We start from the raw sequence: 55,481 nt of genomic DNA, 5'->3' as shown, positions 1-55,481 counted from the left end.
GTAGAGCTGCATGCCCTTGCTCCCGCTCGTCACCGGGTAGGTGAGCTCGAGGCCGTCCTCGGCGAGCCTGTCAGCCACCACGTGCGCCACCGCGGCGCACTCGTCCAGGCCCGCGGGCGCCCCCGGGTCGAGGTCGATCACCAGCCTGTCGGGGGTGCGCACGCCGCCACGCGGGCCCACGCGCCACTGCGGCGTGTGCAGCTCGATCGCGCCGGCGTTGGCCGCCCACACCAGGCCCGCGAGGTCGTCGAGGAACGGGAAGTCCACCTGCGTGCCCTCGTCGTCGGTGCCCGGCGAGGCGTGCAGCACCTGGTGCCGCAGCCAGTCCGGTGCACCCCGCGGCACGTTCTTCTCGAAGAACCGCTCGCCCTGCACGCCCTCGGGAAAACGGATGCGGGTCACGGGACGGTCGCGCAGCTGCGGCAGGATCGCGTCGGCCACCTGCGAGTAGTAGTGCACCATCTCGCCCTTGGTGAACCCCTCGGGGTACAGCACGCGGTCCAGGTGGGTCAGGCGCACGCGTCGCCCGCCCACCTCGACCCACTGGCCGTCGTCCTTCACGGTGCCTCCCACGGGTCCACGTCGGTGTCGGTGCGCAGGCCGCGCACCACGGGCTGGCGCAGGCGCCCGGCCCGGGTGCGGCCCAGGTAGGCGACGTCGACGACGACGCGCGGCTCGCACCAGGTCGCGCCGCGCGCGTCGGCCGCGGGCACGGGCTCGTCGAGCACGGGGTGGTCGCGTCCATGACCGGCCAGGGCCCGTGCCACGTCGGCACCCCGCGCGCCGCCCAGGCCGCTGCCCGCGCGGCCCAGCAGGTGCCAGCGTCCGTCGGTGTCGGGTGCCCCGAGCAGCACCGCTCCGAGTCGTCCTCGCCCACCGCCCGGTGCCCGCGGACCCGTCGCGGCGTGCTCGGCGCGCCAGCCCACCACGGCCGCCGTCCGCGTCGCGCGGTGCGTGGCCTTGACCCAGTCGGGCGAGCGCCGACCCGGCTGGTAGCGCGCCGATCCTCGTTTCGCCACGACCCCCTCGAGCCCGTGGTCCGCCGTCACCTGCCACAGGTCGTCGAGGTCGGGGTACACGGGGGAGAGCAGCACGCGCTCGGGCAGCGGGAGCGCCTCGAGCGCCGCGCGTCGTTCGGTCCAAGGGGTGCGCGTGAGGTCCCGGCCGTCGAGCGCGAGCAGGTCGAAGGCCATGAACGTCACCGGTGAGCGGGCCGCGAGGCGGGCCGCCCGGGCGCGGTCGCGCACGTGCATGCGTTCGGCGAGGGCCTCGAACGACGGGACGCCGTCGGCCATGACCACGACCTCGCCGTCGAGCACGGCGTCCGGCACCTCGGTGAGCCCCGCGAGCTCGGGGTAGGCCGCGGTGACGTCCGCGCCCGAGCGCGCGCGTAGCCGGCCCGCCCCCGTCTCCGCGAGCACGCGCACGCCGTCCCACTTGACCTCGTAGGCCCAGTCCGACCCGCGCGGCACCTCGGTGAGGGTCGCGGCCCTGGTCGCGAGCATCGGCTGCACCCACCACATCCTGCCCGCGCGGCAGGTCCCGCGCGACGGCGGGTCGTGCGTCCCCTGTGGGCACGCGGGCCGTCCTGCGCCACACTGGGGGTCCGTGCTCCTGCGACGGGGGCAGCGGTCGACGAGGAGTGCGCGATGCGGGCGATCTGGAAGGGCGCGGTGGCCTTCGGGCTGGTCAACGTGCCGGTCAAGCTCTATGCCGCGACCGGTGAGCACAGCGTGACCCTGCACCAGGTGCACGCCGAGGACGGCGGACGCATCCGCTACCGCAAGGTGTGCAGCGTGGACGGCGAGGAGGTCCGCAACGACGAGATCGTCAAGGGCTACCAGACCGACGACGGCCGCATGGTGGTGCTCACGGACGAGGACCTGGACGAGCTCCCCCTGGCGACCGAGCGCGAGATCGCCGTCGAGGAGTTCGTGCCGGCCGAGCAGGTGGACCCGATCATGCTCGGCAAGACCTACTACCTCGAGCCCGAGAAGACGGCGGTCAAGCCCTACGCGCTGCTGCGCGAGGCCCTCAAGAGCACCGATCGCATGGCCGTGGTCAAGGTCGCGCTGCGGCAGCGCGAGTCGATGGCGGTGCTGCGCGTGCGCGACGACGTGATCTGCCTCCAGACGCTGCTGTGGCCCGACGAGGTGCGTGCCGCGGACTTCCCGATCCTCGAGGCCGAGGTGTCGGTGCGCCCGCAGGAGGCCCAGATGGCTGCCTCGCTCGTCGAGTCGCTCGCGGGGGACTTCGACCCGTCGGAGTTCGAGGACTCCTACCAGCAGGCGCTCGAGCAGCTCATCGAGGCCAAGGTCACCTCGGGCAAGACGGTCTCGACCGGGCCGGAGCGTGAGCGCGAGGACGAGGGTGGCGGCGAGGTCGTGGACCTGCTCTCGGCGCTGCAGCGCAGCGTCGAGAAGGCGCGCGACCGTCGAGGTGGCTCGACCGGTTCGACCGAGCCCGCCGAGAAGGAGGAGGCGCCGTCGCGCACGCGGGCCTCGGGCGGTGGCACGGCCAAGCGGACGTCGACGCGCAAGGCGAAGGAGGAGTCCGCTCCCGCGAAGAGCAGGACGCGCAGCTCCACGGCGTCGGGCACCAAGGACAAGGGCGGGACGTCCGCGAGCAAGACCAAGCCCAAGGACGACGACGCCAAGACGGGCGCGGCCAAGAAGACCACGCGCCGTCGCGCATCCTGACGCCTCGTGGGTCGCACCACGCAGGACGACGTCGTCGCGGCGCTGCACCGCATCGCTTTCCTGCTCGAGCGTCGTCAGGAGTCCGAGTACCGCTCGAAGGCGTACCGCGGAGCCGGGGACACGCTGCGCGAGCTCGACGACGAGGCGTGGACGCGGCATGCCCGGGCGGGCGACTGGTCCACGCTCCCGGGCATAGGTGCGAGCACCGCGGGGGTGATCGCGACCGTCCTCGCGGGCGACGACCCCGAGAAGCTGACGACCCTCGAGCGTGAGCGCACGGCCGCCCTCGCCGACGTCACTCCCGAGGGCGAGCGGCTCCGTGAGGCGGTGCGCGGCGACCTGCACTCCCACACGCTCGCGAGCGACGGCGGGGCGTCGTTGTCCGACATGGCGCTGACAGCCCTCGACCTGGGCCACGGCTACCTCGCGGTGACCGACCACTCGCCGCGGCTCACCGTCGCGAACGGCCTGTCGCCGCAGCGGCTGCGTGCGCAGATCGGTCAGGTCGAGGCGATGAACACCGTGCTCGAACCGCAGGGGTTCCGGCTGCTCGCGGGCATCGAGGTGGACGTGCTCGACGACGGCGCGCTCGACCAGACCCCCGAGCTGCTCGCGCGCCTCGACGTCGTCGTGGCCTCCGTGCACTCCAAGCTGCGGATGGAACGGGCCGCGATGACGCGCCGGATGGTCGCGGCCGTCGAGGGTGGCGAGGCCGACGTGCTCGGCCACTGCACCGGCCGCCGCGTGCGCGGCCGCGCGCGCCCCCCGAGCGAGTTCGACGCGCGCGCGGTGTTCGAGGCGTGCGCCGCGCAACGGGTCGCGGTCGAGGTCAACTGCCGCCCGGACCGGCAGGACCCACCCGACGACCTTCTCGACCTCGCCGTCGAGGTGGGTTGCCTGTTCAGCGTCGACTCCGACGCGCACGCCCCCGGTCAGCTCGACTGGCTCGTCGACGGCTGCGAGCGGCTCGCCGCACGCGGCGTCGGCCCTGACCGCGTGGTCACCACCTGGCCCGTGGACGACCTGCTCGCCTGGACGGCTGGCCGTCGCGGTCGCTGACCCGGCCGTGCCCACTCCCCGCCCGGAAGGGCCGCACGGGAGCCGGCGGGGTTATCGTCGACCATGGGCACGAGCCCTGGACGGCCGGAGATGGTCGACGTCGAGCTCGTCGATGAGCTCGACGCCCGCGCCGTCGCGCCGTCGCCGCTCGCGGCCGGGAGCGACGGTCGTCGGCGTGACCGTCGTGCGCGGGGTCGGCGCGGCCGCCCGGGTGCACGCCGGGGTCGACGGCCTCCGCGCGCTGCGGTCGCGGGCCTCGTGCTCGCCCTGGCAGGCGGGGCCGTGGCCACCGCGCTGCACGTCGGGGGTCGGGACGACCAGGCCGCCCTCCTGGCCGCGTCGGTGGTGGACCTCACCGCACCCCTGCGGGAGGCCTGGCGCATCGAGGCGGGGCAGGCGCCGGCGGTGGCGGGGGGCGTGCTGCTGGTCACGGGCCTCGACGGGCGTGACCTGCGGGTGCGCGCCCACGACGCGCGTGACGGCGGCCTCCGCTGGGAGCACGTGGTGCCCAGGTCGCAGGCCGCGGCCCTGTACTGCCGGTGGGAGGCCGGCACGCCGCAGCGCCCCCTCGCGCTGTGCCAGGCACCGGGTGGGCTCGTGCCCACGAGGCACGCGGGCGTGCTCGCGCAGGACCCGGGCACGCTGCTCGTCCTCGACGCGCGCGAGGGCACCGTGCTGGCCCGGCACCGTCTCCCACCGGGGCACCTCGCGCTCGACACGATCGACGGGGCGCTCGTACTCGCCCGGCTCGCGGACGGGTACGTGCGCATCGAGCGGGTCGACCCGGTCACGCTGGCCCCGGCGTGGAGCACGCGGCTCCGGGAACCCGTGGGGGCGCAGCCGCGGTCGGCGCTGCTCGACGCAGCCGGGGACCGCGTCGCCCTGCGGCTCGGGCCCGACGTGACCGTCCTCGAGGCGGGGACCGGCAGACGGCTGGCCCACTGGGTCCCGCCGGGCAGCGCACGCGCGGCGGTCCACCTCACGCCGCACGGCACGGGGCTGAGCTCGGTCGGGACGTCGTCGCCCGTGAGCAGGTGGGTGCACGACGGCGGTGTGCTGGAGCTCCGGGGCACCGTCGTCGAACCCTCGCTGTCCGACGGCTCCGCGCCCGACGTGGTGCTCGTGCGGCCGCCGTGGGGGTCCTCGGTGCGTGGCCTGGCGGTCGAGGACGCGCGCGTGCTCTGGTCCTACGACTCCGGCCCGCGCGAGCCCGTGGTGCGGCGTGGGGGACTGGTCGTGCTCGCGGGGGAGGACCGCCTGCGTGCCGTCGACCTCGCGACCGGCGACCCGCGCTGGGCGGCCACGGTGCCTGACCTCGTGGCGGTGCACGACGTCTCGGACGGCACCTTCGTGCTGGTGACGAGCCGGACCCTCGGCGTGGGCCCTACTGTCTCGGCGATCTCGCTGCGCGACGGCAGCCTGCTCTGGCGCGTGGCCATGCCCCACGGCGGGCGGTCGCTCGCCGCCGTCGGCGAACGCGTGCTGGCGGTCGGTGCCGGCGTCGTCGTCGGGCTCGACTGAGCGGTTTGTCACGGCGACCACCGGTTGCCGAGGGGTGGCGGCCGCCCCCATGCTGACCGGGCCGGGCCACGACGTCGTCGGCCCGCGCGACCGACGCAGGGGAGGCGCCGTGCCGCAGCGAGCCGACCACACTCCGGCTGACCGGAGCGGGAGGGAGCCCGGACCCTCCGACGCCACCGAGCGCGGGCCCCGCACGCGCGTCCTCGTGCTGTCGACCACCGGCTTCACCCTCATGTTCGCCGTGTGGCTGATGTTCGGCGTGCTCGGCATCCCGATCCGTGACGAGCTCGGTCTCACCGACGTCGAGCTCTCGTGGCTCTCGGCGACCGCGATCCTCAACGGCGCACTGTGGCGGCTGCCCGCCGGGGTGCTGGCCGACAGGTGGGGCGGGCGTCGCGTCTTCGTGCTCATGCTGCTCGCGACGGCCGTGCCCACGTTCCTCGTCTCCCAGGTCACCACGTACGGCATGCTGCTGGTGGTCGCGTTCTTCGCGGGCTTCGCCGGCAACGCCTTCAGCGTGGGCATCGCGTGGAACTCGGCCTGGTTCCCGCGCGAGCGGCAGGGGTTCGCCCTCGGGGTCTTCGGTGCCGGGAACGTGGGGGCCTCGGTCACCAAGCTCGTGGGCCCGGCGCTCATCGCCGCCGTGCCGTCGCTCACGATCCTCGGCCTGAGCTTCGACGGCTGGCGGTTCGTCCCGCTCATGTACGCGGTGCTGCTCGTGCTGATGGCGGTCGCGATGCTGCTGCTCACGCCGCGTCACGATCGCCGACCGGGCCGTGACCGCACCCTCGCGTCGATGCTCGCGCCGCTGCGCAGCGTGCGGATCTGGCGGTTCAGCCTGTACTACGTGGTCGTCTTCGGTGCCTACGTCGCCCTCGCGGCGTGGCTGCCCAAGTACTACGTCGACGTGTTCGACGTGCCGCTGCACGAGGCCGCGCTGCTCACCGCCCTGTTCATCTTCCCCGCGAGCCTGCTGCGTCCCGTGGGCGGCGCGCTCTCGGACCGGTTCGGCGCGCGACGCGTGCTCTACGCCACGTTCGCCGTGATGCTCGTCGCGACCGGGGTGCTGATGATGCCGTACGGCCACATCGTGCTCACGGTGCCCGAGCAGTACGAGCCCGACGGCGTGCGCGAGGTGCTCCCGTACGAGCTCGGGATCTGGGCCTTCACCGCACTGGTCTTCGTGGTGGGCGTCGCGATGGGCGTCGGCAAGGCCGCGGTGTTCAAGCACATCCCGGAGTACTTCCCGGCCGACGTCGGCGCGGTGGGCGGGCTCGTCGGCACGCTCGGTGCGCTGGGCGGGTTCGTGCTCCCGCCGATGTTCGCCTACCTCCAGCAGTGGACGGGCCTGCCGCAGAGCACGTTCTTCCTGCTGTTCGCGCTCACCCTGGTGAGTGCGATCTGGATGCACGTCACGGTGCACCGCATGCTGCACCGTGCGACGCCCGAGCTCAGCCAGGCGATCGAGGAGCCGCGGGCCTGACGCGCACGCGCCACGCGCGGCCCGCCACGCCGGCCGCCAGCACCGCCGCGCCCACGAGCACCGCGACGGCGGGCAGCGTCGCGACCAGGACGACGCACCCGACGGCCCCGACCACCTGCCACGCGCGGTGCGTGCTGCGGTGCGGGTCGCGCTGCGTGCCCGCCGCGAGGTTCGCGACGAGGTAGTAGACGAGCACGCCGAACGACGAGAACCCGAGGGCACCGCGCAGGTCGACCGTGAGCACGAGCACGCCGACGACGGCGGCCAGGGCGAGGTCCGCGTGGTGCGGCACGTGGTGGCGCGGGTGCACCGCGGCGAACCACGCGGGCAGGTCGCCCTCGCGGGCCATCGCGAGGCTCGTGCGACCGATCCCGGCGAGCAGGGCCAGAAGCGCACCGAGCGAGGCGGCGGCCGCGCCCACCCGCACGACGGGCGCCGCGGTGTGCCAGGTCCCGGACGTGACCAGCTCCTCGAGCGGAGCCGCGGAGGTCGCCAGGGCCTCGGTGCCGAGCACCGCGAGCACGGTCGTCGCGACTACCGCGTAGAGCGCGACGGTCACGCCCAGGGCGATCCGGATCGCACGCGGGATGGTGCGCGCCGGGTCGCGCACCTCCTCCCCGAGGGTCGCGAGCCGCGCGTACCCGGCGAACGCGAAGAACAGCAGACCTGCGGACTGCAGCACGCCGTACCAGCCGCCCGGGTCGCCGTCGGCCACGAGCGGTGGCAGGCCCGGGTCGGCGGCACCCGCCCAGCCCGCGACCAGCGTGACTGCGAGGGAGAGCAGCACGACCACGACGATCACGCGGGTGAGCCGCGCGGTGCGCGTGATGCCGCGGTAGCTGACGGCGGTCAGGGCGAGCACGGCGCCCAGGGCGACGGGACGTTCCCAGCCCGGGGGAGCGGCGTACGCCGCGAAGGTCAGGGCCATGGCCGCGCAGCTCGCCGTCTTGCCGATCACGAAGCCCCAGCCGGCCACGAACCCCCACCACGGGCCCAGGCGCTCGCGGCCGTAGACGTAGGTGCCGCCCGAGGTCGGGTACTGCGCGGCGAGCTGCGCCGAGGCGACGGCGTTCGCGTACGCGACCACGGCGGCGACCGCGAGGCCCACGAGCAGCCAGCTGCCCGCTGCGCGCGCGGCGGGGGCGAAGGCCGCGAACACGCCCGCCCCGATCATCGATCCGAGCCCGAGCGCCACGGCGTCGGTGGTGCCGAGCCTGCGGGCGAGGGTCCCGGACGGCCGCTGCGGGGCCGGCGACGTCATGCGCCCATCATGCCCGGGCCGCAGATGGGCGGGCGGCGACGCCCGGCGCGCGGACGGGCGTGCGCGGGCGCGCGGCGACGGACGGCGGTGCGGACGGTGGCGAGGGTGGCGGAGCGGGCCCGACGGCGTCGCTGGGTACAGTCGGGGGTATGGGTGCGGGTGGGGTCGACGGGCGTGCCCGCGACCGCGCGCCCGCGGTGCTGCTGGCCCGCGCGACCGCGGCCGCGGGTCTGACCACGAGCGTCTCGCTCGTCGCGCACCTGCTCGCCGGTGGTGCGATGCCCGGCCCGCTCGGCGTCGGCGTGCCCCTGCTGCTCGCGACGAGCGCCGGCGTGGTGCTCGCCCGCGTCCGTCACGACGTGCTGAGGCTCGTCGCGACCGTGGGTGCCGGCCAGCTGCTCTTCCACCTGCTCTTCACGCTCGGCGCCGCCTCCGGGGCGCCAGCGGCTGCACACGGGCACGGGCACGCCCACGGACACGGCACCCTCGCGGTGACCGTGCCGGCACCGGTCGAGGCCGTGGGCCACGCGGCGCACACGTCGGGCACGATGGCGCTCGCCCACCTGGCGGCCATGGTCGTGACGGTGCTCGCCCTGCGTCGCGGTGAGCAGGCGTGCGCACGGCTGCGGGCGCTGGCCGCCCGCACGGTGCGCCTGCTCGTGCGCGCCGTCGGCCGGGTGCCCGTGCGTCCTCGTCCCGTGGTCATGACGGCGCCCGTCGAGCGCCCGTGGCTGCCCTCGGCGTCCCTGCTCCTCGCGCGCTGCGCCGATCGTCGGGGCCCGCCCGCGCTGGTCGCCGCCCGTCACGCCTGACCCGCGCCCGGCGCGGGTCCCACCCCACCGCACCCGGTGGGCCCGGTCGCGCTGCGACCGCCCGCCGCGTCGCCGTACGCCCCGCCCTCCGGGGTGCCTGCGCGCGCCGTCGTCGGCGTCCCCTTCGCGCTTCAGAACTGGATCGAGACCACTCATGCACGCACGAACCTCCCTGACCGCCGTCGTCCTGGCGACGCTCGCGCTCGCGGGCTGCACCGCGAGCGGCGCCGCGCCCGACGCGGGCACCCCGACCCCCGTCCCCGCCGCCCGGGCCGTCACCCTCGAGGACGGCTGGGTCAAGGCCACCGACTCCGGCATGACCGGCGCGTTCGGCCGGCTCGCGAACGCCGGAGACGCCGACGCCGCCATCGCCCACGTGGCGACGCCCGCGGCCGGCCGCGTCGAGCTCCACGAGACCGTCGAGGACGACCAGGGCCAGATGGTGATGCGCCAGAAGGAGGGCGGCTTCACGGTGCCGGCCGGTGGCGGCCTGGACCTCGAGCCCGGTGGCGACCACCTCATGCTCATGGAGCTCGCCGGCGGGATCGCCCCGGGGGACGAGGTGACGCTGACGATCACGTTCGCCGACGACTCGACCCTCGAGGTCACCGTCCCGGCCAAGGAGTTCGCCGGTGCGGACGAGAGCTACGCGCCCGGGCACGGGGAGGACGGGTAGTGGCCCGGTCCGCACGCGACGCCGCCGCGCACGGCCTCAGCCGGCGGCAGGTGCTGCTGGGCGGCGCGCTCGCGGGAGCGGGGGCCGTGACCGCGCTCGGGGTCGAGCGGGCGGTGGGCACCGCGCCCGAGGTCGGCTCCCCGCGTCCCGGGCCGGGTGCGGTGCCGCTCGCCGACAGCGTGATCCCGTTCCACGGCCCGCACCAGGCGGGCATCGCGACCCCTGCGCAGGCCCACGCGACCCTCGTGGCGCTCGACCTGGGGCCCGCGACCGACGCGCCCGCGCTGCGTCGGATGATGCGGCTGCTGACGGACGACGCGGCGCGCCTCACGCAGGGCGAGGCGGCGCTCGCGGACACCGAGCCCGAGCTCGCCGCGGTGCCCGCGGCGCTGACGGTGACGTTCGGCTTCGGGCCGGAGCTGGTGCGGCGTGCCGTGCCCGACGGCGTGGTGCGACCCACGTGGGTGCGGCCGTTGCCCGCCTTCGCCGTCGACAGGCTCGAGGACGCGTGGAGCGGTGGCGACCTGCTGCTCCAGGTGGGCGCCGAGGACCCGCTGACCGTCGCGCACGCGCTGCGGATGCTGCTCAAGGACGCGCGGGCGTTCGCGACGGTGCGGTGGAGCCAGCGGGGCTTCCGGCGTGCCCACGGGTCGGAGCCCGCGGGCACCACGATGCGCAACCTCTTCGGACAGGTGGATGGCACGGCGAACCCGGTGCCGGGCACGCCCGACTTCGACGAGGTGGTGTGGGCGCGCGACGGCTGGCTCGCGGGCGGCACCGGGATGGTCGTGCGCCGCATCGCGATGGACCTGGACGGCTGGGACCGCCTCGACCGCGGCGGTCGGGAGATGGCCGTCGGCAGGAGGCTCGCGGACGGGGCGCCGCTCACCGGTGCGCGCGAGCGTGACGAGCCGGACCTCGACGCGACCGGTCCGCTCGGGCTCCCCGTGATCCCCGAGCACGCGCACCTGCGGCGCGCGCGCTCGGCGGACCGGCGCGAGCGCATCTTCCGCCGCGCCTACAACTACGACGACGCCCCGCCCGGCGGGACGGTGTCGGGCTCGGGTCAGCTCTTCGTCGCGTTCCAGGCCGACGTCGACGCGCAGCTCGTGCCGATCCAGCGCAGGCTCGCCGAGCTCGACCTGCTCAACCAGTGGACGACGCCCGTCGGCTCGGCGGTGTTCGCGGTCCCGCCCGGGTGCGCGCCCGGCGGGTACGTGGGGGAGACGCTGCTCGGGTGACCTGTGCGGGACGGCGTCAGGCGGCGCCGTCCCGCACCCGCAGCACCACCGTGCCGCGCTTGCGGCCCGTGTCGACGTAGCGGTGCGCCTCGACGACCTCCTCGAGCGGGTAGGTGCGGTCGACCACCGGCCGGATCGCGCCGTCGTCCGCGAGGCGCATGAGCAGGGCGAGGTCGTCGGCGCTCGCGCCCAGATCGCCCGCGACCACGCGGATCCCGGTGCCCAGGCGCTGGAACGGCGCGGCGAGCAGCCCGCCCAGGCTTCCCACCACCACGAGCAGCGCGCCGCCCCGCCGCAGCACGCGCCGAGCGCGACGGAAGGGTGCGTTGCCCACGCACTCGAGCACGGCGTCGTACGTCTCACCCCGGGTGGTGAAGTCCTCGACCTCGTAGTCCACGACGTCGTCCGCGCCCACGCTCCGGACGAGCTCGAGGTTGCGCCCGCTGCAGACCCCGGTGACGTGCGCGCCGAGGTGCTTCGCGAGCTGGACGGCCATGACGCCGACGGCTCCCGAGGCTCCGTTGACGAGCACCCGCGAACCGGGGCCCACGCCACCGCGCCGCAGGAAGGGCAGGGCCGTCTGGCCGCCGAAGACGAGCGCGACGGCGTCCTCGAAGGACATGCCGTCGGGGACGCGCGTGACGGCGCCGTCGGCCCGGAGCCGCGCGTACTGCGCGTGCCCGCCGAACAGCGCGCCCGTCGCGGCGACCACGCGGTCCCCGGGGCGGAAGGCCGTGACACCCGCGCCCACCTCCTCGACCACGCCAGCGGCCTCCATGCCGAGCACGGGGCGGCGCGGCGTGCGGAACCCGAGGAGGAACGGGCCCACGAGGCCGAAGCCGGCGGGCAGGTCGCGTGAGCGCATGCGGTGGTCCGCGACGCTCACGTCGCTCGCGTGGACGGCGATCAGCAGCTCGCCCGCCTGCGGCCGCGGCCGCGGTACCGACTCGACGCGCACGGCGTCCGGGCCGCCGAAACGGTGCGCGACGGCGGCGCGCATCGTGGGGGTGGAGGCGCCGGGGCGGGAGTCGCGTGCCTGGGGCTTGCGGGTGCTCGATGCGCTCATGGTCGGTTCCCCTCTCGTACAGCGGCCGCTGCGGGTGGCCTTACGGCGTAAGACTTACCTCGTAAGGTAGAGCCGTGCCGCGGCTGAGGTCAACGGTCCGCAGCAGGAGCGGTGCGCCACGCACCGACGACGGCGCGACGAGATGAGAGGCTGAAGGAGTGGATGAGGCCGTGACCAGCACCGCGACGCGGAGGCGCACCCCGCTGAGCCGTGAGCGGGTGCTGCGGCGTGCCGTCGAGGTCGCCGACCAGCACGGGGTCGAGGCGCTCACCATGCGTCGCCTCGCGGAGGAGCTGGGCGTCGAGGCGATGTCGCTCTACCACCACGTGCGCGGCAAGGGCGGGATCCTCGACGGCGCCGTCGAGGTGGTGCTCGACGAGATGCTCGACGCCGTCCTGGCCCTCGGCGAGCCCGACCTGCCCGAGCCCCGCGCGTGGCAGCCGGCCGTCCGTGCGCGGCTGCTCGCGGCCCGCACGGTCATGCTGCGCCATCCGTGGGCCCCCCAGGTCATGGAGGCGCGCAACGTCATGACCCTCTCGGCGGCCAGGCACGTCGACGGCGTGGTCGCGCTCATGCGAGCGGGCGGCTTCACGTGGGACCTGGTGCACCACGCGCTGCACGCGCTCGGCAGCCGGATCCACGGGTTCACGCAGGAGCTGGGCGAGCCCGAGGGCGGCGACGAGGAGACCGCGGGGATGCTCGCGCAGATCGCGCCCCAGATCCCGAACCTGGTCGCGATGCTCTCCGAGGTCGCGCACGACGACCCGGGCTCGACGCTCGGCTGGTGCGACGACCAGACCGAGTTCGAGTTCGGCCTCGACCTGGTGCTCGACGGCCTCGAGCGCCTCGCGCGCAGAGGCTGAGCGGCCCGCACGCATCGCCCGGCTGCGCCGCTAGGGTCCGATCGTGCACACGATCGCGGCCGTGGTCTTCGTCGTCGTCCTCGCCGGGCTGGTCGTCTTCCAGCTCGCCCTGGCCTCCGGGCGGCCCTGGGGCCGCTTCGCCTGGGGCGGGCGGCACGAGGGCGTGCTCCCGCGCGGCCTCCGTGTCGCCAGCGCGGTGTCCGTGCTGGTCTACGCGCTGCTCGGCGTGGTGGTGCTCGACCGCGCGGGCCTGGTCGACGTGCTGCCCGACGGCGCGTCGCGCGTCGCCGCGTGGGTGGTCGCGGGCTACCTCGGTCTGGGGGTGCTCATGAACCTTGCCTCACGGAGCCGTTCGGAGCGCGCGGTCATGACGCCCGTGGCCGCGGTGCTGTGCGGGGCGGCCGTCCTCGTGGCTCTCGGTCCCGCCTGAACCGGTCCAGGACCACCCGTTCGGGTGATCAGCGTCACACAGGTTCGTGTCGATGCAGGAAGGGACGTTAGTCCTGCACCGACGAAGGAGCGGCCATGTCAGACCTCACGGGCGGCGCACGTCCCGTCGCCCTGACCTCCGCCTTCAGCCGGCCGGCCGCGCAGGCGCCGGCAGCCCCCACGGGCGGACTCACTGCTGCCGAGCTGCGCGCGGCACTCGCGGCGCTCCCGATGCAGAACCTGCGCCGTGGCTACCGGACCGAGGCCGTCGAGCGGCTCGTCGAGCGTGTGGCACGTGAGCTCGAGCGCAGGCAGCAGGGCATGGCGCCGCTGCTGCGGGCCTCGGACGTGCACGCCGACGGCTTCGCGATGGCGCGACCGGGATACGGCGTCGACCAGACCCGCGCCCTCCTGGCCAGGGCCGCCGAGGCGCTCGGCCCGGACTCGCGTCCCCGTCCGCGCGGCGGCTTCGGTCTCTGACCCCGCACAGCAGGCGTACGAACGCCCCGGTCACCGTGAAGGTGACCGGGGCGTTCGTGGTTGCGGCGGCGGACCGTCACCGGCCCGCCGCCGCGACGGCTCAGCAGTCGAAGTAGAGCTCGAACTCGTGCGGGTGCGGGCGCAGGCGGATCGGGTCGATCTCGTTGGCGCGCTTGAAGTCGATCCACGTCTCGATGAGGTCGGGCGTGAACACGCCGCCCTCGGTGAGGTAGTCGTGGTCGGCCTCGAGCGCGTCGAGCGCCTCGCTCAGCGACGCCGGCACCTGCTGGATCGCGGCGTGCTCCTCGGGCGGCAGCTCGTAGAGGTCCTTGTCGACCGGCTCCGGCGGCTCGATCTTGTTGCGGATCCCGTCGAGGCCCGCCATGAGCATCGCGGCGAACGCGAGGTACGGGTTGGACGACGCGTCGGGCACGCGGAACTCGATGCGCTTGGCCTTGGGATTCGAGCCGGTCACCGGGATGCGGACGCACGCCGAGCGGTTGCGGGCCGAGTAGACCAGGTTGACCGGGGCCTCGAAGCCCGGGACCAGGCGGTGGTAGCTGTTGACCGTCGGGTTGGTGAAGGCCAGCAGCGACGGCGCGTGCTTGAGCAGGCCGCCGATGTACCAGCGCGCGGTGTCCGACAGGCCGCCGTAGCCCTTCTCGTCGTAGAAGAGGGGCGCGCCGTCCTTCCAGAGCGACTGGTGGCAGTGCATGCCCGAGCCGTTGTCGCCGAACAGGGGCTTCGGCATGAACGTCACGGTGCGGCCGTTGCGGTGCACCACGTTCTTGACGATGTACTTGAACTGCATGACCTTGTCGGCCGACTTCGCGAGCGTGTCGAAGCGGTAGTTGATCTCCGCCTGGCCCGCGGTGCCCACCTCGTGGTGCGAGCGCTCGACCTGCAGGCCCGCCTTGTCGAGCTCGAGGCAGATCTCGTCGCGCAGGTCGGCGAAGTGGTCGACCGGCGGGACGGGGAAGTAGCCGCCCTTGTACGGGGTCTTGTGACCGAGGTTGCCGCCGTCCTCCTTGCGGCCCGTGTTCCACGCCGCCTCGATCGAGTCGATGTGGTAGTAGCTCTCGGACTGGCTGGTGTGGAACCGGATGTCGTCGAAGATGTAGAACTCGGCCTCGGGAGCGAAGAACGCGGTGTCCGCGATGCCGGTCGACTTCAGGTAGGCCTCGGCCTTGGCCGCGATCTGGCGCGGGTCCCGGCTGTACGGCTCGTCCGTGTACGGGTCGACGATCGCCATGTTGATGACGAGCGTCTTCTCCGCGCGGAACGGGTCGAGGTACGCCGAGGAGATGTCGGCGAGCAGCTTCATGTCGGACTCGTGGATGGCCTGGAAGCCACGGATCGACGACCCGTCGAACATCTGGCCCTCGGTGAAGAAGGTCGTGTCGACCGTCGAGGCGGGGACGTTGAAGTGCTGCATCACGCCCGGCAGGTCGCAGAACCGGACGTCGACGAACTTGACGCCCTCTTCCTTGATGAAGGCCATGACGTCATCGGCGGAACTGAACATCCGGTGCTCTCCTTGGTAGGACGTGCGCTGACGTGGAGCATGCGCGGGGGCCGCGTCGGTCCGACCGTAGGCCCGGGCGGTTTCCCTGTGGTGTACCCGATGTTTCCGTCGGGTTACCTGGACCGTGCTCACCCGTGCGGCCCCGCGGCCGTGCCACGACCGAGTCGTCGTTAGGCTTCCGGCATGGCGCGACGTGAGGACCTGGGCTCCTGGCTGGAGGGTACCCCTGCAGGCGAGGGGCCCGACGGCGGTTCCGGCAGGGGGCGGCTGCGCCTGCCCGCCGCGGGCGCCGGCTCGCGCGCGGGCGTCGGTCGACGGCTCGTCGCGCTCGCCGTCGACTGGGTGCTCTCGATGCTCGTCAGCGGGGCCTTCTTCCCCGAGCCCGGGGCCGTGGTGCCCCGGGTCCTCGCGGGCGACCCGGTGGCGACGTTGCTGGTGTTCGGCGTCTCGACGCTCGTGCTCGTCATGACCCTCGGCCACACCGTCGGCCACCGTGTGATGGGGCTGCAGGTGGTCCGCGTGCGCGACCTGCCGGGGGCGGACCCCGAGGACGCCCGCGCCTTCGCCCCACCGTCGTCGTGGCCGCCCCCGGGGCCGGTGGCCGCTGCTCTGCGGACGGCGTTGCTGTGCCTGGTGATCCCGCCGGCCATCTGGGACGGTGACGGGCGGGGCATGCACGACGCAGCCGCGGGGACCGTCATCGTCCGCCGCTGAACCCACCGCGCGGGCCCGATCAGGCGGGAGCCTCCCACTCGAGCGTGTAGCGCCAGTAGAGCCGTGAGCGCCGTGAGCTCGCGGAGCCGGGAGAGCCCCGCCTCGAGCGGCACGTGGTGCAGGGTCGCGACACAGGCGACCAGGTCGAAGCGGCCAGCCTGGGGCACGGTCAGCAGGTCACCCTCGACGTACTCCGCGGGGTCCCCGGCGGCGGTGCCCGCGCGGGCGAGGTCGAGCATCTCGGCCGAGGAGTCGACGCCGGTCACGTGACCGGCGCCGGCGGCGACGAGCAACCGGACGGTGTGACCCTCGCCGCAACCCAGATCGATCGCCGTGCAGCCCGGCCGCACGGCGTCGAGGAGCACCGGGAGGTAGTGCGTGCTGTGGTTCCAGCGCGCCTCCGTCCCGGTCATCAGCGGCCGCGCATGCCCTTGCGGTCGGGGCGCACGCGGTAGGGGTCGATGCCCTTGGGCACGGGCATCCGGATGCCGCCCAGCGCCTTGAGGCGCTTCGAGACCTCGGCCGCCTCCTGCTTGGTCAGCGTCGGCTTGAGGCGCTGGACGGTGCGGCCGAGCTTCTTGAGCGGCACCTGTCCCTCGGCGTTGCCGCACTGCAGCGTGTGGATCTGGACGTTCGGCAGCACGCGCGCGACCTTCTTGCGCTCGGCCTCGAGCTGACGCTGCGCACGGTGCGGCACGCCCTCCGCGACGAGGACGACGCCCGGGCGGCCCACGCCGCGGAACACCATCTCCTGCGTGCGCGCGTCCACGGCCACGGGCTCCTCGGGGAAGTCCCAGCCGCGGCGGATGGTGCGCAGGGCTGAGAGGGCCGCGCCGGGCTGGCCCTCGATCTGGCCGTAGGCGGCCGCCTCGGCACGACGGGCGAGCACGAACAGGGCCGCGAGGAACGCGAACGGCAGGCCCAGGATGGTGAAGTAGACCGGCTGGCCCACGGCGATCCCGATCGCGACCGCGACCGCGACGATGCCCACGAACAGGCCGACCATCCACCAGGTGACGGCGGGGTCGGAGCGCCGCGTCATCTGGTAGGCCTGCCAGACCTGGTGGTACCAGCGGACCTTCTTCTGCTTCGGTGCGCCGCCGGGGGCAGCGGAGGACGATGCGGAGTCTCGGGCCATGGGCCAGGAGTCTAGTGGTCCGCCGCCGGGACCCCGACCGCCGTCGGCACCGTCGCGCGGCCGGACAGGCGGCGGTTCAGCGGGCGAGCAGGCTCGACGCCTCCTGGCGGGCCGAGCCCTCCTCGGCGAGGTGTGCGAGCCCGGCGGGGATCTGCTCACCGCGACGGCGCATCGCCTGCGCCCACAGGCGGCCAGCACGGTAGGACGAGCGCACGAGCGGGCCGGACATGACGCCCAGGAACCCGATGCGCTCGGCCTCCTCGGACAGGGCGACGAACTCCTCGGGCTTGACCCACCGGTCCACGGGGTGGTGCCGCACCGACGGGCGCAGGTACTGCGTGATGGTGAGCAGGTCGCAGCCCGCCTGGTGCAGGTCGTGCAAGGCCTCGACGGCCTCGTCGTAGGTCTCGCCCATGCCCAGGATGAGGTTGGACTTGGTGACGAGGCCCTCTTCGCGGGCGGACGTGAGCACCGAGAGAGAACGCTCGTAGCGGAACCCGGGGCGGATCTGCTTGAAGATCCGCGGGACGGTCTCGAGGTTGTGCGCGAGCACCTCGGGGCGGGACGAGAAGACCTCGTCGAGCAGCTCGGGGATCGCGTTGAAGTCGGGGATCAGCAGCTCGACGCCCGTCTCGGGGTTCATCGCGTGGATCTGGCGCACCGTCTCGGCGTAGAGCCACGCACCGCCGTCGGGCAGGTCGTCACGCGCGACGCCGGTCACGGTCGAGTAGCGCAGGCCCATGGTCCGCACGGACTCGGCCACGCGGCGCGGCTCGTCGGCGTCGAAGGCTGCAGGCTTGCCCGTGTCGATCTGGCAGAAGTCGCACCTACGCGTGCACTGGTCGCCACCGATGAGGAACGTCGCCTCGCGGTCCTCCCAGCACTCGAAGATGTTGGGACAGCCCGCCTCCTCGCAGACGGTGTGCAGGCCGCCACCGCGCACGAGCTGCTTGAGCTCGGTGTACTGCGGTCCCATCGAGGCCCTGGTCTTGATCCACTCGGGCTTCTTCTCGATCGGCGTGGCGGCGTTGCGGGCCTCGACCCGCAGCATCCGGCGTCCCTCGGGTGCGATCGTCACCCGGTCACCCTACGTCAGCCGTGGGCCGTCCACCGGTGACGCTCGCGAGGGCCGCGACCAGGTGCTCGCGCAGCAGTGGCTCGACCTCGGCGATCGCCACGCGGCGACCCGTCTCGAGGGTGAGGGACGTCACGTCCGCGTCCGTGATGCCGCACGGGACGATGTGCGCGAACGCCTCGAGCTCGGGGTCGCAGTTGAGCGCCAGCCCGTGCATCGTGACGCCGCGTGCGACACGCACGCCGATCGCCGCGACCTTGCGCTCGCGCCGGGCGCCGTCGGCGGGGAACCACACGCCGCTGCGACCCTCGACGCGCACGGCCGCGAGTCCGAGCGCACCGCAGACGTCGATCACGGCCTGCTCGAGCGTGCGCACGTACGCCACCACGTCCACCGGCTCGCGGAGCGGCACCACGGGATAGGCCACGAGCTGTCCGGGACCGTGCCACGTGATCCGCCCGCCGCGGTCGACGTCGACCACCGGGGTGCCGTCGACCGGCCGGTCCCAGCTCGCCGTGCGGCGCCCTGCCGTGTACACGCTCTCGTGCTCGACGAGCACCACCGTGCCGGGCCGCTCGCCCGCGACGACGTCGGCGTGCAGGCGGCGCTGGAGCTCCCACGCCTCGGCGTAGGGGACGTGGCGACGACCGGGGTCGAGGCTCAGGATCTCGAGCTCGGGGGCCATGTCTGCACGGTAACCCAGGCGCGACGGGCCGTCGTCACACGCCGGTCGCGGCCCGCTCGTCTCATCTCGGCTCGGCGGACGTGCCCTCGGGGACGGGATCGCCGTCCCGCGGCCGCTGCGCGAGCATCACGCCGAGGATGTCGCGCAGCGTGCGCACCTGCTCCGGGCTGAGGCCGCGGATGCTCATCTGCTCGGCCACGCGCGGGTCCCCGGCCTCGAGCAGCGTCTGCCGCCCCTCGTCGGTGAGCACCACCTCGTGGCGCCGGCGGTCCTGCTCGTGCGGACGCCGACGGATGTACCCGGTGCGCTCGAGCCGCACGAGGATCCGGCTCATGGTCTGCTCCGTCACGCCCGAGGCCTCGGCGAGCTCGCGCTGCGACCGCGGCCCTCCGCTGAGCAGGTACAGCACGGGCAGGCTCGCGTGGTTGAGGTCCCAGCGCTCGAGGTGCGCGTTCCAGTCGCGCTCGATGCGCCTGGCCACGGCCGAGACCAGGCGCCCCGTGGGCCACTGGCCAGGAGGGCGTGGTGCACCCGTGGGCACCTGCGGCTCTGGGGCCGTGGGTGCGGCGGCTCGTGCGTCGCTCCCCGTGGACGGGGTGGCGGCGCCCGGGGGAGGAGTGGGCACGCTGCGACCTTCCTGACGCCGCGGGCGGGCGTTCGAGTTGTCGAGCAGGCTAGCCGGGTCCATGATGCTCAGCATGCTGAGCAATGAGTCTTCTCGCACGTCACCCTCCCACGGACGGCGTCGCGGGTTGCTCCGCGGCCTGGTGACCTTGGGGGTCATCCTGGTCTGGTTCGCGATCGGCGGCCTGGGCGGTGCCGCCGTCGGGAGCCTGTCGGAGGTCCAGGAGAACGACGCCGCCGCGTTCCTGCCCGAGCAGGCCGAGTCGACGCGTGCGGGCGAGCTCGCACGCGAGTTCTCCGACCAGTCGACGCTGCCGGCGCTGCTCGTGGTCGAGGGCGATGGCCCTCTGGACCCCGGGCAGATCGGCGAGGTCCAGGCCTTCGCGGATCGGCTGCCGGCCCTCGAGCTCGAGGACGGCCGCACCCTGGGCGACCTCGTGGTGCAGCCGCCCGTCGCGATCCCGTCCGAGGACGGCGAGGCCGTGCTGGTCACGATCGCGCTCGACGCCGACACCGCGAACGAGCAGGTGGGCGAGGAGCGAACGGTCAACGTCGTGGTCGCCGAGCTGCGGGACGCCGCCGCCGACCTCGAGACCGACGGGCTCGAGGCGTGGGTGACCGGCCCCGCGGGCTCGATCGCCGACCTCGTCGAGGCGTTCGCGGGGATCGACGGGATCCTCCTGCTGGTCGCGCTCGGCGTGGTGTTCGTGATCCTCGTGCTGGTCTACCGCTCGCCGAGCCTGCCGTTCACCGTGCTGCTCACGTCCCTCTTCGGTCTCTCCGGGGCCGCGCTCGTGGTCTACCACCTGGCCGACGCGGGCGTCCTCGTGCTCAACGGCCAGAGCCAGGGGATCCTGTTCATCCTCGTGGTCGGTGCCGCGACCGACTACTCGCTCCTGCTCGTGGCGCGCTACCGCGAGGAGCTGCGCCGCGTGACCTCGGTCCACACCGCGATGCGGCGGGCCCTACGTGCCTCGATCGAGCCCATCGCAGCCAGCGCGGGCACCGTGATCGCGGGTCTGCTCTGCCTGCTGCTGTCCGACCTCTCGTCGAACTCGAGCCTCGGGCCGGTCGCTGCGATCGGCATCGTGGCCGCGTTCGTCGCGGCGCTCACCCTTCTCCCCGCCCTGCTGCTGGCGGGCGGTCAGCGCTTCGCGCGCCTCATCTTCTGGCCGCGTGTCCCGCGGCCGGCCGACGACGCCCCGGACACCGAGGCGCACGACGAGACGCTCGAGGAGGTCGAGGCACGCTCGGGCGTCTGGGGACGGGTCAGCCGCGGCATCGCCGCCCACCCGCGTCGCGTGTGGGTGTCGACCGCCGCGCTGCTGCTCGTCGCCGCGGCCTTCGTGCCCACCTTCCGCGCCGAGGGCACCAGCGAGAGCGACGTCTTCCTCACCCAGGTCGAGTCGGTCGCGGGCCAGGAGGCCCTCGCGCGGCACTTCGACGCCGGTCAGGTGCAGCCGATCACCGTGGTCGCGCAGGAGGGCGACCTCGACGCCGTGCTCGAGGCCGCCCTCGGCGTCGACGGCGTCGAGGACGCGGCCGCGGTGGGTGACGCACCGGCCGGCCCGCCGGGCGACGAGCCCGTCCCGCCGCGCGTCGTCGACGGTCGCGTGCTCGTCGAGGTGGTCACGGCCGCGGCCTCCGACAGCCAGGAGGCGACCGAGGTGGTGCGCGACGTGCGCACCGCGGTGCACGACGTCGCCGACGACGCCCTCGTGGGCGGGGCCGCCGCCGAGCGGCTCGACACGCAGGAGACGAGCACCCGCGACCTCACGGTGATCGTCCCGACGGTGCTCGGTGTGATCCTGCTGGTGCTGATCGGCCTGCTGCGCTCGGTGCTCGCTCCCGTCCTGCTGATGGTCGCGAACGTCCTCTCGTTCGGTGCGACCCTGGGGATCGGCGCGATCGTGTTCAACCACGTGTTCGACATGCCGGGGGCCGACGCGGTGGTCCCGCTCTACGCGTTCGTCTTCCTGGTGGCCCTGGGCATCGACTACTCGATCTTCCTCATGACCCGCGTGCGCGAGGAGTCGCTGCGGCACGGGACGCGCGAGGGCGTGCGCCGCGGGCTCGCCGTCACCGGAGGGGTCATCACGAGCGCGGGCGTGGTGCTCGCCGCGACGTTCAGCGCGCTCGCGGTGCTGCCCCTGCTCTTCCTCGCACAGCTCGCCTTCCTCGTGGCGCTCGGTGTGCTCATCGACACGCTCGTGGTGCGCACCCTGCTGGTCCCCGGTCTGGTGCACGACCTCGGTCGGGCATCCTGGTGGCCATGGGGCACACGGATCCGGGACTGACCCTGCGCGTCGGCGTCGTCGGCTACGGCGACGCCGGCTGCGGCATCCACGCACGCCTGCTGCGCGACGCCGGCCACGTCGTGACGGACGTCGTCACGCGCGATCCGGGGCGAGGCGAGGCGGCCCGGGGCGACTGGCCGGGGGTGCGCGTGCACCCCGATCTCGAGCGCCTCCTCGCGGGAGCGGAGGGGCTCGACGCCGTCGTCATCGCCTCGCCCACAGGGCGGCACGTCGAGCACGCGCTCGCGACGGTGGCGGCAGGTGTGCCGCTGGTCGTCGACAAGCCGCTCGGGCTCGACGCCCGTGGAGCCGCGCGGGTCGTCGAGGCCGCAGCGGCCGGTCGCGTCCCCCTCACGGTCTTCCAGAACCGGCGCTGGGACGCCGAGCAGCTCACGCTGCGGGCCCTGCTCGACGACGGGGCCCTCGGGTCGGTGCACCGCTTCGAACGGCGCTGGGAGCGGTGGCGCCCCCGCCCCAAGGACCGTTGGAAGGAGAACGCCGTCGGCGACGGCGGGGGCCTGCTGCTCGACCTCGGCGCGCACCTGGTGGACTCGGCCGTCCAGCTCTTCGGCCCGGTCACCACGGTGGCCGCCGAGCTGCGGGCCCTCACGACGCCGACCGAGGACGACGTCTTCCTCGCCCTCACGCACGCGACCGGCACGGTGAGCCACCTGTGGGCGGGCGGCCTCGTCGGCGCCCCCGGACCTCGCACGCGCGTGCTCGGCGACGCGGGCGCGTACCTCGTGACGAGTTTCGAGGGTGAGCCGACACCGTTCGCCGCACTCGACCCGGGCGAGGGCCACGAGGGGTTCCTGGTGCACGGCGACCGCGCAGTGCCGGTACCGCGCGCACCGGGTGGGCACGCGGACTTCTACCGCGCGCTGCGTCCCTGGCTGCACGACGGCGCCCCGGCCCCGGTGGACCCCGCCGACGCCGTGCGGACGGCCCACGTGCTCGACGCTGCGCGGCTCGCCGCGGTGGACGGGTCGCGTGTGCCGGTACCGGGCGGTCAGGTGGGCTGAGCGGCCGGACGCGAGCCGAGCCGAGGCCTGTGGACGACGCCCACGACGGCCGCGGAACTGCTGACATGGGTAGGTGCCACCCACCTCGCCCTCCCAGCCCCCTGCGGCCGTGCTCGACGCTCTGCGTGACGCCGGCCTCGAACCGTGCGGGGCCCTGCTCAGCCAGGGTGGCGGCCAGGTCTGGTGCGCCACCTCGGTCGAGGGCGTCCGCTTCCGGGCGCGGGTCGCGCCGCCGGCCGTCGCGGGCGCGGCACGCGCGCGAGCCCTGCGGCTGGCGGCCCTCGACCCGCTGACGCACCTGGCCCGGGTGGCCGCACCCGTGCCGCTGGCGGATGACGCGCTGCTTCTCCTCGAGGAGGAGGTCGAGGGCGTCTGCCTCGACCTGCTCGACGGTCCCTGGGAGCCGGGAGAGGTCACCGCCGTGCTCGTCTGCGCCGCGCAGGCGCTGGCCGCCCTGCACACGGCGGGCCTCGCGCACGGCCGGGTCCGGCTGCGGCACCTCGTGCGGCGCCCTGACGCCGCCGTGGTGCTGACGGGGCTCCTCGCCGCGGATCCTGCTCCGGGCCGCGGCCCGGAGCAGGACGCGGACGACCTGGTGCGGCTCGGGTTGAGCCTGCTCGAGGACACCGTGCCGGGGGAGGGGCGGGACAGGCTCGCGTTCGCGCTGACCGAGATGCCGCCCGGCGCGGACGTCCAGGCCATCGCCGAACGAGCCGTCCGTGCGTGCCCGGCCCGGCCGGTCCGTGCCGGTGCGCAGGCGGTGGTCGTCGACGAGCTGCGGAGGCTCGCACGGAGCCGGCGTGCGCACGGGGGCGTGCGGTCGGGCGGTCGCCTCGCGCGCCGCCCAGCGCGCGGGCGCCACCGGGCGCGGCGCACGGGCCTGCGGCCGCCCGTGGTCGTCTCGGCTGTCGGCACCCTCGGTGTGCTCTCCGTGGCCCTGGTGCTCGGCACGAGCGGAGGGTCCCCCTCGGCGTCCGCGAGGGTGGCGACGTCGTCGGGGACCGGTGCGGGCCTGGCGGTCGAACGGCTCGAGGAAGGCCCCGTGGAGGCTGCGCGGCGCCTCACGGTGCAGCGGGCCGAGGCGCTCGCGACCGGGGACGCGCCGCTGCTCGGCTCGGTCACGGTCCCGGGATCACCCGCAGCCCGGGCCGACGCCGCGGTCGCCGCGGACCTCGCGGGCGACGTCGACGCCGCGAGCCTCCGGGTCGTCGTCCACGACGTGGTGCTCCTCGAGCGCGGGGACGGTGTGGCACGCGTCGCGGTGACCGCGAGTGCGGGCGCGCGGCCGGCTGCCGACGAGGGCGCGCGCGAGGAGGCCCCGGCGCGCTCGGTGGTGCTCGTGCTGCACGAGGGGCACGCCGGCTGGCGTGTGCACGACGTGCTCGACTGAGCCGCAGCGGCCGGCTTCCACGGCGCGCAGGTGCGGAGCCCCGGATGTGGTCAGCCGTCGCGCGAGGTGACCCACGCGGCGGCACTCGCGAGGTCCGGGTGGCGGTGACGGAAGCCCGAGCGGGTCAGCACCTGGGGGAGCGCTCGCTGCGAGGCGAGGATGTCGCGTGCGAACTCCCCGAGCACCACCCGGAGCGCGAGCTGCGGGACGCGGAGCACCGCGGGGCGGTGCAGCGCCGAGGCCAGCGCCCGCACGATCTCTCCCTGCGGCGCCGGGGCAGGCGCCGTGAGGTTCACGGGGCCCTCGACCTCGGTGCCGAGGAGGTGCTCGACCGCGCGGACGTGGTCGACGAGGGTGATCCACGCCCAGTAGTTGTCGCCCGGGCCCAGGGGACCGCCCAGCCCGAGCCTGAGGAGGGGGAGCAGGCGGCCGAAGGATCCTCCCGTGCGGGACATGACGATGCCCGTGCGCAGGTGGGCCACGCGCACGCCGGCCTCGACGGCGGGTGACGTCGCTCGTTCCCACGCCTGCACCACGCCGGCGAGGAAGTCACGGCCGGGGCCCGAGTCCTCCGTCAGGACCTCGTCGCCGCGGTCGCCGTAGTAGCCCACCGCTGTGCCCTGCAGCAGCACGCGCGGACCGTCGTCGAGCTCGGCGAGGGTGCGTGCGAGCAGGGCGGTGGGGGCGGTGCGTGAGCGCAGGATCACCCGGCGGTACGCGTCGTCCCAGCGCTTGTCTCCCAGCCCCGCCCCGCCGAGGTTGACCACGGCATCCGCCCCGCGCAGCGCCTGCGCGTCGATGTGTCCTGCCGGCGGGTGCCACGTGATGTCCGTCGCCGAGCGTGCCGCGCCGCGTACCAGCCGGCGCACGTGGTGGCCGTGCGTGGTCAGGTGCTCGACGAGCGCGGAGCCCAGCAGGCCGTGGGACCCGGCGACGACGATCTGCATGGGCTCACGCTAGGGCAGGACGGGCTGGTCCGCCCCTCACGGGACGGGGCCCGGACCGCGAGTGCGGTCCGGGCCCCGTCCGGGCTGTGGTGCGCGTGGGTCAGAGACCCACCTCGGACTCGAAGTCCGCCTCCTCGATGCGCTTCTTGACCGCCATGAGGTAGCGCGAGGCGTCCGCCCCGTCCACCAGTCGGTGGTCGTAGGAGAGCGCGAGATAGCACATGTGCCGCACGGCGATGTAGTCGACGCCGTCCTCGTCGGTCGCGACCACGGGGCGCTTGACGATCGCGCCGGTGCCGAGGATCGCCGACGTGCCACCGGGCACGATCGGGGTGTCGAACAGTGCCCCGCCCGAGCCCGTGTTGGTCACGGTGAAGGTCGCACCGCTCAGCTCGTCCGGGGTGGCCTTGTTGTCGCGCGTGCGCGTCGCGAGGTCGTTGATCTTGCGTGCGATCCCCGCGAGGTTGAGGTCACCCGCGTCACGGATGACCGGCACGACGAGGCCGCGCTCGGTGTCGACCGCGATGCCCACGTTCTCCTGGCCGTGGTAGGTGATCTCCTTGCCCTCGAGCACGCCGTTGACCTTGGGGTGCGCCTTGAGCGCCTCGGTCGCGGCGAGCACGAAGAAGGGCAGGTAGGTGAGGTTGACGCCCTCGCGCGCGGCGAAGTCCTTCTTGGCGCGCGCCCGGAGCCGCGCGACCTTCGTGACGTCGACCTCGACCACCGTGGTGAGCTGGGCCATGCTGTGCAGCGCGTCGACCATGCGCTCGGCGATGATCTGGCGCAGCCGGCTCGCCTTCTCGGTGGTCCCGCGCAGCGGGGAGACCTCGGCGGCGGTGGCCGCGGGCGCCGCCGGCTTCGACGACGGTGCTGCGGAGGGCTTCTCCGCGGAGGCCGCGGCAGCGCGCTGACGCTCGGCGGCGGCCGCCGCCTCGAGCACGTCCTCCTTGCGGATCCGACCGCCCACGCCCGTGCCGGTGACGGCGGACAGGTCGACGCCCTTCTCGGCCGCGAGCTTGCGCACGAGAGGGGTCAGGTAGCCGCTCGATCCGGCCGGGGCCGTCGGCTTGTCGGACTGCGCCGACGAGGCCTGCGGCGCGGGCGCGGGCTGCTGCTCCTGTGCGGGCTGCTGCTCCTCGGCCGCCGGAGCGGGCTCCTCGACGGGCTGCTCGCGCTGGGCCGGTGCCTCGGGCACGGCCTCGGAGACCTTGGAGGCCTGCGCGGTCGACGACGTCTCGGGCTCGGACGGTGCCTCGGCGGAGTCCTCCGAGCTGCCGCCCGACGCCGCTGCCGCACCCGAACCGACGCGCGCGAGCGCGGTGCCGACCTCGACCGTCTCGTCCTCCTGCACCAGGATCTCGACGACCGTGCCCGCGACGGGCGAGGGGATCTCGGTGTCGACCTTGTCGGTCGAGACCTCGAGCAGCGGCTCGTCGACCTCGACCGAGTCGCCCACCTGCTTGAGCCAGCGGGTCACCGTGCCCTCGGTCACGCTCTCGCCGAGCGCGGGCATCGTGACGTCCTCGGTCGCGCCGCCGCCCTGGTCGCCCTGAGGCTCCTCGGCTGACGTGGTCTCCTCGGCCTTCGGCTGCTCGGGCTGGGGCTCCTCGGCGGGCGCCTCCTCGGCGACCTCGTCGGGCACCTGCGCGGCCTCCTGGTCGGTGGCGTCGTCCGCGGTGTCGGTCGCGTCGGCCTCACCACCGCCCGAGCCCTCGGCAGGCGCCTCGTCGGCGGAGCCGACGCGGGCGAGGTCGGTGCCGACCTCGACCGTCTCGTCCTCCTCGACAAGGATCTCCAGGAGCGTCCCCGCGACGGGCGAGGGGATCTCGGTGTCGACCTTGTCGGTCGAGACCTCGAGCAAGGGCTCGTCGACCTCGACCGAGTCCCCGACCTGCTTCAGCCAGCGGGTGACGGTTCCTTCGGTCACGCTCTCGCCGAGCGCTGGCATCTGCACGGAGTCAGGCATGACCTCGTGTCTCCTTCGATCGGGTCAGTTGTGGGCGTGCAACGGCTTGCCGGCGAGGGCCATGAAGGCCTCACCGAGAGCCTCGTTCTGCGTCGGGTGGGCGTGCACCAGGCCGGCGACGTCCTCCGGGTAGGCCTCCCAGTTCACGATCAGCTGGCCCTCGCCGATGAGCTCGCCGACGCGCGAGCCGATCATGTGGACCCCGACCACCGGGCCGTCCTTCTGGCGCACGAGCTTCACGAAGCCCGCCGTGCCCAGGATCTTGCTCTTGCCGTTGCCCGCGAGGTTGTACTCGAGGGTCTCGACGGCGTCCGTGCCGTACTCCTCCTTGGCCTTGGCCTCCGTGAGGCCGACCGAGGCGACCTCGGGCTCGGAGTAGGTGACGCGCGGGATGCCCGACTCGATGATCGGCGGCGGGTTGAGCCCGGCGATCTCCTCGGCGACGAACACGCCCTGCGCGAAGCCGCGGTGCGCGAGCTGCAGGCCCGGGACGATGTCGCCGACCGCGAAGACGTTGCCGACGCCCGTGCGGAGGCGCTCGTCGGTGAGGACGAACCCGCGTTCCATGCGCAGGCCCTGCTCCTCGTAGCCGAGGCCCTCGGTGCGGGGGCCCCGGCCCACGGCGACCAGCAGCAGGTCGGCGTCGATCGTGGTGCCGTTCTCGAGGGTGACGTGCACGGCGTCGTCGTCCGTGGTGGCGCCCTGGAAGCGGACCCCGGTCGAGAACTTGATGCCGCGCTTGCGGAACGCGCGCTCGAACGCCTTGCTCAGCGCCTCGTCTTCGTTGGGGACGAGGTGGGGGAGTGCCTCCACGATCGTCACGTCGACGCCGAACGACTTCCAGACGCTCGCGAACTCGGAGCCGATGACGCCGCCACCGAGCACCACGGCCGACGACGGCACGTGGTCGAGGGTCAGGGCCTGGTCGGACGTCATGATCCGACCGCCGATCTCCAGCCCGGGCAGGGAACGTGCGTAGGAGCCGGTCGCGAGCACCACGTTGCGGCCCGTGTAGCGCGTGCCGTCGACCTCGACGGTGTCCTGGGCGACGAGCTTGCCCCACCCCTCGACGTAGGTGATGCCGTGCGCCTTGACCAGCCCTTGGAGGCCCTTGTAGAGCCCGCCGATCACGCTGTCCTTGTACGTGTTGACGCCGTCCATGTCGATGCCCTCGAGCGACGCCTTCACGCCGAACTTCTCGGACTCGCGCGTGGACTCCGCGACCTCGGCCGCGTGCAGGAGGGCCTTGGTCGGGATGCACCCGTAGTGCAGGCAGGTGCCGCCGACCTTGTCGCCCTCGATCAGCGCGACGCTCAGGCCGAGCTCGGTGGCGCGCAGGGCGGTGGCGTAGCCGCCGCTCCCTCCGCCCAGGACGACGATGTCGTAGACGGTGGGGCTGTCAGCCACGATGGATCTCTCCTCGGCAGAAGGCGTTCGGGCGCTCCGCCCATCTTGTCATCACCGGCGCTCGAGCGTGAACCGGAGGGGCGGACCCAGTCATCCTATGTCTTCTCCCGCCCGTACGCTGACGCCATGGCACTCTTCCGACGCCGCAGGTCGACCCGCCCGGACGGGGAGCCCACAGGTCGCGAGGCCCGGGACGCCGTGGTCGCGCACCTGCGTGAGTTCGTCAGCACCCGCGTGGGGGTCGAGGCGTACGTCGAGCCCGTGACCAACGTCACCCAGACCACGGTCGTCCTCATCGCGACGACGGGCGAGTGGACGCGGCGACGGGTGCCGGACGCCGCCACGGCGTGGCGGGTCGCCCGTGAGCTCGGGATCCCGGTCTACGACGTGCAGCTCACGGGTTACCCGCAGCGCATGCGCGACTGGAACTCACGCCGACGGCGCCGCTGACCCCGCACGGATCAGCGGCGTCCCGCACCTCGTCGCCCCCTCGAGCTCGGACGTCGGCACCGGCTCAGCCCTCGCGCCGGCTCAGCCCTCGGTTCCGGATCAGCCCTCGAGCAGGCTCAGCAGGGTCCGGACGCCCACCCCGGTGCCGCCCACGGGCGTGTAGTCGTGCGCACCGGCCTCGTTGAACGCGGGCCCCGCGATGTCGAGGTGAGCCCACGGCGTGTCGCCCACGAACTCCTTCAGGAACAGGCCCGCCACGAGCATGCCGCCCATGCGGTCGCCGATGTTCGCGAGGTCCGCGACCTTCGAGCTGAGCGACGCGCGCAGCTCGACCGGCAGCGGCATGGGCCAGAACTGCTCACCGGCCCGTGCGGCCGCCTCGACCACCGCGGTGCGCGTGTCGTCGGTGCCCATCACGGCCGACACGCGCGGGCCGAGCGCGACCACCTGGGCGCCCGTGAGCGTCGCGATGTCGACGAGCGTGTCGGGCTTCTCCTCACGTGCGGCCACCAGGCCGTCGGCGAGCACGAGGCGCCCCTCGGCGTCGGTGTTGAGCACCTCGACCGTGGTGCCGCCGCGCTGGGTGATGACGTCGGAGGGTCGCTGGGCGGTGCCCGAGGGCATGTTCTCGGCCAGGCACAGCCAGCCCGTCACCTTGACGGGGAGCTCGAGAGCCGCCGCGGCCAGCACCGTGTGCAGCACGGCGGCGGCACCGGCCATGTCGGACTTCATGGCCTCCATGCCCTTGGCGGGCTTGATGGACAGGCCGCCCGAGTCGAACGTGATGCCCTTGCCGACGAGGGCGACCGAACGCTTGGCGCGCGCGGGCGACCAGGAGACGCGGACGAGGCGCGGCGGGCGGGACGACCCCTGCCCCACGGCCACGAGACCGCCGTAGCCGCCGTCGGCCAGGGCCTTCTCGTCGAGCACGGACACCTTGACCTTGGTGCCCTTGGCCGCGGCCTTGGCACGGTCGGCGAAGGCTGCGGGGAACAGGTCGATGGGCGCGGTGTTCACGAGGTCCCGCGTCCCGTGCACGGCCGCGGCGACCACCTCGGCGCGCTCGGCGGCACGCTTCGCGGCCGCCTCACGGGCGCGCGGCGTGATGAGCTCGACGCGCTCGACCGGGCCGCGCTCGGCCGCGTGGTAGCGCGTGAACGCGTAGGCGCCGAGCAGTGCGCCCTCGGCGACCGCCCCCACCTGCTCGGCCGTCTCGGCCGGCAGCAGCAGGCCGACGCCGCGCACGCCCGCGAGCTGACGCGTCGCGGCCCCCGCCGCACGGCGCAGGGTCTCGGGGTCGAGGCCGTCGCGGCCCGGCGCGGCACCCACGCCCACGAGGGCGACGACAGGGGCCTTGAGCTCGCCGCCCGAGGGGATCCGCGTCAGCGTCCCCGCCTCGCCGGTGACGCCCAGGGCGCTCGCACTCGCCGTGACGGTGAGACGCAGGCCTGCCGGCAGGGCGCCCGCGTCGAGCAGCTCGGGTCCCGACGGTGCGGAGCCCACGCCGATCACGAGGACGTCGACGTCGAGGCGGGCAGGTTCGGCGGAGGTCAGCTTGAGGGTGGTCACCGGTCGATGCTAGCCCGGCGACGACCAGGCCCAGGCACGTATCCTCGTCGCCGTGTGGACCCCCCTGGCCGTCGCGGTCGTCGCCCTCAGCCTCGTCCTCGCCGGGTGGGCCGCCTGGCGCACGCTGCGGGACCAGCCCGTCGTGCTGCGTCAGCTCCTGCTCGGCGCCGCGGTCGAGGCGGTCCTGCTGGCGCAGGTGGTGGTCGCGGTGGTGCGCAGCGCCGGCGGCGACGGGCCGGCGGACGCGTTGACCTTCTGGGGCTACCTCGTGACCACGCTCGCGGTGCTGCCCGTGGCCGCCGCGTGGGCGTTCGCCGAGCGCACGCGATGGAGCTCGGTCGTGCTGCTCGTCGCGGCGCTCACCGTCGGGTTCCTCCAGTACCGCGTGCTCCAGGTGTGGGTGGGCGCGTGAGCGCGCCCGCCTCGACCGGGACGGGAGCCGGCCGCGTCGTGGTCGCCGTGTACGCCGTGCTCGCCACCGCCGCGACCTTCCGGTCGGTGGTGCAGATCGCGCGTGACCTCGACGAGGCGCCGCTCGCGTACCTCCTCTCGGCGTTCGCCGCAGTCGTCTACGTCGTCGCGACGGTCGCGCTCGCCCGGGGTGGGCCGACGGCGCGTCGTGTCGCGAGGGTCGCGATCGTCACCGAGCTCGCGGGCGTGCTCGTGGTCGGGGCGCTCTCGATCGCCCGGCCCGAGCTGTTCCCCGACGCGACGGTGTGGTCAGGGTTCGGTCAGGGGTACGGCTACGTACCTCTCGTGCTGCCGCTCGTGGGGCTGTGGTGGCTCCGCCGGACCCGGACGGCCCGGCCCGACGTCGACCCGGGCCGCTAGGTTGGCGCACGTGTACCGCGTGCTGTTCACCCACGTCCTGCGGCGGCTCGACCCCGAGCTCGCGCACCACCTGGCCTTCGGCCTGATCCGGCTCGTGGGTGCGGTACCTCCGCTGCGCGCCGCCGTACGACGACGCACGGCGACCACCGCGCCCGCGGTCGAGGTCCTGGGCGTCCGCGTGCCGGGCCGCCTGGGTCTCGCCGCGGGCTTCGACAAGGACGCGCGCGGCGTGGTCGGCCTCGCGATGCTCGGCTTCGCCTTCGTCGAGGTCGGCACCGTCACGGCGCGCCCGCAGCCCGGGAACCCGGCTCCTCGCCTCTGGCGCGTGCTGGACCAGCGGGCGCTGCGCAACCGCATGGGCTTCAACAACGAGGGGGCCGAGGCCGTCGCGGCCCGGCTGCGTCGGCTGCGCGCCTCGCGTGCGGGCAGGGAGCTCGTCATCGGTGTGAACGTCGGCAAGAGCAAGGTCACGCCGGTGGACCAGGCTCCCGCCGACTACGCGACGAGCGCGGGCCTTCTCGCGCCCTTCGCGGACTACCTCGTGGTGAACGTCTCGTCCCCGAACACGCCGGGCCTGCGCTCGCTCCAGGACGTCGAGCTGCTGCGGCCCGTGCTGACGGCGGTCCGGGCGGCTGCGGACGGTGCCGTGCCGCGCGGGCAGCACGTGCCCCTCCTGGTCAAGATCGCACCCGACCTCGCGGACGCGGACGTGGACGCGGTCGCGGACCTGGTCGGCGAGCTGGGGCTGGACGGCGTGGTCGCCGTCAACACCACGATCGCGCACGAGCTGGGCGAGGGCGGGCTCTCGGGCCCGCCGCTGCTCGAGCGAGGGGTCTCCGTCGTGGCCCGCCTGCGTGCGCGGCTGGGCGACGGCCCCGCGATCATCGGCGTGGGCGGTCTCACGACGGCGGACGACGCGCGGCGCTACCTCGCCGCGGGGGCGGACCTGGTGCAGGGCTACACCGGCCTGATCTACGAGGGCCCGTTCTGGGCCGGGCGGCTCAACCGTCAGCTCGCGGAGCCCGCGTGACGGCGGGGTCGGCGGTGCCCCGGCCGCTCTGGACGTGGGGGATGCTCGACGACGCCCAGGCGCCGCTCGACCGACCTTTGAGCCCGACGTTCACCAACCGCTTCGACGCCGAGGCCTGGGTGGGTGAGCGGTGGCGCGAGCTCGTCCGGGACGGCGTCCGCGCCGTCCGGCTGTGCCACCAGGGCGCCCCGGTGGCCCCGGTGATGCCGCTGCGCTCGCGTCTCGCCGCCGACGACGACGCGGGTCAGACCACGGGCTCCTGAGCGGGGACGGGGCGTCGACGACCCGCGGTGCCGAGCGTCCGCCACGCGAGCGCGAGGCGCGCGACGCCCTCCTCGAGCTGCTCGGGCGGCAGCGCGAACGGCAGGCGCAGCCGGTCCTCGAACGAGCCGTCGACGCCGAACGCGGGGCCGGGGACCACCCGCACGCCGTGGCGGAGGGCGAGCTCCGCGAGCTCGGTCGACACGGGGGCGCCCAGGTCCGCCCACATCGACAGGCCACCCGCCGGGAGGGGGACACGCCAGGGCAGGGCCCTCGCGAGCGCTCGGTGCAGCGTGTCCCGCTGGGCGCGCAGACGCGACGTGCGCCCGGGGGCGATCGCGGCGTCGTCGGCGAGCAGCTCGGCCGCGACCAGCTGGTCGAGGACAGCGGTGCTGATGTCGTCCGCCGCGCGGGCGGTGGCCAGGCGCGTGACGAGGTCGCGGTGGGCCCGTACCCAGCCGATCCGCAGCCCGCCCCACATCGACTTGGAGGCCGAGCCGACGACGGCGACACCGCGCTGCGTGCGCGAGCCCGTGAAGCTCGCAGGTGGGTCGCCGTCGAGCGTCAGGTCGGTGAGCGTTTCGTCGCCCACGAGCACGATCCGGTGGCGCGCGGCGAGGTCCCGCACCCGGGCGCGCGCGGCGTCATCGAGACTCGTCCCCGTGGGGTTGTGGTGGTCCGGGGTGAGGTGCACGAGCCGCGGTGCGCTCTGGCGCACGGTGGACTCGAGCAGGTCGAGGTCGAGCCCGCCGGCACCCACCGGGACCGGCACGGGGCGCCCGCCGGCCGCGCGCACCGCGCCGATCGTGTTCGGGTAGGTCGGGTGCTCGACGACGACGCGGTCACCGGGCCCGACGAGGGTGTTCAGGAGGAGGCTGATCGCCTGCTGGGCCCCGCTCGTCACGAGCACCTCGTCGGCTGAGGTCGGGGTCCCGCGCCGGGTGTACCTGTCCGCGATCACCTCGCGCAGCTCGGTGAGGCCGAGGAACGTGTATCCCGTGCTCACGAGGTGGCGGGGGAGCGCCTCGAGCGCCCGCATCGCCGCGCCGTGCAGCTGGGCGGGCGCCGCCGGGGCCGCCTTGGTGAGGTCGATCAGCGACGTGTCCGCGTCGTCGTGGGAGAACAGCGAGAGCGCGCCGGCGGTGGGTCGTGGCCCGCTCGGGATGGTCGAGACGCTGCCGGATCCCCGGCGGGTCGAGACGAAGCCCTGCTCGCGCAGGCGCTCGTAGGCGGCGGCCGTGGTGGTGCGCGAGACGTGGAGCGCGGCCGCGAGCTCGCGCTCGCTCGGCAGGCGGGTGCTCAGGGGGAGCGAGCCGTCGAGGATCGCCCGGCGCACCCCCTCGGCGAGGGCCAGGTACGCGGGCCCCTCGCCGTGGCGTCCCACGAGTCGTGCGAGGGCGGGCGCGGCGATCCGACGGTCCGCGGGTCCACGTGTCGGCTGCACCAGGCCACTCTTGCTCAAGTGGCTATGGATGGCAAGGCCAGTTCTCACCGAGCATCGTGGCATGGCCAGTACGCTCGTCCCCGCCGCGATCGGTTCCGCCCTCACGCTGCTCCTGCAGGGGCTGCTGCGCGTCGTCCGCCGTGATGCCGGTGGGCCGCCCGCGGGGACGCGGCACTGGGCTGACGGCACACTCGTGCAGGACGCGCGTACGGTGGGTCGGTGGTGACCTCGGGAGGCCTGCGGCGGGCCGTGCAGCTGCTCGCGGGTCTCGTGCTCTACGCCGCGTCGATCGCGATGCTCGTGCACGCGTCGCTCGGCAACATGCCGTGGGACGTCCTGAGCCAGGGGCTCGGCCGACGGCTCGGCTGGAGTCTCGGCACGGCCACGATCGTCGTGAGCGTCGCGGTGCTCGCGTGCTGGATCCCGCTGCGCCAGCGGCCCGGTGTCGGGACGGTGGCGAACGTGCTGGTCATCGGCCTGCTCGTGGACCCCTTCCTGCGGCTGCTGGGGCTGCTGCCCGAGCTCGGCCTCGTCGCACGCGTCGCCCTCACGGCGGGCGGGGTGCTGCTCAACGCGGTCGCGACGGCGTGCTACATCGGGACGCGGCTCGGTCCGGGGCCACGGGACGGTCTCATGACGGGCCTGGTCGCGCGCACCGGGTGGTCGGTGCGCACGGTGCGCACCTCGATCGAGGTGCTCGTGGTGCTCGTCGGCTGGGTTCTGGGCGGCACCGTCGGGCTGGGCACGCTCGCGTACGCCCTCGCGATCGGTCCCCTGGTGCACGTGCTCCTGCCGCGCTTCACCGTGCCGTCCGGCGCGCGGCTCGCGCCCACGCGGGCGCCTCGGGAAGGGGTCGCGGACGACGACGGCGCCGACCGGACCCAAGACCAGGTCGCGGACGACGCCGTCGTGCAGGGGCGGCCCAGGCGCTGAGCCCGGACTGCCTCCCGGGCAGTGGCTCAGCGCCGGGCGGGCCTCACACCGGGCGCTTCGCGGGCGCCGTGCGCTCCGTCATCGCGGGGTCGCGCACCACGACGTCACCCAGCACCTCGTCGATGCGGGCCATGAGGCCGGGCGGGATCTCGACGCCCGAGGCCTTGACGTTCTCGTGCACCTGCTCGGGTCGTGACGCGCCGATGATCGCGGCCGCGACGTTGTCGTTCTGCAGCACCCACGCGATCGCGAGCTGCGCCATCGACAGGCCGAGCTCCTCGGCCACCGGCCGCAGACCCTGCACGGCCCCGAGCACGTCGTCGTTCATGAAGCGCTCGATCATCTTCGCGCCGCCCTTGTCGTCGGTCGCACGCGAGCCCGCCGGGGGCTGCTCGCCCGGCCGGTACTTGCCGGTCAGCACGCCCTGCGCGATGGGGGACCAGACGATCTGCGACACGCCGAGCTCGCGGCTCGCAGGGACCACCTCGCCCTCGATGACCCGCCACAGCATCGAGTACTGCGGCTGGTTCGAGATGAGCTGGACGCCCAGGTCCTTGGCGAGCGCGTGACCCGCGCGCAGCTGGTCCGCCGTCCACTCCGACACGCCGATGTAGAGGGCCTTGCCCTGGCGCACGACGTCGGCAAACGCCTGCATCGTCTCCTCGAGCGGCGTCTCGGTGTCGTACCGGTGCGCCTGGTAGAGGTCGACGTACTCGGTGCCGAGGCGGCGAAGCGAGCCGTTGATCGACTCCATGATGTGCTTGCGCGAGAGACCCACGTCGTTCGGGCCCTGGGGCCCGGTGGGCCAATAGACCTTGGTGAAGATCTCGAACGACTCGCGCCGCTGACCGGCGAGGGCCTCGCCCAGGACGGTCTCCGCGACCGTGTTCGCGTACACGTCGGCCGTGTCGAACGTGGTGATGCCGGCGTCGAGGGCGGCGTGCACGCACGCCGTCGCGGCCTCGCTCTCGACCTGGGAGCCGTGGGTGAGCCAGTTGCCGTAGGCGATCTCGGAGATCTTCAGACCGCTGCTGCCGAGGTATCGATGCTTCATGCGACCGAGCCTATGCCCAGCATCGGAACGGTTCGACCGGAAGCCCCGCGGGCAGCGGGCACGTCAGCGACTGGGCGTCAGGCGGGCCACTCGCCCCGCTTGACCATCGGCTTGGGCAGGCGCGTGCGCCGGATCTGGAAGGCGCGCAGGATCCCGTACATGAGCGAGCCCTTGGGCACCTTCGCCTCGCCGAAGCGCGCGTTGAGCCGCTTGCGCAGCGTGCGCCCGAGCAGGAACGCGTCGACGATCGTCACGATGACGATGAGGTAGAGCACGCCGACGACGACGAGGCCTGCGGCCGGGTTGTTCGCGGTGAGCAGGGTCGAGAACACCATGACCAGCGACACGGGCAGGAAGTACTCCCCGATGTTGCGGCGCGCGTCGACGTAGTCGCGGATCCAGCGGCGCACGGGCCCCTTGTCGCGGTAGGGCAGGTTCTTCTCGTCGCCCGTCTGCATGGCCTTGTACTCGCGGTCGCGCTGCTCGCGCAGGGCGGCGCGCTGCGCCTTGACGGCGGACTTGCGGTCGACGCCACCCAGCGGGCGTCGTCGTGCTGCCTCGGCCTCGCGCCGCTTGGGCGTGGGGCGGCCCTTGCGCGGCGCACCTGCGGCACCCTCCGTGGGCTCCTCGGGTTCGGGGGTGGCGGGGTCGGCGGACCGGTTGCGCGAGAACACGCGCCCAGGGTAGTCGCTGCCGAGGGCCGTCCGCGGACGCGTCCCGCCCCGCCGCACGTGCCGAGCGCCGCCGGTAGCGTGGCGACGTGACCGAGAACCACAGCCCCGCCCCTGACCTGCACGAGCTGCGCGACCGCGTCGCGGCCGCCTTCCCCGCCCTGCGCGCCGACCTCGAGGGCCTCGTACGGATCCCGTCCGTCTCGAGCCCCTCCTTCGACCAGGCTCACGTGCGTCGCAGCGCCGAGGCCGTCGCGGAGCTGCTGAGCGGCGCTGGGGTCCCCGACGTCCAGGTGCTCACGGCGACCCGTGCGGACGGTCGCGAGAGCGCGCCGGCCGTCGTCGCGCGTCGTCCGGCCCCCGCAGGCGCCCCCACGGTGCTGCTCTACGCGCACCACGACGTGCAGCCGCCGGGGGCCGCCTCCGCCTGGCACTCCGACCCGTTCGAGCCCACCGAGCGCGACGGACGTCTCTACGGGCGCGGGGCCGCCGACGACAAGGCGGGCGTGGTGGCCCACCTGGGAGCCCTGCGCGTGCTCGGCGACGAGCTGGGCGTGGGGGTCGCCGTCTTCGTCGAGGGCGAGGAGGAGATCGGTTCGCCGACCTTCGTGGACTTCCTCACCCAGCACCGTGACCTGCTCGAGGCCGACGTCATCGTCGTGGCCGACTCGACGAACTGGAAGGTCGGTGTGCCCGCGCTCACCACGAGCCTGCGCGGGCTCGTGGACTGCGAGGTCGAGGTGGCGGTCCTCGAGCACGCGGTGCACTCGGGCATGTTCGGCGGCCCGCTGCTCGACGCCCCGACGCTGCTGGCCCGGCTGATCGCGACCCTGCACGACGACGACGGCGCGGTCGCGGTCGCGGGTCTGGTGGTGGCACCCGAGCCCGAGGTCGACTACGACGAGGCCGAGCTGCGCGCGGATGCGTCGGTGCTGCCGGGGGTGCGGCTCGCCGGTGGCGGCACGATCACCGGGCGCCTGTGGACGAAGCCCGCGATCTCGGTGATCGGCATGGACGTCACGACGGTCGCCGCGGCCTCGAACACGATCGCCCCCTCGGCCACGGCCAAGCTCTCGATGCGCATCGCGCCCGGACAGGACCCGGTCGCGGCTGCCGCGGCGCTGCGCGCGCACCTCGAGGGCCACGCGCCGCTCGGCGCTCGCGTGACGGTGCGCGACGGTGAGCTGGGCAAGCCGTTCCAGGCGCCGGGCGACTCGCCTGCGATGCAGACCGCGCGGCAGGCCTTCGCCGACGCGTGGGGGACCGCGCCCGTGGACATCGGCGTGGGCGGCTCGATCCCCTTCATCGCCGACCTGCTCGAGGTGTTCCCCGACGCGGCCATCCTCGTCACGGGCGTCGAGGACCCGGACTCGCGGGCCCACGGCGCCGACGAGTCGGTCCACCTGGGTGAGCTCGAGAAGGTCGTGCTCGCGGAGGCGCTGCTGCTCAGCCGGCTCGCCTGAGAGCTCGTCGCTCGACCGACGTCGCGTCAGGCCGGGCGGTGGGCGACGTCCACGGCCCGGGCCCACGCCGCGACGTCGTCGGGAAGCGGTGGGCTCTGCGGGTCGTGGCCGAGGGCCTGCGCGACGTCGGGCGCCGGGACGCGGTCACCCGTGCGCGCGAGGAAGCGGCCCGCGACGAGACCGCGCGCCACACGGTCGTCGCCCCGCGAGAAGAGCTGCTCGAGGTAGACCACGCGGTGGTCCCAGCCGAGCACGCGCGTCGCGATCTCGAAGCGCTCGCCCAGGCGCAGCGACCGGCGGTAGGTCATCGTCGACGCCGCGACGACCGGGTACCAGCCCCGTCGGGACAGCTCGCCGAACGCGCCGAGGTCCGCGAGCAGGTTGCTCCGCGCCACGTCCATCATCTGCAGGTACACGCCGTTGTTCACGTGCAGGTAGAGGTCGAGGTCGCCCGGGCGTACCCGCAGGTGGGTGGTCGAGACGTCGAGCAGGCGCTGCCCCGGGACGGCCTTGCGCGGGAAGCGCGTCACGCGCGCGAGCTGGATCTGTCGACTCACGACGGCGAGGGTAGCCGTCAGACCGGGGGAGCCGGGTCGTACTGGATCCCGCGCCGCACGCCGCGGGCCGCCTCGACGGACTCGAGCCGTGCGACGAGGTGCAGCGCCATGTCGATCCCGGCCGAGACGCCGGCCGAGGTGATCACGTCCCCGTCGTCGACGAACCGGGCCTCGGTGTCCGCCAGCACGCTCGGGTCGATCTCGGCGAGCTCGTCGAACGCCGACCAGTGCGTGGTGGCCGGACGCCCCGCGAGCAGGCCGGCGGCCGCCAGGACGAGCGCACCGGTGCAGACGCTCGTGACGAGGGGTGTCGTCCGTCGTGTCGCACGCAGCCATGCGAGGTGCGCGGAGTCGTGGACGAGACGGCGGGTGCCCGCACCGCCGGGGTGCACGAGCACGTGCAGCGGGCCGACGTCGTCGGCCGAACGGTCCGGCACCATGCGCAGGCCCTTCGCGAGGACGACGCCGGCGCCGTCGGGCGAGAAGGTCAGCACCTCGGGGTGCAGGGCCGAGTGCGCGGCCCACGAGGCCAGCACGTCCCACGGTCCGACGACGTCGAGCTCCTCGGCCCCGTCGAAGACCAGCACCCCGATACGCAGCGGTGCGGTGGTCACGGAACCTCCACGGGCTCTCAGGCGCCGGGCAGCGCGAGCATCTGGTCGAGGGCGACGCGCGCCCAGTGAGCGTCGTCCGGGTCGACGACGATGCGGTTGACCGTGCGGCCCTCGGCGAGTGACTCGAGCGTCCACACCAGGTGCGGCAGGTCGATCCGGTTCATGGTCGAGCAGAAGCAGACGGTCGAGTCGAGGTAGTGCACGGTGAGCTCGGGGTGCTGCTGCGCGAGTCGTCGTACGAGGTTGAGCTCGGTGCCGATCGCCCACGACGAGCCGGGCTCGGCGGCGTCGAGGGCTCGGATGATGAACTCGGTCGAGCCGACCATGTCCGCCGCCGCGACCACCTCGTGCCGGCACTCGGGGTGGACCAGCACGTTCACGCCCGGTACCGCGGCCCGCACCTGCGTGACGTTGTCGAGCGAGAAGCGGCCGTGCACCGAGCAGTGGCCGCGCCACAGGATCATGCGGGCCTCGTCGAGCTGCTGTGCGGTCAGACCGCCGCCCGGCTTGCGCGGGTCGAACACGACGCAGTCGTCGAGGCTCATGCCGAGGTCCCGGACCGCCGTGTTGCGGCCGAGGTGCTGGTCGGGCATGAAGAGCACCTTGCCGTCACCCTCGGGACCGCCGACACGGTCGAACGCCCAGCGCAGCGCGACCTGCGCGTTCGAGGACGTGCAGACGGTGCCACCGTGACGGCCCGTGAAGGCCTTGATCGCGGCGCTCGAGTTCATGTACGTGACCGGCACGGTGCGCTCGGCGACCCCGGCGTCCACGAGGACGTCCCACGCGTCCTCCACCTGGTCGATCGCCGCCATGTCGGCCATCGAGCAGCCGGCCGCGAGATCGGGGAGCACCACGGCCTGCGAGTCCGCCGTGAGGATGTCGGCCGACTCCGCCATGAAGTGCACACCGCAGAACACGACGAACTCGGCGGACGGCCGGGCCGCGGCCTCGCGCGCGAGCTTGAACGAGTCGCCCGTCACGTCGGCGAACGCGATGACCTCGTCGCGCTGGTAGTGGTGGCCGAGCACGAACGCGCGGTCGCCCAGGGCCGCACGGGCGGCGCGCGCACGTTCGACGAGCCCCGGGTCCGAGGCCGCGGGCAGGGCGCCGGTGCACTCGACGCCGCGCTCGGACTCCAGGTCGGAGCCCTGGCCCAGCAGGAGCAGTGCGCCCGAGGGCGCCGGCTCGACGAACCCGGCAGGAACGGAGGAGACAGCGGTCACGGCGTGATCTTCCCACAGCGACGACGGCGTGCCGAGGGGCGACGCCCCCTCGCGGGCGCGGTGGGGCGTCGGCGGGCGTCCGCACCTGGGGCAGGATGTCCGGGTGCGCATCCTCGTGGCCCCGGACTGCTTCGGCGGAACCCTGACCGCACCCCAGGCGGCCGACGCGATGGTCGTCGGCTGGCGTGCCGGTGCGCCGCACGACGAGATCGCGACGCTCCCGCTCGCGGACGGGGGCCCCGGGTTCCTCGACGCGATCCACCAGGGGCTGGGTGGCGACCTGCACCCCGTGACGGTGCCCGGACCTCTCGGCGAGCCCACGGTCGCGGCCGTCCTCGTGACGGGCTCGCCGTCGGGCCCGGTCGCCTACCTCGAGTCCGCGCAGGCGGTGGGGCTGCACCTCGTGCCGCCAGCACGGCGCGACCCGACGCGCACGTCGTCGGCCGGCCTGGGCCACCTGCTGCGCGCCGCCCTCGAGCTCGGTGCACGACGTGTGGTCGTCGGCCTGGGCGGCTCGGCGACCAACGACGCCGGCGCGGGCATGCTCGCGGCGCTGCGTCCCGGTGACGACGCGCTCGTGGACGGCGGCCTCGCGGACGGCGGGGGAGCCCTCGGCCAGGTGCGGGCCGAGCAGCTCGCGGGGCTCGCGCAGCTGCGTGACGACCTCGCGCACGTCGACCTCGTGGCGGCGGTCGACGTCGACGTGCCGCTGCTCGGCCTGCACGGCGCGAGCGCCGGGTTCGCGGCGCAGAAGGGCGCGAGCCCCGAGCAGGCCCAGGCGCTCGAGCGCGACCTCGGGCACTTCGCGCACCTGGTGCTCGGTGTCCTCGGGCCCGGCGCCCGGGCGGGGACGGGCGGCCTGCGGCTCCCGCTCGCCGACGGCGGTCCGACGACGCGGGATCTCCTCCAGCTGCCCGGAGCCGGTGCGGCGGGCGGTCTCGGGTTCGCCCTCGCGGCCCTGGGTGCGCGCGTCCTGCCCGGCGCGCAGGTGGTCGCGGACGCCGTCGGTCTCGCCCGCCAGGTGGCGGACGCCGACCTCGTCCTCACGGGCGAGGGGACCCTCGACTGGCAGTCCCTGCACGGGAAGGTCGTGCACGCCGTCGCGCAGCACGGCCTCGAGCACGGCGTCCCCGTCGTCGCGGTGGCCGGTCAGGTGTACGCGGGCCGCCGCGAGTGGTCCGCGGCCGGGCTCGCGGGCGTGTACGCGGTCGCGGAACGCCCGGAGGACGTCGACGCGTCCCTCGCGGACCCGGCGGGGACGCTCACGGCCCGGGTGGCGCGCGTGGCGCGGACCTGGTCGCGCTGAGGACGTACCCTGGAGGCAGGTGCGGGAACACCGCACGCCGGAGGGGTGTTGGTACCGACGTCGGCGCGGGCGCCCGCTCCGCTGCACGACGAGCACACGAGCACCTGCCACCACGAGGCTGCGGAGACACGATGAGCGAGACCACCCAGACCGCCACCCACGGCGTCCAGCTGACCGACGTCGCTGCGACCAAGGTGCGCACCCTGCTCGAGCAGGAGGGGCGCGACGACCTCCGGCTGCGCGTCGCGGTGCAGCCGGGCGGCTGCTCGGGCCTGATCTACCAGCTGTACTTCGACGAGCGCATGCTCGACGGCGACGCGGTGCGCGACTACGACGGCGTCGAGGTGATCGTCGACCGCATGAGCGTGCCCTACCTCGAGGGCGCCACGATCGACTTCGCGGACACCATCGAGAAGCAGGGCTTCACGATCGACAACCCCAACGCGGGCAGCTCGTGCGCGTGCGGGGGCTCGTTCGCCTGAGCGCCCCGGGCCGACGGCCCACGAGACTCACGAAGGGTCGGCACCTGCGGGTGCCGGCCCTTCGTCGTCCCCGCCGAGCCGCACGAGCGTGGTCCCGTGGTCGGTGAGGTCCCCTGGGGGCCGGGTCTCGACCACGACGTGCCCACGCATCCGGGCCCAGGCCGGGATGTCGTGCGCGGCCGCAGGATCGGTCCACCGCACGAGCACCGCGCTCCCCGGGGCGAGCCCGGCTGCGAGGCGCGCGAGGTGGATGACCGGCAACGGGCAGCGCAGCCCGCGGGCGTCGAGCTCCTCGGTCCCGACGGGCACCGGTGCGCCGTCCGGGGTCACAGTCCTGCGACGCCGAGCACGCGCCGCACCGCCGCCACGGCCTCGGGCAGCTCGTGGCAGAAGCGGTCCACCTCGTCGTCGGGGAGGTCGCGGGGCAGGGCGATCCGGACGTTGCCGTGCGTGAGGGCGCCCATGGCCGCGAGCACGTGGCTCGGCTCGAGTGTGCTCGACGTGCAGGCCGACCCCGAGCCGACCGCGAAGCCGCGACGGTCGAGCTCGTCCGTCAACGCCTCGCCGTCGACGTACAGGCACGAGAACGTCAGGACGTGGGGGAGGGCGTCGACGGGGTCGCCGAGCACCTCGACGTCGGGCACCGCGGCCGCGGCGGCCCGGATGCGGGCGACCTGCTGCCGCCGGGCCGTGTCCGCGTGCGCACGGTCCTCGAGCACGGCACGCAGGGTGACGGCGGCGGCGAACGCCGCCGGCACGTCGACGCGGCCCGGGAACCAGCGGTCGTCGTCCTCCGGGCGCACGCGACCGGCCCGTACGCGCGTGCGGACGGCGAGCACGGCGACGCCGTCGGGTGCGCCCCAGTCGCCCGGGTCGGCCGCGAGCAGGTCCCAGTGCGGCCCCACGTCGACGTGCCCGAGCGAGGCCCCCGCGTCGACCAGCAGCGGGACACCGGCCGCGGTGGCCGCCTCGTGCGCCGCGGCGACCGGCTGCGACGTGCCGACCTCACCGTTCGCGTGCTGCAGCGCGGCGAGGGCGACCCCCGGTCCGGCGACCGCCCCGCGCCAGGCGTCGAGGTCCACCCGACCGCGGCCGTCCACCGGTACGACGTCGGGCTCCGTGCCGCTCCCGGCGAAGCGGGCCGCCGCGTGCACGGCAGCGCGTTCCACGGCCGACAGCACCGTGCGACGGCCGAACCTGCGGCGACCCTCGACGGCGTGCTCGACGGCGGCGTGCAGACTCGCGGTGTGCTGCGGCGCGAGGTGGACCTCCTCGGTGCGGCACCCGAGCACGTCCGCGAGGGACTCGCGTGCGCCGTCGAGCAGCGCGCGTGCCCGGCGGCCCTCGCTGTGGAGCCGTCGCGGGTCCGCCCAGCCTTCGGCGAGCGCCGCGGCGAGGGCCTGGGTGCCGGCGGGGTGCAGCGGTGCGCGCCCACCCGCGTCGAGGTAGGTCCGTGAGGTCACGGGAGCACGCTAGCGCCCAGGTATCTGACGGCCCGTCGTGACGGCGAACGGTCCCGACGGGCGCTAGGCTGCTCGGGTCGAGGACCAAGGTCCCGGGTGGTGCACGCGGCCAGCAGGGTGCGCGCCCGGCCGGGACGCTGACATGAGAGGCACCCTTGGACGTGCAACACCCCCGCCGGCGTCGTCGCGCCGCACGGATCACGGCCCTGGTCGCAGCGGCGACCGTCGTGCTGACCGGCTGCTCCGCCGAGGTGCAGCGCGGTTGGATGCCCGGGTACGAGGACGGCGAGCAGGTCACCAACCAGACCCAGCGCATCACGGACCTGTGGACCGGTTCGTGGATCGCGGCCCTCATCGTCGGCGTCCTCGTGTGGGGCCTGATCATCTGGTGCATCGCGGTCTACCGGAAGCGCAAGGACGACGACGTCCTGCCCGTGCAGCTCCGCTACCACGTGCCCCTCGAGATGATGTACGTGATCCTCCCGATCTTCATGATCGGCGTGCTGTTCTTCTACACCGAGCGCGACATGTCGGCGATCGAGGACGTCAGCGCCGAGCCGGACGTGACCATCGAGGTCTACGGCAAGCAGTGGAGCTGGGACTTCAACTACCTCGACGAGGACGTCTACGACTCGGGCGTCCACGTGATCGACATCGGCGCCGAGGGCAACCCCGAGACGCTGCCCACGCTGTACCTGCCGGTCGACCAGCGGGTCGAGTTCCAGCTGCGGTCGCGTGACGTCATCCACTCGTTCTGGGTCCCGGCCTTCCTCTACAAGAAGGACGTCTTCCCGGGCCAGAACGTCAACACCTTCCAGGTCGTCCCGACGCGCGAGGGCGTCTACGCGGGCAAGTGCGCCGAGCTCTGCGGCGAGCACCACGCGGGGATGCTGTTCCAGGTCGCCGTCGTCTCCGAGGAGGAGTACGAGGCGCACATCGAGGAGCTGCGTGAGCGCGGGCAGGAGGGCCGCCTCGGCCCCGAGCTCGACCGCAACCAGAACCGCGGTGACGACAACACGATCCCGGCAGGAGAGGGCTGATGGCCGCGCAGATCGAGCAGATCCCTGGCCTCGCGCCGGTGCGGCAGCGCCGCGGCGGCACGGTGGTCAAGTGGATCACCTCGACCGACCACAAGACGATCGGGTACCTCTACCTGATCTCGTCGTTCATCTTCTTCTGCATCGGCGGCCTGATGGCCCTGGTGATCCGTGCCGAGCTGTTCGAGCCGGGCATCCAGATCGTGCAGAGCAAGGAGCAGTACAACCAGCTCTTCACGATGCACGGCACGATCATGCTGCTGCTGTTCGCGACGCCCCTGTTCGCGGGCTTCGCCAACGTGATCATGCCGCTCCAGATCGGCGCCCCTGACGTCGCGTTCCCGCGCGTCAACATGTTCGCGTACTGGCTGTACCTCTTCGGCGGTCTCATCGCGAGCGCGGGCTTCTTCACGCCGCAGGGCGCGGCCTCGTTCGGCTGGTTCGCCTACGCCCCCCTCTCGAGCTCGAGCTACTCACCCGGCCTCGGCGGTGACCTGTGGGTGTTCGGGCTCGCCCTCGCGGGCTTCGGCACGATCCTCGGCGCGGTGAACTTCATCACGACGATCATCACGATGCGCGCGCCCGGCATGACGATGTTCCGGATGCCGATCTTCACCTGGAACACCCTCGTCACGAGCCTGCTGGTGCTGATGGCGTTCCCGCCGCTCGCCTCGGCCCTGTTCGCGCTCGGCGCCGACCGTCGCCTGGGTGCGCAGGTGTTCAACCCGGAGAACGGCGGCGCCGTCCTGTGGCAGCACCTGTTCTGGTTCTTCGGGCACCCGGAGGTGTACATCATCGCGCTGCCGTTCTTCGGCATCGTGTCGGAGATCCTGCCGGTGTTCAGCCGCAAGCCGATCTTCGGCTACAAGGGCCTCGTCTACGCGACCATCGCGATCGCCGCGCTCTCGGTCACGGTGTGGGCCCACCACATGTACGTGACCGGCGCCGTGCTGCTGCCGTTCTTCGCGCTCATGACGATGCTCATCGCGGTGCCGACGGGTGTGAAGTTCTTCAACTGGATCGGCACGATGTGGCGCGGCAAGCTCACGTTCGAGACGCCGATGCTCTGGTCCATCGGCTTCCTCGTGACCTTCCTCTTCGGCGGTCTGACGGGCGTCATCCTGGCCAGCCCCGCGCTCGACTTCCACGTGTCCGACACGTACTTCGTCGTGGCCCACTTCCACTACGTGGTGTTCGGCACCGTCGTGTTCGCGATGTTCGCGGGCTTCTACTTCTGGTGGCCCAAGTTCACCGGCAAGATGCTCGACGAGCGCCTCGGCAAGATCCACTTCTGGCTGCTGTTCTTCGGGTTCCACGCGACGTTCCTCATCCAGCACTGGCTCGGTGTCGAGGGCATGCCCCGTCGCTTCGCCGACTACATGCCCGAGGACAACTTCACCTGGATGAACCAGGTCTCGACCGTCGGCTCGGTGCTGCTGGCTGCCTCGACCCTGCCCTTCCTGTGGAACGTCTACACGACGTGGCGCAACGCGCCGCGGGTCGCGGTCGACGACCCGTGGGGCTACAGCAACTCGCTCGAGTGGGCGACGTCCTGCCCGCCGCCGCGGCACAACTTCACGTCGCTGCCGCGTATCCGCTCCGAGCGGCCCGCGTTCGACCTGCACCACCCCGAGGTCGCGGCCATGGACCACGTGGAGCCCGACTCCGACGGTCCGCTGGACTGGGAGGCCGACCGACGCGGTCAGGTCTCGCTCGGGCGCGAGCGACTCGCGACGGGGGACGCCGAGCCGGAGCAGGCGAGTGCGAGCGTGGTGGACGACCGCGGTGACGACGCCGGGACGGCGGCGCCACCGACCGACGAGATCGACGACGAGGGCGAGGACCGGCGATGAAGATCGAGACGCGGCTGTTCCTCGTGCTCGTGCCGTTCTTCCTGCTGGTCTCGGGGGTGTACGCCGTCTGGACCTACGCGATCACGAGCCAGGTCGAACCGGTCGGCACGGCCGCCCTGCTGCTGGTCGCCGGCCTCGTCGCGATGATCGGCTTCTACCTGGGTCTGGTGGCCCGGCGCATCGACGCGCGTCCGGAGGACGACCCGCTCGGGGAGATCGAGCAGGGGGCTGGCGACCAGGGCGTGTACAGCCCGTGGAGCTGGTGGCCCCTCGTCATCGCCGGCGCGGCGGCCGTGTGCTTCCTGGGCCTCGCGGTCGGCTGGTGGCTCTTCTACATCGGCGCAGCCGTCTCCGTCGTGGGCCTCGTGGGGTGGGTCTTCGAGTACTCGCGCGGGCAGCACGCCCACTGAGCCTCGGGCCGGAGGGTGTTCGGGGGCGGGTCCCCGCCACCTTGCCGGTCGCGCGCACTCAGGCGGCCGTGAACCTGCCTGAACGGAGATGCGGAACCGCGTCGCTGGTTGCCAGCTCGGCGGCCACCGTCACGTCCTCCGCGTAGCCGCGGGCCCTGAGCTCGAGCCCGCTGGTCGTCGTCCGGAGGGCCTCCAGGAGGCCGCGGTCGCATGTCGCCCGGTACGCCGCGACCGCGTCCAGCGCCTCGGGCGACGCGGGCCCGGCGCCGAGCGCCAGCAGGGTCTCGAGCACCGCTCCTGCACCCCAGGTGTCCTCGGACGCCGGGCGCAGGGAGCCGTCCGGCCACCGCTCACCCGCGGGGACGACCGCGACCGTCGCGTCGCGATGCTCCGCGACGACCCAGCGGGCCACCGCGGTGGCATTGCGCAGGCACGCGCCGATCACCGTGCTCCCGCTCGCACCGAGGGCCGCGGAGATCCGCGCGCCGTTGGGGGAGGGCAGCAGGAGGCGGTCAGGTGGCGGTGCTGCGCGGAGCGACGCCGGCGACAGGCTCGGGGGCCCGCTGGCTGGGTCATCGCCGGAGGGCTGGGGCGGGACGCGCCGCGGCTCACGGGGCGCAGCGAGAACCGCGTCCGAGGCCGCAGCGGCTGCTGCTGCGGCGGCGCCCCGCTCCGGGAAGGGGATCACCTCCGTGCCGTTGTCGAGGGCGACGGACACCGCCGTGGTGAACGAGAGGACGTCCACGACGACGACGACGTCCGTATCGGCCGCGAGTGCGGCCTTTGCTCCCGTGGGTCCCCAGAAGAGGCGGAGCCGTCCGTCCGGTTGGCCGAGCCATGCGTCCACACCTTCTCCCTCCCTTGAACGCCGAAGGGGTGCACACGACAGAGCGTGTGCACCCCTTCGGGGTCGGTCCGTCCTCAGGGGACGATGAGGCCCGTCGTCTGCGTGCGCGCACGCTGGAAGCGCTGCTCGGCGTCCGCCCAGTTGACGATGTTCCACCAGGCCGCGATGTAGTCGGCCTTGACGTTCACGTAGTCCAGGTAGAAGGCGTGCTCCCACATGTCCAGGAGGACGATCGGGACGATGCCCAGGGGGATGTTGCCCTGCTGGTCGTAGAGCTGGAACGTAGCGAGCTTCTGGCCCAGCGAGTCCCACGCGAGGATCGACCAGCCGGAGCCCTGGATCCCCGCCGCGTTGGCTGTGAACTGCTTCTGGAACGCGTCGAACGAGCCGAAGAACTCGTCGATCGCGGCCGCCAGCTCACCCGTGGGCTTGTCGCCACCGTCCGGCGAGAGGTTCTGCCAGAACGCGGTGTGGTTGACGTGGCCGCCGAGGTTGAACGCGAGGTTCTTCTCGAGCAGGTTCACCGAGCCGTGGTCACCCTTGTCCCGGGCCTCGGCCATCTTCTCGAGGGCGGTGTTGGCCCCCGTGACGTAGGCCGCATGGTGCTTGTCGTGGTGCAGCTCCATGATGCGGCCCGAGATGTGCGGCTCGAGGGCGGCGTAGTCGTAGGGAAGGTCGGGAAGGGTGTAGTCAGCCATGCATGGCACCTCCGGTCAGGTCGCGCGGTAGCGCGACGGCTCGGTTTCTGCTGGCACGGCGGGATGGACCCGCCACGTCCCACTCTCGTCGTTTCTCAGCGATCCCGCGCGTCGTGTCCACGTGCGGACCTGCCCGCGACCGCCCCACCCGCGGCGGGCTGCGTGTCGTGTGCCTGCGACGCCTCGATCTGCTCCTGGCCGCCTGCACCGCCCTCGAGGGCGTCGTGCTCGCCGTGGGAGTGCGCCGCAGCGAGCTCGGCGGGTGTGACGGGCTCGACGCGGTCCTCGTAGAAGAACCGCGAGACGCGGGCCCGGATCGCGTCGCGGCGGTAGCCCTTGCGGCGCACCCCGCGCTCGTCCTCGGCGGGCTCGAGCTCGAGCGGACGACGCGGCTCGTGCTGGACGAGGGTCCACCGCTCGTACTCGTCGAGGGGCGTGTGCACCTCGAGGTACTCACCGTGCGCCAGGCGCACGATGCGCCCGCTCTCGTGCCCGTGCAGGACGAGGTCGCGGTCCTTGCGCTGCAGGCCCAGGCAGATTCGCTTGGTGACCCAGAACGCGAGGATCGGCAGCGCGATCACGAGCACGCGGAAGATGCGTGTGATGTCGTTGATCGACAGGTCGAAGTGCGTCGCGATGAGGTCGTTGGACCCCGCGAGGATGAGGATGAAGAACGCCGTCAGGATCGCGACGCCCGACGCGGTGCGGACGGGGGCGTTGCGCGGCCGGTCGAGCACGTGGTGCTCACGCTTGTCGCCCGTGGCGAACGCCTCGACGAACGGGTAGAGGGCGAGCATCGTGAACAGCAGCCCGGGGATCACGACGGCGGGGATGAGCACGTTCATCGGCAGCGTGTAGCCACCGATCACCCACTCCCAGCCCGGCCCTGGCATGAGCCGTAGCGAGCCCTCGAGGAAGAGCATGTACCAGTCGGGTTGCGCACCCGCCGACACGGGGGAGGGGTCGTACGGGCCGTAGTTCCACACCGGGTTGATGGTCATCGTGCCGCCCATCAGGGCGAGGATGCCGAAGACCACGAAGAAGAAGCCGCCGGCCTTGGCGACGTACACCGGGAACAGGGGGAAGCCGACGACGTTCCGGTCCGTGCGCCCGGGCCCGGGGAAGTGCGTGTGCTTGTGCACGACCACGAGGAACAGGTGCAGGCCGATGAGGGCCAGGATGAGCCCCGGGATCAGCAGGATGTGCATCGTGAAGAGCCGGGGGATGATGTGCTCACCCGGGAACTCGCCACCGAAGATGAAGTACGACATGTAGCTGCCGATGATGGGGATCGACTTGACGACGCCGTCCGTGATCCGCAGACCGTTCCCCGACAGCACGTCGTCCGGCAGGGAGTAGCCGGTGAAGCCTGCGCCGAGGCCCAGGATCATCAGCACGAAGCCCACGAGCCAGTTGATCTCACGGGGCTTGCGGAACGCTCCCGTGAAGAAGACGCGCATCATGTGCGTCACGATCGAGGCCATGAACAGCAGCGCTGCCCAGTGGTGGATCTGCCGCATCAGCAGACCGCCCGTCACCTCGAACGACAGGTGCAGGGTCGACGCGAACGCCTCGGACATCTCGACGCCGTCCATCGACGCGAGCGGGCCCTCGTACTCGATGAGGCCCATGCTCGGCACGAAGAACATCGTGAGGAAGACGCCCGAGATGAGCAGCACCACGAACGAGTAGAGCGCGATCTCCCCGAGCAGGAACGACCAGTGGTCGGGGAAGATCTTGCGCGCGAAGTTCTTGACCGCCAGGCCGATGCCCGTGCGCTGGTCGAGGTAGTCCGCCGTCCCGCCGGCAGCGCGCTCGGCGGTAGTCGCTCGAGTGCTCACTTCAGACGCTCCCAGTAGCTCGGGCCGATCGGTTCGTTGAAGTCGTCCTGCGCGATGAGGTACCCCTCGTCGTCGACCGTGATCGGCAGCTGCGGCAGTGGCCGGCTCGCGGGGCCGAACACCACCTTGGCGCCGTCGGCCATGTCGAACGTCGACTGGTGGCACGGGCACAGGAGGTGGTGGGTCTGCTGCTCGTAGAGCGCCACGGGGCAGCCCACGTGGGTGCAGATCTTCGAGTAGGCGACGATGCCCTCGTACGACCAGTCCTTGCGGTCGTCAGCCTCGGTGAGCTGGTCGGGGTCGATCCGGACCATGAGGACGACGGCCTTCGCCTTCTCCTCGATCCAGTGGTCGGCCTCCCGCAGGCCGTCGGGGATCACGTGGTAGACCGAGCCACGGGTGACCTCGGCCGGCTTGATCGGGGTGCCGGACGGGTCGCGCGTGAGGCGGCGTCCCCGCTCCCACAGGGTGTGGCGGAACTTCGAGACGTTCCAGTCGCCGCCCACCTCACCGACGAGGGGCACGGCGATCGTGAGCGGGGCGAGCGCCACGGCGGACACCACGGCGCCCTTGAGCAGGCTGCGGCGCTGGATGCCCGAGTCGGCGGCGCCCTCGCTCAGCGCGGCGATCGCCCCCGCGCGGGTCTCGGGGTCGCTCTTCTGCGGGTGGCGGGCCTCGACGCGCTCGTGGTCGGACATGAGGGTCTTGGCCCAGTGCACGGCGGCGACGCCGATGCCGAACATCGCGAGGAAGAGCCCGATGCCCAGCAGCAGGTTGGACAGGCGCATGCTCGCGACCGTCTCACCCGGAGGCACGGCGAAGTACGCCACGACGAACCCGATGGTGCCGATGATCGACAGCGTGAAGAGCGCGACGACCTGGCGCTCGGAGCGCTTGGCGGCCGCCGGGTCCGTGTCTCCCATGCGGTGGACGTGCGGCGGCAGACCAGGGTTCTCGAACCGCTCGGGCACGTGGTCGCCGTGGTGCTCGACCGAGGACGTCGAGGTCGACGACGTCGTCAGGTCGGTGGTCGGCTTGTCCGCGCTCATGAGGACTTCGCTCCGATCCAGACGCTGAGGGAGATGAGCAGGCCGATGCCGACGACCCAGACCCACAGGCCCTCGGCCACGGGACCGACGGACCCAAGGTCCGTCCCACCCGGTGAGCCGGCCTGCTGGACGTCGAGGTAGGCGATGATGTCGCGCTTCTCCTCGGGGGTCAGGTTGGCGTCGTTGAAGACGGGCATCGACTGCGGGCCCGTGAGCATCGCCTCGTAGATCTCGGTGGGCGTGCTCCCGGACAGGTCAGGTGCGTACTTGCCCTCGGACAGGGCGCCGCCCTTGCCGATCGCACCGTGGCACATCGCGCAGTTGGTCCGGAACAGGGCCATACCGTTGGCCGCGTCACCGAGGGCGGGGTCCACCTGCTCGTCGGAAGGGATCGCCGGCCCGGGGCCGAGGGACGCGACGTACGCGGCGAGCTGTGCGATCTCCTCCTCCTCGAACTGCGGGGGCTTGGCGGCCGCCTGCGGCCCGTTCATCTGCATGGGCATGCGCCCGGTCGAGACCTGGAAGTCGACCGCTGCGGCGCCGACCCCGATCAGGGAGGGCGCGCCCTCGCGGCCCTCGGCGTTCGGGCCGTGGCACGTCGCGCAGTTGGCCTGGAAGAGGGCCTCGCCCGCGACGACGTCGTCCTCGGTGGGCGCGGGCGCGCTCTGGGCGCTCGGTGCGAGCACGGCGTAGAGCGCGCCGGTCACGAGCAGCGCCAGCAGGAGCAGGACGACCGGCGCCAGCCGGTGGTGCCTGCGGGCGGCGATGGCCTTCACGGAACGATCCTCATCTCGTCGGTCGTCGTACAGGTGCTACGGCCCCTGAGGGCCGCGTGGATGCGGTCCGCGGTCATCGGATCAGGTAGATCGCGCCGAAGAGGGCGATCCAGACGACGTCCACGAAGTGCCAGTAGTAGGAGACGACGATCGCCGTCGTCGCCTCGTGGTGGCCGAAGCGCTTGGCGGCGAACGAGCGGCCGAGCAGGAACAGGAACGCGATGAGCCCGCCCACGACGTGCAGGCCGTGGAAGCCCGTCGTCAGGTAGAACACCGAGCCGTACGGGCTCGAGGAGATCGTGAGGCCGTGCTCGACGAGCTCGGCGTACTCGAACACCTGGCCCGCCACGAAGATCGCGCCCATGACGTACGTCATCGACATCCACTCGTGCATGCCCCAGCGGTTGACCTGGAGGAGGCCGCCGGTGCGGCGGGGCTGGAACCGTTCGGCCGCCCACACGCCCATCTGGCACGTGATCGAGCTCGCGACGAGGATCGCGGTGTTGATCGACGCGAACGTCAGGTTGAGCTTCGCGGTCTCGACCGGCCAGAGCTCGGGCACGGTGGCCCGGGTCGTGAAGTACATCGCGAAGAGCCCTGCGAAGAACATGAGCTCGCTCGCCAGCCACACGATGGTGCCGACCGACACCGGGTTGGGGCGGTTGACACTCATGTGCGGGCGCGTGCTGGAGGCAGCCGTTGCGGTTGACACGCTGTCATTATGGCGGACGCGCGGCGTTCATGGGTCCAAGGGCCCAGATCGCCCGGCCGTCCGGGCGCGTCGCGGTGCACGGCGGCGGTGTCCGACGCCGACGCCGTGTCCGTGACAAGATTGCCCGCGGTGCAGCGGGGCCGATCACCGGCCCACCGCGAGTCGACGTGGAGGCGAGATGGGCCAGGCCGGGACGCAGGACGAGTGGGACGTCGCGGAGGCCGAGGGCGACCCGCGGCTCCGTGTGCTCCTCTACAGCGACCACCCCGAGGTCCGCGAGCAGGTCCGTCTCGCGGTGGGGCGTCGGGCGGGGCGCGACCTCGCGCCGATCGAGTGGGTCGAGACCGCGACGCACGCGGCTGTCGTCGACAGGGTCGAGGCGGGTGGGGTCGACCTCGTGATCCTCGACGGCGAGGCAGGCAAGAGCGGTGGCATGGGCGTGTGCCGTCAGCTCAAGGACGAGATCTTCCGCTGCCCACCGGTGCTCGTGCTCATCGCGCGGCCGCAGGACGCGTGGCTCGCCTCGTGGTCCCAGGCGGACGGTGTCCTCACGCGGCCCCTCGACCCCATCGTCGTGCAGGACAAGGTCGCCGAGATGCTGCGGGCCGCGGTCGGGGCGTGACGTCGTGACCGCAGGCGAGGTGGCCGCACCCACGTGGCCCGAGGTGCTCTCCCGGCTGGTCGCCGGCCGGGACCTGGGCACCGCCGACACCCGGTGGGTCATGGGTCAGGTGATGCGCGGGGAGGCCGGTCCCGTGCAGCTCGCGGGCTTCCTCGTCGCGCTGCGGGCCAAGGGCGAGACCGTCGCGGAGCTCGGCGGGCTCGTGGAGGAGATGCTCGCCCACGCGCGACGGATCAGTGTCCCGGGCCGATGCCTCGACATCGTCGGCACCGGCGGTGACATGCACCACACCGTCAACATCTCGACGATGGCGTCGCTCGTGGCGGCGGCCGCCGGGGTGCGCGTCGTCAAGCACGGCAACCGCGCCGCCTCGTCCTCGACGGGCACCGCCGACGTGCTCGAGGCCCTCGGGGTGCGGCTCGACCAGGAGCCCGAGCGCGTGGCCGAGCTCGCGACGGAGGTCGGGATCACCTTCTGCTTCGCGCAGGTGTTCCACCCGTCGATGCGGCACGCCGGCGCCGTGCGCCGGGATCTCGGCGTCCCGACGGCGTTCAACTCCCTGGGGCCGCTCACGAACCCGGCTCAGCCCGAGGCCTCGGCCATCGGGGTCGCGGACGCGCGCATGGCGGCTCTGATGGCGGGGGTCCTTGCCGCGAGGGGACGCGACGCGCTCGTGTTCCGCGGGCACGAGGGGCTCGACGAGCTCGCGGCGACCGGGCCCGCGACGGTCTGGTGGGTGCGCGGGGGTGAGGTGGACGAGCAGCGGGTGGACCCCGTCGCCGACCTCGGCCTGGAACCGGTGTGGCTCGAGCAGCTGCGCGGTGGAGCGCCGGAGCACAACGCGGAGGTGGTCCGGCGCTTCCTCCGCGGCGAGCCCGGTGCCGTGCGCGAGACGGTGCTGCTCAACGCCGCCGCAGGGCTCGTGGCCGACGGGACGCTCGAGGGAACGTCGCAGGGAACGCTCGCAGAGCGCCTCGTCGCAGGGCTCGGCCACGCGCGGGCCGCCGTCGACGACGGACGGGCCCAGGAGCTGCTCAACCGCTGGGTCGCGGCCTCGGCTCGCTGAGGGGCTCGGCGGACCCGGCCGGATCAGCCCTCGAGGCCCAGGTCGAAGGCCTCCTCGAGGTCTTCCGAGGAGTAGGCGCGGAACGCGATGTAGGTCTGGGTCCGCAGGACGCCCTCGACCTTGCTGATCGAGTCCGCGATGACGTCCGCGAGCTGGTCGTGCTCGCGCACGCGGACCGTCGCGATGATGTCCACCTCGCCGGTCACCGAGTAGACCTCGGACACCCCGCGGACCTCGGCGACCTCGGCGCAGATCTCGGGGATGCGCGCGGGGTCCGCGTCGATGAGCACGATGGCGGTGATCATGGCCTGCCCTCCGTCGGTACGAGTGGCCCCATCATGCCGCGCCGCGCGTCCCGGCGCCGCCGGCACCGACCCGACGTGCGGGGACGTGGCCGGAGCCGGGGTGGCCGACGGGCTCGTCTGGACCGGCTCCACCCTCGGCGGTGTCGCACCCCGTCGTGGTGGCCGAGCCGACCCGCGCGGCCGCCACGGCGGCTGCGGTGCTCGCAGGGTCCTGCCACGACTCGGCGCCGTTCACCGGGCAGGCCCAGCCCTCGTCCTCGGCGACGTCCACCAGGCGCACGCCCGGCTCCTCGAGCCAGCGCAGCACCAGGTCGCTCTCCTCCGGGTGGGCGGCGGTCGCGGGACTCACGGGGGGTGCGACGTCCTCGGCGACCGCGAGCAGGGCCTCGATCGCGGGGCGGGGGTCGGCGCCGCGCGGCGTCACCATCGAGCCGCACAGCCGGCCATGGCGGACGACGACGACCTCCCAGCCGCCCGCCTGGTCGCGGCGCGCGGCGACGAGCTGGCGGTTCCGTCCGGCGCGAGCAGATC

At 73.5% G+C, this 55,481-nt stretch carries 58 protein-coding genes and 1 pseudogene (2 of these 59 cut by a window edge); 29 read left to right on the top strand and 30 right to left on the bottom strand.

The features are described from left to right. Together ligD and GXB85_RS03810 are read right to left on the bottom strand one after the other, a co-directional pair. Positions 1-573, bottom strand: partial view of a non-homologous end-joining DNA ligase gene (ligD, locus tag GXB85_RS03815; RefSeq protein ID WP_370523993.1) — the 5' portion only. The gene continues 321 nt to the left of window position 1, outside the view; 573 of the gene's 894 nt are visible here — the first part of the coding sequence; the start codon lies at positions 571-573; its stop codon lies off the left edge, out of view. Next, entirely contained in the window at positions 558-1,505 is a 948-nt protein-coding gene (locus GXB85_RS03810) for a DNA ligase (RefSeq protein ID WP_202627575.1), read from the bottom strand. Before GXB85_RS03810 ends, ligD begins: the two co-directional genes overlap by 16 nt. 144 nt (positions 1,506-1,649) lie before the next feature. Between GXB85_RS03810 and GXB85_RS03805 the strand changes: the two genes are divergently transcribed. The 4 genes from GXB85_RS03805 to GXB85_RS03790 all read left to right on the top strand — a co-directional run bounded on the left by GXB85_RS03805 (position 1,650) and on the right by GXB85_RS03790 (position 6,762). Next, entirely contained in the window at positions 1,650-2,699 is a 1,050-nt protein-coding gene (locus GXB85_RS03805) for a Ku protein (protein ID WP_161916319.1), read from the top strand. 6 nt (positions 2,700-2,705) lie between these two features. Further along, on the top strand, positions 2,706-3,758 hold the full coding sequence (locus tag GXB85_RS03800) for a PHP domain-containing protein (RefSeq protein ID WP_161916318.1): 1,053 nt from the start codon (positions 2,706-2,708) through the stop codon (positions 3,756-3,758). A 63-nt stretch (positions 3,759-3,821) separates the two neighbouring features. Beyond that, complete coding sequence (locus tag GXB85_RS03795; RefSeq protein WP_161916317.1) at positions 3,822-5,279, top strand: PQQ-binding-like beta-propeller repeat protein; 1,458 nt, start codon at positions 3,822-3,824, stop codon at positions 5,277-5,279. 205 nt (positions 5,280-5,484) lie between these two features. Next, the gene (locus GXB85_RS03790; RefSeq protein ID WP_370523991.1) at positions 5,485-6,762 is read left to right on the top strand and encodes a nitrate/nitrite transporter; all 1,278 of its coding nucleotides are present in this window, start codon (positions 5,485-5,487) and stop codon (positions 6,760-6,762) included. Here the strand turns inward: GXB85_RS03790 and GXB85_RS03785 are convergent. Next, entirely contained in the window at positions 6,731-8,023 is a 1,293-nt protein-coding gene (locus tag GXB85_RS03785; protein WP_161916315.1) for an APC family permease, read from the bottom strand. The genes GXB85_RS03790 and GXB85_RS03785 overlap by 32 nt on opposite strands. Positions 8,024-8,172: 149 nt before the next feature. Between GXB85_RS03785 and GXB85_RS03780 the strand changes: the two genes are divergently transcribed. The 3 genes from GXB85_RS03780 to GXB85_RS03770 all read left to right on the top strand — a co-directional run bounded on the left by GXB85_RS03780 (position 8,173) and on the right by GXB85_RS03770 (position 10,752). Further along, positions 8,173-8,835 carry a hypothetical protein gene (locus tag GXB85_RS03780; RefSeq protein ID WP_161916314.1) on the top strand — a complete coding sequence of 221 codons (663 nt, stop codon included), beginning with the start codon at positions 8,173-8,175 and terminating at the stop codon, positions 8,833-8,835. A 154-nt stretch (positions 8,836-8,989) separates the two neighbouring features. Further along, positions 8,990-9,511, top strand: coding sequence for a copper chaperone PCu(A)C (locus GXB85_RS03775; RefSeq protein ID WP_161916313.1), 522 nt, complete (start codon positions 8,990-8,992; stop codon positions 9,509-9,511). After that, positions 9,511-10,752: a Dyp-type peroxidase gene (locus tag GXB85_RS03770; protein WP_161916312.1), complete on the top strand. Its 1,242-nt coding sequence runs from the start codon at positions 9,511-9,513 to the stop codon at positions 10,750-10,752. The genes GXB85_RS03775 and GXB85_RS03770 overlap by 1 nt, the downstream gene beginning before the upstream one ends. 16 nt (positions 10,753-10,768) lie before the next feature. On the opposite strand, the gene GXB85_RS03765 is transcribed toward GXB85_RS03770, so the two are convergent. Beyond that, positions 10,769-11,818 (bottom strand): NAD(P)-dependent alcohol dehydrogenase, encoded by a 1,050-nt coding sequence (locus GXB85_RS03765; RefSeq protein WP_202627542.1) that lies wholly within the window; start codon positions 11,816-11,818, stop codon positions 10,769-10,771. Between the two features lie 170 nt (positions 11,819-11,988). Here GXB85_RS03765 and GXB85_RS03760 point away from each other — a divergent pair, with 170 nt between their 5' ends. The 3 genes from GXB85_RS03760 (at position 11,989) to GXB85_RS03750 (ending at position 13,590) form a co-directional block, all read left to right on the top strand. Then, on the top strand, positions 11,989-12,681 hold the full coding sequence (locus GXB85_RS03760) for a TetR/AcrR family transcriptional regulator C-terminal domain-containing protein (protein WP_370523990.1): 693 nt from the start codon (positions 11,989-11,991) through the stop codon (positions 12,679-12,681). Positions 12,682-12,724: 43 nt separating this feature from the next. Beyond that, on the top strand, positions 12,725-13,111 hold the full coding sequence (locus tag GXB85_RS03755; protein ID WP_161916311.1) for a hypothetical protein: 387 nt from the start codon (positions 12,725-12,727) through the stop codon (positions 13,109-13,111). Positions 13,112-13,206: 95 nt separating this feature from the next. After that, positions 13,207-13,590, top strand: a complete 384-nt coding sequence (locus GXB85_RS03750; RefSeq protein ID WP_161916310.1) for a hypothetical protein — start codon at positions 13,207-13,209, stop codon at positions 13,588-13,590. Between the two features lie 100 nt (positions 13,591-13,690). Here the strand turns inward: GXB85_RS03750 and glnA are convergent, their stop codons facing one another. After that, entirely contained in the window at positions 13,691-15,115 is a 1,425-nt protein-coding gene (gene glnA, locus GXB85_RS03745; protein WP_161916309.1) for a type I glutamate--ammonia ligase, read from the bottom strand. Between the two features lie 183 nt (positions 15,116-15,298). On the opposite strand from glnA, the gene GXB85_RS03740 reads away from it, so the two are divergent. Continuing rightward, positions 15,299-15,829, top strand: coding sequence for an RDD family protein (locus GXB85_RS03740; protein ID WP_161916308.1), 531 nt, complete (start codon positions 15,299-15,301; stop codon positions 15,827-15,829). An 83-nt stretch (positions 15,830-15,912) separates the two neighbouring features. Here GXB85_RS03740 and GXB85_RS18730 read toward each other — a convergent pair. The 5 genes and pseudogenes from GXB85_RS18730 to GXB85_RS03715 all read right to left on the bottom strand — a co-directional run. After that, positions 15,913-16,242, bottom strand: a pseudogene (locus GXB85_RS18730) (class I SAM-dependent methyltransferase); the annotation flags it as partial. Then, positions 16,242-16,967 carry a DUF4191 domain-containing protein gene (locus GXB85_RS03730; protein WP_161916307.1) on the bottom strand — a complete coding sequence of 242 codons (726 nt, stop codon included), beginning with the start codon at positions 16,965-16,967 and terminating at the stop codon, positions 16,242-16,244. The pseudogene GXB85_RS18730 and the gene GXB85_RS03730, both read right to left, overlap by 1 nt. A gap of 76 nt (positions 16,968-17,043) precedes the next feature. Further along, complete coding sequence (lipA, locus tag GXB85_RS03725) at positions 17,044-18,045, bottom strand: lipoyl synthase (protein WP_161916306.1); 1,002 nt, start codon at positions 18,043-18,045, stop codon at positions 17,044-17,046. Positions 18,046-18,049: 4 nt separating this feature from the next. Then, positions 18,050-18,727, bottom strand: a complete 678-nt coding sequence (lipB, locus tag GXB85_RS03720; RefSeq protein WP_161916305.1) for a lipoyl(octanoyl) transferase LipB — start codon at positions 18,725-18,727, stop codon at positions 18,050-18,052. A gap of 61 nt (positions 18,728-18,788) precedes the next feature. Further along, positions 18,789-19,352 carry a MarR family winged helix-turn-helix transcriptional regulator gene (locus GXB85_RS03715; RefSeq protein WP_370523989.1) on the bottom strand — a complete coding sequence of 188 codons (564 nt, stop codon included), beginning with the start codon at positions 19,350-19,352 and terminating at the stop codon, positions 18,789-18,791. A 73-nt stretch (positions 19,353-19,425) separates the two neighbouring features. Between GXB85_RS03715 and GXB85_RS03710 the strand changes: the two genes are divergently transcribed. The 3 genes from GXB85_RS03710 (at position 19,426) to GXB85_RS03700 (ending at position 24,060) form a co-directional block, all read left to right on the top strand. Continuing rightward, positions 19,426-21,648, top strand: coding sequence for an MMPL family transporter (locus GXB85_RS03710; protein WP_161916303.1), 2,223 nt, complete (start codon positions 19,426-19,428; stop codon positions 21,646-21,648). Further along, a complete protein-coding gene (locus GXB85_RS03705) occupies positions 21,624-22,670 on the top strand; it encodes a Gfo/Idh/MocA family protein (protein WP_161916302.1) in 1,047 nt (348 codons plus the stop codon). The genes GXB85_RS03710 and GXB85_RS03705 overlap by 25 nt, the downstream gene beginning before the upstream one ends. Before the next feature lie 109 nt (positions 22,671-22,779). Next, positions 22,780-24,060, top strand: a complete 1,281-nt coding sequence (locus GXB85_RS03700) for a hypothetical protein (RefSeq protein WP_161916301.1) — start codon at positions 22,780-22,782, stop codon at positions 24,058-24,060. Between the two features lie 50 nt (positions 24,061-24,110). On the opposite strand, the gene GXB85_RS03695 is transcribed toward GXB85_RS03700, so the two are convergent. From GXB85_RS03695 to lpdA, 3 genes are all read right to left on the bottom strand, one after another. Next, positions 24,111-25,007 (bottom strand): TIGR01777 family oxidoreductase, encoded by an 897-nt coding sequence (locus GXB85_RS03695; protein ID WP_161916300.1) that lies wholly within the window; start codon positions 25,005-25,007, stop codon positions 24,111-24,113. A gap of 100 nt (positions 25,008-25,107) precedes the next feature. After that, a complete protein-coding gene (sucB, locus tag GXB85_RS03690) occupies positions 25,108-26,973 on the bottom strand; it encodes a 2-oxoglutarate dehydrogenase, E2 component, dihydrolipoamide succinyltransferase (RefSeq protein WP_161916299.1) in 1,866 nt (621 codons plus the stop codon). Between the two features lie 24 nt (positions 26,974-26,997). Beyond that, complete coding sequence (lpdA, locus tag GXB85_RS03685; RefSeq protein ID WP_161916298.1) at positions 26,998-28,380, bottom strand: dihydrolipoyl dehydrogenase; 1,383 nt, start codon at positions 28,378-28,380, stop codon at positions 26,998-27,000. 126 nt (positions 28,381-28,506) lie between these two features. Between lpdA and GXB85_RS03680 the strand changes: the two genes are divergently transcribed. Beyond that, on the top strand, positions 28,507-28,830 hold the full coding sequence (locus GXB85_RS03680) for an oxidoreductase (RefSeq protein WP_161916297.1): 324 nt from the start codon (positions 28,507-28,509) through the stop codon (positions 28,828-28,830). Between the two features lie 99 nt (positions 28,831-28,929). Here the strand turns inward: GXB85_RS03680 and GXB85_RS03675 are convergent, their stop codons facing one another. Next, entirely contained in the window at positions 28,930-30,399 is a 1,470-nt protein-coding gene (locus GXB85_RS03675) for a leucyl aminopeptidase (protein WP_161916296.1), read from the bottom strand. A gap of 52 nt (positions 30,400-30,451) precedes the next feature. Here GXB85_RS03675 and GXB85_RS03670 point away from each other — a divergent pair, with 52 nt between their 5' ends. From GXB85_RS03670 to GXB85_RS17770, 4 genes are read left to right on the top strand one after another with little or no spacing between them, the layout of a single operon-like run. Further along, positions 30,452-30,811, top strand: coding sequence for a hypothetical protein (locus GXB85_RS03670; RefSeq protein ID WP_161916295.1), 360 nt, complete (start codon positions 30,452-30,454; stop codon positions 30,809-30,811). After that, on the top strand, positions 30,808-31,230 hold the full coding sequence (locus GXB85_RS03665) for a hypothetical protein (protein ID WP_370523988.1): 423 nt from the start codon (positions 30,808-30,810) through the stop codon (positions 31,228-31,230). The genes GXB85_RS03670 and GXB85_RS03665 overlap by 4 nt, the downstream gene beginning before the upstream one ends. A gap of 10 nt (positions 31,231-31,240) precedes the next feature. Further along, positions 31,241-32,260 carry a quinone-dependent dihydroorotate dehydrogenase gene (locus GXB85_RS03660; protein ID WP_161916293.1) on the top strand — a complete coding sequence of 340 codons (1,020 nt, stop codon included), beginning with the start codon at positions 31,241-31,243 and terminating at the stop codon, positions 32,258-32,260. Continuing rightward, the gene (locus GXB85_RS17770; protein WP_202627540.1) at positions 32,257-32,523 is read left to right on the top strand and encodes a hypothetical protein; all 267 of its coding nucleotides are present in this window, start codon (positions 32,257-32,259) and stop codon (positions 32,521-32,523) included. The genes GXB85_RS03660 and GXB85_RS17770 overlap by 4 nt, the downstream gene beginning before the upstream one ends. Here the strand turns inward: GXB85_RS17770 and GXB85_RS03655 are convergent. After that, positions 32,505-33,965 carry a PLP-dependent aminotransferase family protein gene (locus GXB85_RS03655; protein ID WP_370523987.1) on the bottom strand — a complete coding sequence of 487 codons (1,461 nt, stop codon included), beginning with the start codon at positions 33,963-33,965 and terminating at the stop codon, positions 32,505-32,507. The two genes, GXB85_RS17770 and GXB85_RS03655, sit on opposite strands and share 19 nt — an antisense overlap. A gap of 61 nt (positions 33,966-34,026) precedes the next feature. On the opposite strand from GXB85_RS03655, the gene GXB85_RS03650 reads away from it, so the two are divergent. Next, entirely contained in the window at positions 34,027-34,191 is a 165-nt protein-coding gene (locus tag GXB85_RS03650; protein WP_161916291.1) for a hypothetical protein, read from the top strand. Next, entirely contained in the window at positions 34,185-34,898 is a 714-nt protein-coding gene (locus tag GXB85_RS03645) for a YitT family protein (protein WP_370523986.1), read from the top strand. The genes GXB85_RS03650 and GXB85_RS03645 overlap by 7 nt, the downstream gene beginning before the upstream one ends. 43 nt (positions 34,899-34,941) lie before the next feature. Here GXB85_RS03645 and GXB85_RS03640 read toward each other — a convergent pair whose 3' ends face one another. Both GXB85_RS03640 and GXB85_RS03635 read right to left on the bottom strand, forming a co-directional pair. Beyond that, the gene (locus GXB85_RS03640) at positions 34,942-35,952 is read right to left on the bottom strand and encodes an aldo/keto reductase family protein (protein WP_161916290.1); all 1,011 of its coding nucleotides are present in this window, start codon (positions 35,950-35,952) and stop codon (positions 34,942-34,944) included. Positions 35,953-36,029: 77 nt separating this feature from the next. Continuing rightward, positions 36,030-36,626, bottom strand: coding sequence for a DUF3043 domain-containing protein (locus GXB85_RS03635; RefSeq protein WP_161916289.1), 597 nt, complete (start codon positions 36,624-36,626; stop codon positions 36,030-36,032). An 86-nt stretch (positions 36,627-36,712) separates the two neighbouring features. On the opposite strand from GXB85_RS03635, the gene GXB85_RS03630 reads away from it, so the two are divergent. Beyond that, positions 36,713-38,086, top strand: coding sequence for a dipeptidase (locus tag GXB85_RS03630; protein ID WP_161916288.1), 1,374 nt, complete (start codon positions 36,713-36,715; stop codon positions 38,084-38,086). Between the two features lie 26 nt (positions 38,087-38,112). Here GXB85_RS03630 and GXB85_RS03625 read toward each other — a convergent pair whose 3' ends face one another. Genes GXB85_RS03625 through nadA form a run of 3 tightly spaced genes read right to left on the bottom strand, consistent with a single transcriptional unit; the run spans position 38,113 to position 40,483 of the window. Continuing rightward, on the bottom strand, positions 38,113-38,643 hold the full coding sequence (locus GXB85_RS03625; protein ID WP_161916287.1) for an acyl-CoA thioesterase: 531 nt from the start codon (positions 38,641-38,643) through the stop codon (positions 38,113-38,115). Positions 38,644-38,660: 17 nt separating this feature from the next. Then, positions 38,661-39,257, bottom strand: coding sequence for a DJ-1/PfpI family protein (locus tag GXB85_RS03620; protein WP_161916286.1), 597 nt, complete (start codon positions 39,255-39,257; stop codon positions 38,661-38,663). A gap of 17 nt (positions 39,258-39,274) precedes the next feature. Then, a complete protein-coding gene (gene nadA, locus GXB85_RS03615) occupies positions 39,275-40,483 on the bottom strand; it encodes a quinolinate synthase NadA (RefSeq protein ID WP_370523985.1) in 1,209 nt (402 codons plus the stop codon). A gap of 103 nt (positions 40,484-40,586) precedes the next feature. Between nadA and GXB85_RS03610 the strand changes: the two genes are divergently transcribed. Further along, entirely contained in the window at positions 40,587-41,789 is a 1,203-nt protein-coding gene (locus tag GXB85_RS03610; RefSeq protein WP_161916284.1) for a glycerate kinase, read from the top strand. 131 nt (positions 41,790-41,920) lie between these two features. Further along, entirely contained in the window at positions 41,921-42,271 is a 351-nt protein-coding gene (gene erpA, locus GXB85_RS03605) for an iron-sulfur cluster insertion protein ErpA (protein ID WP_161916283.1), read from the top strand. A 27-nt stretch (positions 42,272-42,298) separates the two neighbouring features. Here the strand turns inward: erpA and GXB85_RS03600 are convergent, their stop codons facing one another. After that, positions 42,299-42,580, bottom strand: a complete 282-nt coding sequence (locus tag GXB85_RS03600) for a sulfurtransferase TusA family protein (RefSeq protein ID WP_161916282.1) — start codon at positions 42,578-42,580, stop codon at positions 42,299-42,301. Positions 42,581-42,597: 17 nt separating this feature from the next. Continuing rightward, the gene (locus tag GXB85_RS03595) at positions 42,598-43,734 is read right to left on the bottom strand and encodes an aminotransferase class V-fold PLP-dependent enzyme (protein WP_161916281.1); all 1,137 of its coding nucleotides are present in this window, start codon (positions 43,732-43,734) and stop codon (positions 42,598-42,600) included. Positions 43,735-43,895: 161 nt separating this feature from the next. On the opposite strand from GXB85_RS03595, the gene coxB reads away from it, so the two are divergent. The 3 genes from coxB to GXB85_RS03580 are packed head-to-tail and all read left to right on the top strand — an operon-like array spanning position 43,896 to position 47,034. Further along, positions 43,896-44,774, top strand: coding sequence for a cytochrome c oxidase subunit II (gene coxB / locus GXB85_RS03590; protein WP_370523983.1), 879 nt, complete (start codon positions 43,896-43,898; stop codon positions 44,772-44,774). Beyond that, on the top strand, positions 44,774-46,624 hold the full coding sequence (gene ctaD, locus GXB85_RS03585; protein WP_161916280.1) for a cytochrome c oxidase subunit I: 1,851 nt from the start codon (positions 44,774-44,776) through the stop codon (positions 46,622-46,624). The genes coxB and ctaD overlap by 1 nt, the downstream gene beginning before the upstream one ends. Beyond that, positions 46,621-47,034, top strand: a complete 414-nt coding sequence (locus GXB85_RS03580; protein ID WP_161916279.1) for a cytochrome c oxidase subunit 4 — start codon at positions 46,621-46,623, stop codon at positions 47,032-47,034. The genes ctaD and GXB85_RS03580 overlap by 4 nt, the downstream gene beginning before the upstream one ends. A 58-nt stretch (positions 47,035-47,092) precedes the next feature. On the opposite strand, the gene GXB85_RS03575 is transcribed toward GXB85_RS03580, so the two are convergent. The 6 genes from GXB85_RS03575 to GXB85_RS03550 all read right to left on the bottom strand — a co-directional run bounded on the left by GXB85_RS03575 (position 47,093) and on the right by GXB85_RS03550 (position 52,918). Beyond that, entirely contained in the window at positions 47,093-47,881 is a 789-nt protein-coding gene (locus tag GXB85_RS03575; protein ID WP_161916278.1) for a 2-phosphosulfolactate phosphatase, read from the bottom strand. A 74-nt stretch (positions 47,882-47,955) separates the two neighbouring features. Beyond that, the gene (locus GXB85_RS03570; protein WP_161916277.1) at positions 47,956-48,579 is read right to left on the bottom strand and encodes a superoxide dismutase; all 624 of its coding nucleotides are present in this window, start codon (positions 48,577-48,579) and stop codon (positions 47,956-47,958) included. Between the two features lie 95 nt (positions 48,580-48,674). After that, positions 48,675-50,420, bottom strand: a complete 1,746-nt coding sequence (locus GXB85_RS03565; RefSeq protein ID WP_161916276.1) for a ubiquinol-cytochrome c reductase cytochrome b subunit — start codon at positions 50,418-50,420, stop codon at positions 48,675-48,677. Next, a complete protein-coding gene (locus GXB85_RS03560) occupies positions 50,417-51,469 on the bottom strand; it encodes a ubiquinol-cytochrome c reductase iron-sulfur subunit (RefSeq protein WP_161916275.1) in 1,053 nt (350 codons plus the stop codon). Before GXB85_RS03560 ends, GXB85_RS03565 begins: the two co-directional genes overlap by 4 nt. Then, entirely contained in the window at positions 51,466-52,245 is a 780-nt protein-coding gene (locus tag GXB85_RS03555) for a c-type cytochrome (RefSeq protein WP_161916274.1), read from the bottom strand. Before GXB85_RS03555 ends, GXB85_RS03560 begins: the two co-directional genes overlap by 4 nt. Before the next feature lie 73 nt (positions 52,246-52,318). Next, complete coding sequence (locus tag GXB85_RS03550) at positions 52,319-52,918, bottom strand: heme-copper oxidase subunit III (protein ID WP_161916273.1); 600 nt, start codon at positions 52,916-52,918, stop codon at positions 52,319-52,321. A 217-nt stretch (positions 52,919-53,135) separates the two neighbouring features. Between GXB85_RS03550 and GXB85_RS03545 the strand changes: the two genes are divergently transcribed. Together GXB85_RS03545 and trpD are read left to right on the top strand one after the other, a co-directional pair. Continuing rightward, on the top strand, positions 53,136-53,579 hold the full coding sequence (locus GXB85_RS03545) for a two-component system response regulator (RefSeq protein ID WP_202627539.1): 444 nt from the start codon (positions 53,136-53,138) through the stop codon (positions 53,577-53,579). Between the two features lie 4 nt (positions 53,580-53,583). Then, the gene (trpD, locus tag GXB85_RS03540) at positions 53,584-54,645 is read left to right on the top strand and encodes an anthranilate phosphoribosyltransferase (RefSeq protein WP_161916272.1); all 1,062 of its coding nucleotides are present in this window, start codon (positions 53,584-53,586) and stop codon (positions 54,643-54,645) included. A 23-nt stretch (positions 54,646-54,668) separates the two neighbouring features. On the opposite strand, the gene GXB85_RS03535 is transcribed toward trpD, so the two are convergent. Together GXB85_RS03535 and GXB85_RS03530 are read right to left on the bottom strand one after the other, a co-directional pair. Then, positions 54,669-54,950, bottom strand: coding sequence for an Lrp/AsnC family transcriptional regulator (locus GXB85_RS03535; RefSeq protein ID WP_161916271.1), 282 nt, complete (start codon positions 54,948-54,950; stop codon positions 54,669-54,671). Positions 54,951-54,981: 31 nt separating this feature from the next. Further along, positions 54,982-55,481, bottom strand: partial view of a DEDD exonuclease domain-containing protein gene (locus tag GXB85_RS03530; RefSeq protein WP_161916270.1) — the final stretch only. 1,378 nt of this gene lie beyond the right edge of the window; 500 of the gene's 1,878 nt are visible here — the last part of the coding sequence; the start codon falls outside the window, past its right edge; its stop codon occupies positions 54,982-54,984.

The sequence above is a fragment of the Cellulomonas sp. APG4 genome, from assembly GCF_009996735.1.
GTDB lineage: Bacteria > Actinomycetota > Actinomycetes > Actinomycetales > Cellulomonadaceae > Actinotalea.
This window is presented reverse-complemented; position numbering and strand designations above follow the sequence as displayed.

Coding starts and splice junctions, on each gene's coding strand:
- GXB85_RS03810 (WP_202627575.1), bottom strand. CDS start 1,505: ATGCTCGCGACCAGGGCCGCGACCCTCACCGAGGTGCCGCGCGGGTCG.
- GXB85_RS03805 (WP_161916319.1), top strand. CDS start 1,650: ATGCGGGCGATCTGGAAGGGCGCGGTGGCCTTCGGGCTGGTCAACGTG.
- GXB85_RS03795 (WP_161916317.1), top strand. CDS start 3,822: ATGGGCACGAGCCCTGGACGGCCGGAGATGGTCGACGTCGAGCTCGTC.
- GXB85_RS03785 (WP_161916315.1), bottom strand. CDS start 8,023: ATGACGTCGCCGGCCCCGCAGCGGCCGTCCGGGACCCTCGCCCGCAGG.
- GXB85_RS03780 (WP_161916314.1), top strand. CDS start 8,173: ATGGGTGCGGGTGGGGTCGACGGGCGTGCCCGCGACCGCGCGCCCGCG.
- GXB85_RS03775 (WP_161916313.1), top strand. CDS start 8,990: ATGCACGCACGAACCTCCCTGACCGCCGTCGTCCTGGCGACGCTCGCG.
- GXB85_RS03765 (WP_202627542.1), bottom strand. CDS start 11,818: ATGAGCGCATCGAGCACCCGCAAGCCCCAGGCACGCGACTCCCGCCCC.
- GXB85_RS03750 (WP_161916310.1), top strand. CDS start 13,207: ATGTCAGACCTCACGGGCGGCGCACGTCCCGTCGCCCTGACCTCCGCC.
- glnA (WP_161916309.1), bottom strand. CDS start 15,115: ATGTTCAGTTCCGCCGATGACGTCATGGCCTTCATCAAGGAAGAGGGC.
- GXB85_RS03740 (WP_161916308.1), top strand. CDS start 15,299: ATGGCGCGACGTGAGGACCTGGGCTCCTGGCTGGAGGGTACCCCTGCA.
- GXB85_RS03730 (WP_161916307.1), bottom strand. CDS start 16,967: ATGGCCCGAGACTCCGCATCGTCCTCCGCTGCCCCCGGCGGCGCACCG.
- lipB (WP_161916305.1), bottom strand. CDS start 18,727: ATGGCCCCCGAGCTCGAGATCCTGAGCCTCGACCCCGGTCGTCGCCAC.
- GXB85_RS03710 (WP_161916303.1), top strand. CDS start 19,426: ATGCTGAGCAATGAGTCTTCTCGCACGTCACCCTCCCACGGACGGCGT.
- GXB85_RS03705 (WP_161916302.1), top strand. CDS start 21,624: ATGGGGCACACGGATCCGGGACTGACCCTGCGCGTCGGCGTCGTCGGC.
- GXB85_RS03695 (WP_161916300.1), bottom strand. CDS start 25,007: ATGCAGATCGTCGTCGCCGGGTCCCACGGCCTGCTGGGCTCCGCGCTC.
- sucB (WP_161916299.1), bottom strand. CDS start 26,973: ATGCCTGACTCCGTGCAGATGCCAGCGCTCGGCGAGAGCGTGACCGAA.
- GXB85_RS03680 (WP_161916297.1), top strand. CDS start 28,507: ATGGCACTCTTCCGACGCCGCAGGTCGACCCGCCCGGACGGGGAGCCC.
- GXB85_RS03650 (WP_161916291.1), top strand. CDS start 34,027: ATGGCCAGTACGCTCGTCCCCGCCGCGATCGGTTCCGCCCTCACGCTG.
- GXB85_RS03640 (WP_161916290.1), bottom strand. CDS start 35,952: ATGAAGCATCGATACCTCGGCAGCAGCGGTCTGAAGATCTCCGAGATC.
- erpA (WP_161916283.1), top strand. CDS start 41,921: ATGAGCGAGACCACCCAGACCGCCACCCACGGCGTCCAGCTGACCGAC.
- ctaD (WP_161916280.1), top strand. CDS start 44,774: ATGGCCGCGCAGATCGAGCAGATCCCTGGCCTCGCGCCGGTGCGGCAG.
- GXB85_RS03580 (WP_161916279.1), top strand. CDS start 46,621: ATGAAGATCGAGACGCGGCTGTTCCTCGTGCTCGTGCCGTTCTTCCTG.
- GXB85_RS03570 (WP_161916277.1), bottom strand. CDS start 48,579: ATGGCTGACTACACCCTTCCCGACCTTCCCTACGACTACGCCGCCCTC.
- GXB85_RS03560 (WP_161916275.1), bottom strand. CDS start 51,469: ATGAGCGCGGACAAGCCGACCACCGACCTGACGACGTCGTCGACCTCG.
- GXB85_RS03550 (WP_161916273.1), bottom strand. CDS start 52,918: ATGAGTGTCAACCGCCCCAACCCGGTGTCGGTCGGCACCATCGTGTGG.
- GXB85_RS03545 (WP_202627539.1), top strand. CDS start 53,136: ATGGGCCAGGCCGGGACGCAGGACGAGTGGGACGTCGCGGAGGCCGAG.
- GXB85_RS03535 (WP_161916271.1), bottom strand. CDS start 54,950: ATGATCACCGCCATCGTGCTCATCGACGCGGACCCCGCGCGCATCCCC.